Annotated in this window: 42 protein-coding genes (1 of these 42 running past the window's edge); 18 read left to right on the top strand and 24 right to left on the bottom strand. The window is 72.0% G+C overall.

What is annotated here, in order from left to right; all coding sequences use genetic code 11:
- On the top strand, nt 1–66 hold the final stretch of the coding sequence (locus AB0H52_RS06260) for a molybdopterin-dependent oxidoreductase (RefSeq protein ID WP_357945608.1). The gene continues 2118 nt to the left of window position 1, outside the view; only the last 66 of its 2184 coding nucleotides appear in the window; the start codon falls outside the window, past its left edge; its stop codon occupies nt 64–66.
- Nucleotides 67–190: 124 nt separating this feature from the next.
- On the opposite strand, the gene AB0H52_RS06255 is transcribed toward AB0H52_RS06260, so the two are convergent.
- The gene (locus AB0H52_RS06255; protein ID WP_357945605.1) at nt 191–1375 is read right to left on the bottom strand and encodes an acyltransferase; all 1185 of its coding nucleotides are present in this window, start codon (nt 1373–1375) and stop codon (nt 191–193) included.
- Nucleotides 1376–1655: 280 nt separating this feature from the next.
- Between AB0H52_RS06255 and AB0H52_RS06250 the strand changes: the two genes are divergently transcribed.
- Nucleotides 1656–2903, top strand: coding sequence for a cytochrome P450 (locus tag AB0H52_RS06250; protein WP_357945602.1), 1248 nt, complete (start codon nt 1656–1658; stop codon nt 2901–2903).
- A 73-nt stretch (nt 2904–2976) separates the two neighbouring features.
- The gene (locus AB0H52_RS06245) at nt 2977–4197 is read left to right on the top strand and encodes a cytochrome P450 (protein ID WP_151488408.1); all 1221 of its coding nucleotides are present in this window, start codon (nt 2977–2979) and stop codon (nt 4195–4197) included.
- Here the strand turns inward: AB0H52_RS06245 and AB0H52_RS06240 are convergent.
- Together AB0H52_RS06240 and AB0H52_RS06235 are read right to left on the bottom strand one after the other, a co-directional pair.
- The gene (locus AB0H52_RS06240) at nt 4181–4762 is read right to left on the bottom strand and encodes a TIGR03086 family metal-binding protein (RefSeq protein WP_357945599.1); all 582 of its coding nucleotides are present in this window, start codon (nt 4760–4762) and stop codon (nt 4181–4183) included. The two genes, AB0H52_RS06245 and AB0H52_RS06240, sit on opposite strands and share 17 nt — an antisense overlap.
- A 102-nt stretch (nt 4763–4864) precedes the next feature.
- Nucleotides 4865–6250, bottom strand: a complete 1386-nt coding sequence (locus AB0H52_RS06235; RefSeq protein ID WP_357945596.1) for an aspartate aminotransferase family protein — start codon at nt 6248–6250, stop codon at nt 4865–4867.
- A 315-nt stretch (nt 6251–6565) separates the two neighbouring features.
- Between AB0H52_RS06235 and AB0H52_RS06230 the strand changes: the two genes are divergently transcribed.
- From AB0H52_RS06230 to AB0H52_RS06215, 4 genes are all read left to right on the top strand, one after another.
- Complete coding sequence (locus AB0H52_RS06230) at nt 6566–7381, top strand: hypothetical protein (RefSeq protein ID WP_151488410.1); 816 nt, start codon at nt 6566–6568, stop codon at nt 7379–7381.
- A gap of 34 nt (nt 7382–7415) precedes the next feature.
- Nucleotides 7416–7649 (top strand): hypothetical protein, encoded by a 234-nt coding sequence (locus AB0H52_RS06225; protein ID WP_357945593.1) that lies wholly within the window; start codon nt 7416–7418, stop codon nt 7647–7649.
- A gap of 80 nt (nt 7650–7729) precedes the next feature.
- A complete protein-coding gene (locus tag AB0H52_RS06220; RefSeq protein WP_225854164.1) occupies nt 7730–9085 on the top strand; it encodes an FAD-binding monooxygenase in 1356 nt (451 codons plus the stop codon).
- Nucleotides 9086–9348: 263 nt separating this feature from the next.
- Complete coding sequence (locus AB0H52_RS06215) at nt 9349–10665, top strand: DUF4872 domain-containing protein (RefSeq protein ID WP_225854165.1); 1317 nt, start codon at nt 9349–9351, stop codon at nt 10663–10665.
- 3 nt (nt 10666–10668) lie between these two features.
- On the opposite strand, the gene AB0H52_RS06210 is transcribed toward AB0H52_RS06215, so the two are convergent.
- Entirely contained in the window at nt 10669–12243 is a 1575-nt protein-coding gene (locus tag AB0H52_RS06210; RefSeq protein WP_151488414.1) for a 4-hydroxyphenylacetate 3-hydroxylase N-terminal domain-containing protein, read from the bottom strand.
- 263 nt (nt 12244–12506) lie between these two features.
- On the opposite strand from AB0H52_RS06210, the gene AB0H52_RS06205 reads away from it, so the two are divergent.
- A complete protein-coding gene (locus tag AB0H52_RS06205) occupies nt 12507–14132 on the top strand; it encodes an MFS transporter (protein WP_357945589.1) in 1626 nt (541 codons plus the stop codon).
- Nucleotides 14133–14377: 245 nt separating this feature from the next.
- On the opposite strand, the gene AB0H52_RS06200 is transcribed toward AB0H52_RS06205, so the two are convergent.
- A complete protein-coding gene (locus AB0H52_RS06200; protein ID WP_357945586.1) occupies nt 14378–15772 on the bottom strand; it encodes an FAD-dependent monooxygenase in 1395 nt (464 codons plus the stop codon).
- A 298-nt stretch (nt 15773–16070) separates the two neighbouring features.
- Here AB0H52_RS06200 and AB0H52_RS06195 point away from each other — a divergent pair, with 298 nt between their 5' ends.
- The 4 genes from AB0H52_RS06195 to AB0H52_RS06180 all read left to right on the top strand — a co-directional run bounded on the left by AB0H52_RS06195 (nt 16071) and on the right by AB0H52_RS06180 (nt 20085).
- Nucleotides 16071–17087 (top strand): RNA polymerase subunit sigma-70, encoded by a 1017-nt coding sequence (locus AB0H52_RS06195; protein WP_357945757.1) that lies wholly within the window; start codon nt 16071–16073, stop codon nt 17085–17087.
- A gap of 277 nt (nt 17088–17364) precedes the next feature.
- Nucleotides 17365–18525 (top strand): acyl-CoA dehydrogenase family protein, encoded by a 1161-nt coding sequence (locus tag AB0H52_RS06190; protein WP_225854168.1) that lies wholly within the window; start codon nt 17365–17367, stop codon nt 18523–18525.
- Between the two features lie 31 nt (nt 18526–18556).
- On the top strand, nt 18557–18979 hold the full coding sequence (locus tag AB0H52_RS06185; RefSeq protein ID WP_151488418.1) for an SgcJ/EcaC family oxidoreductase: 423 nt from the start codon (nt 18557–18559) through the stop codon (nt 18977–18979).
- Between the two features lie 92 nt (nt 18980–19071).
- Nucleotides 19072–20085, top strand: a complete 1014-nt coding sequence (locus AB0H52_RS06180; RefSeq protein ID WP_151488419.1) for an SDR family NAD(P)-dependent oxidoreductase — start codon at nt 19072–19074, stop codon at nt 20083–20085.
- A gap of 64 nt (nt 20086–20149) precedes the next feature.
- On the opposite strand, the gene AB0H52_RS06175 is transcribed toward AB0H52_RS06180, so the two are convergent.
- The 4 genes from AB0H52_RS06175 to AB0H52_RS06160 are packed head-to-tail and all read right to left on the bottom strand — an operon-like array spanning nt 20150 to nt 27960.
- Complete coding sequence (locus tag AB0H52_RS06175; protein WP_357945582.1) at nt 20150–21532, bottom strand: condensation domain-containing protein; 1383 nt, start codon at nt 21530–21532, stop codon at nt 20150–20152.
- A gap of 14 nt (nt 21533–21546) precedes the next feature.
- Complete coding sequence (locus tag AB0H52_RS06170) at nt 21547–23055, bottom strand: tryptophan 7-halogenase (protein WP_357945578.1); 1509 nt, start codon at nt 23053–23055, stop codon at nt 21547–21549.
- Nucleotides 23056–23086: 31 nt separating this feature from the next.
- Nucleotides 23087–24694, bottom strand: coding sequence for a tyrosine 2,3-aminomutase (cmdF, locus tag AB0H52_RS06165; protein ID WP_151488422.1), 1608 nt, complete (start codon nt 24692–24694; stop codon nt 23087–23089).
- Between the two features lie 5 nt (nt 24695–24699).
- On the bottom strand, nt 24700–27960 hold the full coding sequence (locus AB0H52_RS06160; protein ID WP_357945753.1) for an AMP-binding protein: 3261 nt from the start codon (nt 27958–27960) through the stop codon (nt 24700–24702).
- 277 nt (nt 27961–28237) lie between these two features.
- On the opposite strand from AB0H52_RS06160, the gene AB0H52_RS06155 reads away from it, so the two are divergent.
- Nucleotides 28238–28528, top strand: a complete 291-nt coding sequence (locus AB0H52_RS06155; protein ID WP_357945575.1) for a phosphopantetheine-binding protein — start codon at nt 28238–28240, stop codon at nt 28526–28528.
- A gap of 151 nt (nt 28529–28679) precedes the next feature.
- On the opposite strand, the gene AB0H52_RS06150 is transcribed toward AB0H52_RS06155, so the two are convergent.
- The 13 genes from AB0H52_RS06150 to AB0H52_RS06090 all read right to left on the bottom strand — a co-directional run bounded on the left by AB0H52_RS06150 (nt 28680) and on the right by AB0H52_RS06090 (nt 47961).
- On the bottom strand, nt 28680–29369 hold the full coding sequence (locus tag AB0H52_RS06150) for a class I SAM-dependent methyltransferase (RefSeq protein WP_151488424.1): 690 nt from the start codon (nt 29367–29369) through the stop codon (nt 28680–28682).
- Nucleotides 29366–30736, bottom strand: coding sequence for a cytochrome P450 (locus AB0H52_RS06145; RefSeq protein ID WP_151488425.1), 1371 nt, complete (start codon nt 30734–30736; stop codon nt 29366–29368). Before AB0H52_RS06145 ends, AB0H52_RS06150 begins: the two co-directional genes overlap by 4 nt.
- Nucleotides 30733–31314, bottom strand: a complete 582-nt coding sequence (locus tag AB0H52_RS06140) for a flavin reductase family protein (protein WP_151488426.1) — start codon at nt 31312–31314, stop codon at nt 30733–30735. The genes AB0H52_RS06145 and AB0H52_RS06140 overlap by 4 nt, the downstream gene beginning before the upstream one ends.
- Before the next feature lie 19 nt (nt 31315–31333).
- Complete coding sequence (locus AB0H52_RS06135; protein ID WP_151488427.1) at nt 31334–31768, bottom strand: acyl-CoA thioesterase; 435 nt, start codon at nt 31766–31768, stop codon at nt 31334–31336.
- A 1-nt stretch (nt 31769) separates the two neighbouring features.
- Complete coding sequence (locus tag AB0H52_RS06130; RefSeq protein ID WP_357945571.1) at nt 31770–37514, bottom strand: type I polyketide synthase; 5745 nt, start codon at nt 37512–37514, stop codon at nt 31770–31772.
- Entirely contained in the window at nt 37511–38524 is a 1014-nt protein-coding gene (locus AB0H52_RS06125) for an enediyne biosynthesis protein (RefSeq protein ID WP_151488429.1), read from the bottom strand. Before AB0H52_RS06125 ends, AB0H52_RS06130 begins: the two co-directional genes overlap by 4 nt.
- Nucleotides 38525–38529: 5 nt before the next feature.
- The gene (locus tag AB0H52_RS06120) at nt 38530–40479 is read right to left on the bottom strand and encodes a CRTAC1 family protein (RefSeq protein ID WP_151488430.1); all 1950 of its coding nucleotides are present in this window, start codon (nt 40477–40479) and stop codon (nt 38530–38532) included.
- Between the two features lie 376 nt (nt 40480–40855).
- Entirely contained in the window at nt 40856–41842 is a 987-nt protein-coding gene (locus AB0H52_RS06115) for a DUF1702 family protein (protein ID WP_151488431.1), read from the bottom strand.
- A 70-nt stretch (nt 41843–41912) separates the two neighbouring features.
- Nucleotides 41913–42974, bottom strand: a complete 1062-nt coding sequence (locus AB0H52_RS06110) for a carboxymuconolactone decarboxylase family protein (RefSeq protein ID WP_357945567.1) — start codon at nt 42972–42974, stop codon at nt 41913–41915.
- Entirely contained in the window at nt 42971–44626 is a 1656-nt protein-coding gene (locus AB0H52_RS06105) for a GMC family oxidoreductase (RefSeq protein WP_357945564.1), read from the bottom strand. Before AB0H52_RS06105 ends, AB0H52_RS06110 begins: the two co-directional genes overlap by 4 nt.
- Nucleotides 44623–45153 (bottom strand): DUF5987 family protein, encoded by a 531-nt coding sequence (locus tag AB0H52_RS06100; RefSeq protein ID WP_151488434.1) that lies wholly within the window; start codon nt 45151–45153, stop codon nt 44623–44625. Before AB0H52_RS06100 ends, AB0H52_RS06105 begins: the two co-directional genes overlap by 4 nt.
- A gap of 294 nt (nt 45154–45447) precedes the next feature.
- A complete protein-coding gene (locus AB0H52_RS06095; protein WP_357945561.1) occupies nt 45448–46989 on the bottom strand; it encodes a polyketide synthase dehydratase domain-containing protein in 1542 nt (513 codons plus the stop codon).
- A 21-nt stretch (nt 46990–47010) separates the two neighbouring features.
- On the bottom strand, nt 47011–47961 hold the full coding sequence (locus AB0H52_RS06090) for a DUF1702 family protein (protein WP_151488436.1): 951 nt from the start codon (nt 47959–47961) through the stop codon (nt 47011–47013).
- A 458-nt stretch (nt 47962–48419) separates the two neighbouring features.
- Between AB0H52_RS06090 and AB0H52_RS06085 the strand changes: the two genes are divergently transcribed.
- The 5 genes from AB0H52_RS06085 (at nt 48420) to AB0H52_RS06065 (ending at nt 54549) form a co-directional block, all read left to right on the top strand.
- Complete coding sequence (locus tag AB0H52_RS06085; protein ID WP_151488437.1) at nt 48420–49235, top strand: TIGR03084 family metal-binding protein; 816 nt, start codon at nt 48420–48422, stop codon at nt 49233–49235.
- A 539-nt stretch (nt 49236–49774) separates the two neighbouring features.
- Nucleotides 49775–50434: a helix-turn-helix transcriptional regulator gene (locus AB0H52_RS06080; protein ID WP_225854167.1), complete on the top strand. Its 660-nt coding sequence runs from the start codon at nt 49775–49777 to the stop codon at nt 50432–50434.
- 642 nt (nt 50435–51076) lie between these two features.
- A complete protein-coding gene (locus tag AB0H52_RS06075) occupies nt 51077–52525 on the top strand; it encodes an MFS transporter (protein ID WP_192580143.1) in 1449 nt (482 codons plus the stop codon).
- A gap of 52 nt (nt 52526–52577) precedes the next feature.
- Entirely contained in the window at nt 52578–53087 is a 510-nt protein-coding gene (locus AB0H52_RS06070; RefSeq protein WP_151488440.1) for a helix-turn-helix domain-containing protein, read from the top strand.
- Nucleotides 53088–53193: 106 nt separating this feature from the next.
- Nucleotides 53194–54549: a cation:proton antiporter gene (locus AB0H52_RS06065; RefSeq protein WP_151488441.1), complete on the top strand. Its 1356-nt coding sequence runs from the start codon at nt 53194–53196 to the stop codon at nt 54547–54549.
- A 49-nt stretch (nt 54550–54598) separates the two neighbouring features.
- Here AB0H52_RS06065 and katG read toward each other — a convergent pair whose 3' ends face one another.
- Entirely contained in the window at nt 54599–56875 is a 2277-nt protein-coding gene (gene katG / locus AB0H52_RS06060; RefSeq protein WP_151488442.1) for a catalase/peroxidase HPI, read from the bottom strand.
- Nucleotides 56872–57327, bottom strand: a complete 456-nt coding sequence (locus tag AB0H52_RS06055) for a Fur family transcriptional regulator (protein ID WP_278123054.1) — start codon at nt 57325–57327, stop codon at nt 56872–56874. The genes katG and AB0H52_RS06055 overlap by 4 nt, the downstream gene beginning before the upstream one ends.
- Nucleotides 57328–57671 lie beyond the last annotated feature (344 nt).

Raw genomic sequence — 57671 nt, 5'->3', positions numbered from 1 at the left:
TCCGGCAACGCCGTGTTCAGCGGGGTGCCGGTGACCGTCGCGCCGGCGCTGGCGCCGGCCGACTGACCCGCACAGCGCGGCGCCCCCGCCCGATCCGGCGGGGGCGCGTCGACGGGCGGATCCCCGGCGGGTTGGCGACGCTGCCACCCACCGGGGATCGTCCACCGGCCGGCCGGGGCCGGCGGCGGGGTCAACGGGGTACGGCCGGAGCACGCTCGCCGCGTCGGGGGTACGCCCAGAGCCGCATCGCGGGCCGTTCGACGAGGGTGTAGAGCACCCAGGAGACGAGGATGCAGACCAGGTAGACGCCCACCAGGAACGCGATGCCGGTGACCGTGTCGAACTGGTACGGCTGATACGCCGCCCGCACGCCGAGCTGACCGTTCACCGCGGCGTGCAGCAGGAACAGGACGTGCACGTGGACCAGGAAGAAGGCGTAGGAGATCTCGCCGAGCCACACCATCGGCCGGTTGTTCAGCAGTGATCCGCGCCCGGCCACGTCGCCCGCCGCGGCGGCGGTGATCAGCAGGGCCATCGGCACGAGCAGCACCGACTGGTAGCCGTCCATCAGGCTCAGCGGCACGGTCGCCGCGTAGACCACCACCAGCAGCAGCGCCGGCAGCAGGGGACGCAACCCGATCCAGCGACCCGAGATCAGGATCCGGGCCATCGCCATGCCGACCAGGAACTCGAACAGTCGCGCCGGCGGGAAGAAGTAGACGAACCACTGTTCGGTCCAGCTCAGCGTGGTCGACATCGGGCTCAGCGGCGAGTCCGGCAGCGCCGCTCGGGCGATCACCGGCAGCAGCATCGCGCCGGCGGTGAACAGCCCGGCGGTGAGCCAGAGCCGCTGCGGCCGGATCCGGTTCACCAGCGGCAGCAGTGCCGGGAAGAGCGCGTAGAACAGCAGCTCGACCGAGAGCGACCAGGTGACGCCGTTGACGGCGAACAGGTGGTAGTTCGGGTCCGGGAGGAAGCCCTGGATGAGCGGGAGGCTGGCCAGGGTCGGCCCGAGCATGACCGGCAGACCGGCGACCAGCATCAGCGCCAGCACGCCGAGATAGACCACCACGTGATTGGGAAAGATCTTGAAGAAGCGTCGGCGGTAGAACGATCCGGTGGTGTCGGTCGACCGGGCCGACCAGGTGAGGACGAAACCACTGAGGACGAAGAAGAAGGCGACGCCGACCGAGCCGGTGTTGTGGGCGAGGATGCCGTACACCTCGTTGACGTCGTCGTTGCGGAACATCGGGTAGATCAGCCCGTGCCCGATGAACACCAGACTCGCGGCGATGATGCGCAGTGCGGTCAGGGATGGGAGTCTCGTCGGAACGGACTCCTTTGCCTGCGTCGCCGCCTCGTCTATCGCTGTCATATTCGCGGCCGTCCTTTCCAGGCGCCAGGCTTGTCTACACGGCTAACGCGACTGGCATTTGCGTTGCCGGCAATCTAGCAACGTGGATCCCTCGCCAGTTCTCTCGAATTGCGGAATTGCGGGTGGGTGCGGCCGGCCGGACCGGGCACCCGCACCGCCCATCGCAATCCGGAGGATGCGCAGGCCAGCCGAGGGACGAGACGGTTGACAGCGTCGTGTCAGCAGCAGACCGCGCCGTCCGCGGGACGAGGAGTTCCGCCTTTCCTCACGAGGGGTGGCCATGGCCGTGCCAACGAAGACCACATCGGAGCCGGGCTCGGCGGAGCTGCCGAGCTACCCGATTCCCCGGGAGTGCCCGTACCGGCCGTCGCCGGAGACCGCCCGGCTCCGTGAGCCTGGACCGATCTCGAAGGTCCGGCTGTACGACGGCAAGGTCGCCTGGTTCATCACCGGGCCGACCGAGGCCCGCGCCCTGCTCGCCGACCGCCGGGTCTCCAACCGCTCGGACTTCCCCAACTACCCGGTGATGGACGAACGCCACACCCGGATGCGGGCGACCCGCGAGATGGCCAAGGAGGAGGAGGGCGGCTTCGCCGGTGCCCTGTTCGGGGTGGACCCCCCGGAGCACACCCGGCAGCGGCAGATGCTCGTGCCACGGTTCACGGTGCGGCGGGTGGCGGTGCTCCGCCCCGAGATCGAGCGCATCGTCGAGGAGTGCCTGGACGCCCTCATCGACGAGGGATCGCCCGGCGACCTGGTGTCCACCTTCTCCACCCCGGTGCCGACCCGGGTGGTCTGCGCCTACCTCGGCGTGCCGTACGCCGACCGGGCCATCTTCGAGCCGCTGACCCGCGACCTGTTCGAGCCGGAACGGGCCGACGAGGCGATGGAGTGGCTGACCGCGTACCTGACCGGCCTGGTCGAGGCGCGGCAGGCGCAACCGGCCACCGGCCTCATCGACGACCTCATCGCCGGGCAGGTCTCCCAGGGCACCCTGACCCCGAAGGAGCTGGTCTCCTTCGCGATGGCGATCCTGGTCGCCGGCACCATCACCACCTCGAGCATCATCGGGCTGGGCACCCTGGCCCTGTTGGAGAACCCGGACCAGTACCAGCGCCTGGTGGCCGACCCCGACCTGGTGCCCGGCGCCGTCGAGGAGATGCTGCGCCACATCTCGCTGGTCGAACAGCTCGCCCGGGTGGCCGTGGAGGACATCGAGATCGGCGGACACGTGATCCGGGCCGGAGACGGCATTCTGGTCAGCTTCGCCGGCGCCAACCTCGACCCGACCGTCACCAGTCACCCGGACACCCTGGACGTCACCCGGCCGCCGTCCAACCACCTCGCCTTCAGCTACGGCATCCACCACTGCCTGGGGCACAACCTGGCCCGGCTGGAGCTGGACATCGCGTTCCGCGCCCTGGTGCGGCGGCTGCCCGACCTCCGGCTCGCGGTGCCGGCCGCGCAGATCCCCACCTTCCAGAGCGGGGACGTCCAGCGCCTGGCCTGCCTGCCCATCGTCTGGTGAGCCGCCCTCCGACCGCCACACCGGGCGCCCCGCCCGACGACCTGCCCACCCGCCGCAGTCCACGAGGAGTCCGATGCACAACCCAGACGGCGCGGTCGCGCTGAGCACCGAGGTGTTCGCCAACCCGTTGGCGCTGCTCACCGAGTTGGGCGAGCGACGCCCGGTTCACCGGGTGACCCTGCCGGACGGCATGCCCTCCGTCCTGGTCACCGGCAACCGCGAGGCGCGGGAGGCGTTGTCCGACCCCAGGTTGGTCCGCAGTGTCGAGGCCGCCGATCCGGAGCTGCACAAGTACCACCCGCTGGCCAGCGACGACTACCCGCTCTCCCGGCACATGCTCTTCGCGGACCCGCCGGACCACGCGCGGCTGCGGCGGCTGGTGTCCAAGGCGTTCACCCGCCGCCGGGTCGAGCAGATGAAGCCACGGATCCAGGAGATCACCGACCGGCTGCTCGACGCCGTGCTCGCGCAGGGGCAGGCGGACCTCGTCCGGGACCTGGCGCTGCCACTGCCGATCGCGGTGATCAGCGAGATGCTCGGCGTCCCGTTCGAGGACCGCGCCGAGTTCGAGCACCATGCCGAGACCCTCACCGGGATCAACGCCTCCGCCAGCTTCGACTCCATCATCGCCGCCGGCACCTGGTTCGACCAGTACCTCGGCGACCTGGTCGAGCTACGCCGCCAGGATCCCCGCGACGACCTGATCTCCGCCATGATCGCCGCGCAGGAGAAGGACGACCGGCTCAGCGACCTGGAGCTGCGCTCCAACGCGCTGCTGCTGCTCAGCGCCGGCTTCGAGACAACCGTCAACCTGGTGGCCAACGGGCTGCTGGCGCTGCTGCGTCACCCCGACGCCGCCGAGCTGCTGCGGTCCACCCCGACGCTGATGCCGAACGCGGTCGACGAGCTGCTGCGCTACGACAGCCCGGTCTCCTGCGTGACCTACCACTTCGCCCGGGAGCCGCTGGAGATCGGCGGCTTCGAGATCCGTGCCGGCGAGCACGTGGTGATCGCCGCCGCGGTGGCGAACCACGACCCGTCGGTCTTCACCGACCCGGGCCGGCTCGACGTGCGCCGCGAGAACAAGGGGCAGATCCTCAGCTTCAGCCACGGCATCCACTTCTGCCTCGGGGCGCCGCTGGCCAAGCTGGAGGGCGAGGTGGCGTTCGAGACGGTCCTGCGCCGGTTGGAGGGCCTCGCGCTCGCCGTACCGGCCGACGACCTGACGTGGAAGGCGAGCTTCGTCCTGCACCGTCTGGAGCGGCTGCCGGTGACGTTCACGCCGCGCCCCTGAGCGGGGCTCCTCGACGGCCGTCGTCGTGTCGGCCCAGGTACGCCAGGAGGCGGGCCTGCGCGTCGGCGTCGTCCGGGGGCGGGACCGCCGGCCCGAAACCGAACCGGACCTCCTCCTCGCCGACCAGCTCGATGGTGTGCCAGAGGTGATCCACGTCGGCCGGGTCGATGCGGGCCCGCCAGCCGAGGGCGCGAGCCAGGTCCCACTGGTGCACCACCAGTTCCATGCCGATCGCCCGGTCGACGACCTGCGCGTACGTCCAGTCGCCGAGCCGTCCGCCGACCCGTGCGCCGGCGACGTCGACGTCGGCGAGCGCGGCCTGGACCTGCTCCCGGATCGCGTGCCACGCCCCGGACGGGTCCTCGGCCAGCGACGGCACCGGCCGTGGTGTCACCCCGACCCGGCCGAAGTGGATGAGGTTCATCTCGGCGACGTGGGCCACCAGGTCCCGTACCGTCCAGTCCCCGCAGGGCGTCGGAGCGCCCCAGCCGGTGTCCGGCACCGTCGCGGCGGCGCGGGCGAAGGTCTCCACGCGCCGCACGTACCGGTCCGCGACCTCGTCCATCCCGGCACTATAGGACGCGTCCGGTGTCGGGACGGTCCACACGCGCCGGTGCCCGGCATCGGCGGGGACAGCCGTTTACCGGGCACCGGGGATCGGGATCGGTCAACTGGGGTTGACCTTGCCGGCCTTGACGTCCAGCCGGGACAGCACGTCCACGATCGCCGAGGACGCCCGCTTGGCCTGCTGGTCGTCGAGGACCAGCGGCGGGGAGAGCACCAGCGTCGGGCCGTAGTTGCGGGTGATGACCCGGTGGTTCTCGTAGAGCTCGTCGGCGACGGCGAGGGCGAGGTCCGGCGCGACCGGCTCCCGCGTCTCGGGGTTGCTGACCAGCTCGATGCCGACGGTGGCGCCCTCGACCCGGACCTCGCCGACGGCCGGCAGCGCCGCGGCCGGCGCCAGCCCGGCGCGCAGCCAGTCGCCGATCTCCAGGGACCGCTTCAGCAGCCCCTCGTTCTCCAGCAGGTCCAGGTTGGCCAGGGCGACCGCGCAGGCGGTCGGGTGACCGGAGTAGGTGTGGCCGTGGAAGAAGCTGGCCTCCCCGGCGGCCATCACGTCGGCCACCCGGTCGCGCATCAGCACCGCGCCCAGCGGCAGGTAGCCGCTGGTCAGGCCCTTCGCGGTGACGATGATGTCGGCGTCCATGCCGCGCTCGGCGGAGTCGAACCAGGCGCCGGTACGCCCGAACGCCGTGATCACCTCGTCGGCGATCAGCAGGATGCCGTAGCCGGTGAGCAGCTCGCGCACCCGCGGCCAGTAGTCGGAGGGCGGCGCGATCACGCCGCCGCCGCCGAGGATCGACTCACCGATCATCGCGGCGACGTTCTCCGCCCCCAGTCGCTCGATCGTCGCCTCCAGCTCCCGCAGGAGGAAGTCGGTCGGGTCCGCGCCGCCGTACATCTCGCTGTGGTACGGGTACGGCGGGGTGACCTTCTCCACGTGCGGCAGGTTCGGGCCGACGCCGACCTGCATGTCCGGGATGCCGGTCGCGGTGCCGCCGCCCAGCGTGGCACCGTGGTACCCGAAGTGCCGGGCGATGATCCAGTTGCGCTCGGTCTGCCCGCGCCGGTGGTGGAACAGCCGGGCCAGCTTGATGGCGGTGTCCACACCCTCGGAGCCACCCGAGGTGTAGAAGACGCGGTTGACGTCGCCCGGCGCGAGGTTGGCCAGGCGCTGGGCGAGCAGCGCCGACTTGTCGTTGCCGAACTCGAAGAAGCTGGTGAAGTGGGCCAGCTCGGTGATCTGCGCGGCGGCCGCCTCGGCCAGCTCCCGGCGGCCGTGGCCGACCTGGGCGACCCAGATGCCGCCGCCGAGCATGTCGAGCAGCTCCCGCCCCTCGGCGTCCCAGACGGTGGAGCCGACGCCGCGCACGATCATGCGGCGGAACGGCCGCTGGTCGCGCTGGTGGGAGTGCAGGACGTAGCGCTTGTCCAACTCCCCCAGCTCGGCACCGGACACGGCGCGCCCGGCTCTGGACGTAGAAATCGTCACGTGACTACTCCCTCGTTGCAGACGATGCGGGCTTCCCGGAACGTGGTGGCGACGACCGCGCGGGCAGGGTCCACTGTGGGCGCTACCGCACCGGCCGGCCGGGCGGTGGACTCCCCGAAACAATGGCAGCCGGTCGGGGCCCGAACATCTTCCGGCGTGCGCAGCGCCGGTCACGGTCGCGGCGGCGACCGGGCCGGGGAAATAAGCATTCTGGAAGATGCAAGCCGGCGGGGCCGCTGATTACCGTACGCGTTCGAGATGACGGTGCCGACACAGAGCGGAATGGACACCGCATTTACCAGGATGGGGGGAAAGATGCCTGTACGGGGCGGAAAGATAACCACGGCGGTGGCCGCGGTGTTGCTGGTGCTCACCGCCGGCTGCGCCGACGGCGGCTCGGGCGGCAGCGACGCCAAGGCCGAGGCGCCGGCCCCGGCGACACCGAAGGCGCCGGCCGACCTCAAGGACCTGCTGACCAACCCGCACGAGGACCAGAGCAAGGACGAGGTGCTGACCTTCGACTTCAAGCAGGTGGCGGAGAAGTCGCTGCTGGCGCCTCCGAAGGGGATGGCCTTCACTCCGGACTCGTGCGTGAACTACGTGACCATCGGCGACGCCGCCAGCACCCCGCTGCAGACCGCGCCGGCGGCCAGCATCGCCGGCCTGAACGGGTACATGCAGTTCAACACCGCGAGCCCGGTGGGCAAGGACCACAACCTGGGCCACGACAACTTCTTCGCGCAGTTCGTGGTCGAGCTGCCGGAGGGTCCGAAGCTGGAGGCGATGCACAAGGCCGCGACGGCGTGCGCCAAGGGCGACATCACGCTGGACGGCAAGGTCCCCGGCACGTTGAGCAACGTCGACTTCCAGACGCCACCCCTGGCCGGCGCCGAGACCAAGGGCCTGATCCAGCGGATCACCTTCCCGCCGCAGAAGGACAAGGCCGGCACCGACGTGCTCAAGACGTTCTACGGTGCGGTCGGCCCGGACGGGGGGATCGACCGCTTCAAGCACATCGTCATGGTGGTGATGGGCAACGTGCTGTACTACGGCATCGTCACCGACCCGGCCACGGCCAACAAGATGGCCGCGAACTTCCACCGGCTGGCCACCGCACGCGGTCTCTCCTGAACCCACCCCTTCCGTGCCCACGCCCGCTGCGGGCGTGGGCACGGTCGTGTCCGCGGTCGGGCCACCCTCGGCCGCGGACGCACCGACCGGGGCAACACAGAAGATGCCCGCCCTGCCGTTGAATGCCACCATTACCTCGTGGCCGATAAGGCGAAAAACAGTCGGCACGCCATTCTCGGAGATTGCTGACCAGCGGTTCACCACCATTTCCCCGATTGAGGCGCAGTGCCTCACCCGGCCAGATTCCTCGTCCTCTTTCGACGAATGAGGACATGGCATTGGCGGGGAGGCCGCGCAGAACCGTTGACAGCTTCCCCGGTTTCGCTCGACAGGTAGGAGATGGTAGCCGTGGGTTCCGAAGTTGGAAATCGCGTGGTGGTGCTCGGCGGGAGCATCACCGCGCTGTTCGCCGCCAGCGCGCTCAGCGAAGGCTACCGGGAGGTCGTCCTGGTCGACCGCGACGAGCTGATCGACGTCTGGGACGCGCGGCGGGGCGCGCCGCAGGGCCGGCACATCAACGGCCTCATCGCCCGGGGCTCCCGGGCGATGGAAGACCTGTTCCCCGAGATCACCGCCCAGATGGTCACCGCCGGTTGCCCGCTGACCGACCTGGCCGGCACGGTCAAGTGGTACATGAACGGCAGGCCGCTGGCCCAGACCCGGGCCGGCCTGACCTGCGTCGCCGCCCGGCGACCGGTCATGGAGGCGCACGTGCGGCGGCGGATCGCCGCCTTGAAGAACGTCACCTTCATGGAGCGCACCGACATCACCGGCCTGGTGTTCAGCACGGACAAGTCCCGGGTCATCGGCGCGCGGGTGCAGCGTCAGGGCGAGGGCAACCGCGAGGAGACACTCACCGCCGACCTCGTCGTCGACGCCACCGGGCGGGGCTCGCGTACCCCGGTCTGGCTGGAGGCGCAGGGCTACCAGCGCGTGCCGGAGGAGGGCACGAAGATCGGGCTCGGCTACGTCACCCGGCACTACAAGCTGCGCCACGACCCGTTCGGCACCAGCCACTCGATCATCTCGGTGGCGTCGCCGGACAACCCCCGCGGCGCCATCTTCACCAAGTCCGACGGCGGCAGGGTCGAGCTGACCACCTACGGCATCATGGGCGACCACCCGCCCACCGACCCGGAGGGCTTCAACCAGTTCGTCAAGTCGCTGTCCGCCCCGGAGATCTACGAGGGCATCTCCGACGCCGAGCCGCTCGACGACCCGGTGCTGTTCAAGTTCCCCACCACGCTGCGCCGGCGCTACGAGCTGATGTCCCGTTTCCCCGACGGCCTGCTGGTGCTCGGCGACGCGGTCTGCACCCCGAATCCGGTGTTCGCGCAGGCCCAGACGCTCGCCGCCCTGGAGGCGCTGGCGCTGCGGGACCTGCTGCGCACGGGCCAGGCCCCCCGGTCCAAGGAGTTCATGCGCACGGTAGGACGGATCATCGACCCGGCCTGGGAGATGACCGAGGCGATCAACCTGACGTTCCCCGACGTCGAGGGCCGGCGTACCCGCAAGGTGCAGCTGCTGCACGCCTACATGAAGCGGCTGCACCTGGCCGCCACCAAGGACGCCAGCCTCACCGAGGCGTTCATGCGCTCCGCCGGTCTGGTCGACCCGCTGGAGGCGCTGCTGCGCCCGAGCGTGGTCTGGCGGGTGATGCGTCACTCGCGGGCCGAGATGCCGCTGCTCGGCGGGCGGATCTGACCCGCCGGTCACCCGGGGCCTGGTCGCTTCCCGGTGTGACCGACACCGCCGGTACGCCGGCCCGCCGGACCCCGTCCCACCAGGGACGGGGTCCGTTCGTCGTGGTGGTCGGCGCGTGTCGAACCGCCCCCGACGCCCGCCGGGAGCACGTATCCTCCGACGAGGCGTCGACCGGGCGCGCCGGGCGCCGGCGGATCCGGGGCGCCCGGCGGCGTACCCGGCCGCCCCGTCGGCCACCAGCGACAGCTCGCCCGAGGGGGACCATGACCACCCGCAAGCCCAGCGAAGCCCGGATCCGCACCCGGATGGCCCGGACCGGCGAGAGTTACGCGACCGCGCGTGCCGGCCTGTCCGGCGCCCGGACGTCGCCGAAGCCGGTCACCGACGCCGGCTGGGCGCTACGGGGCGGGTTGCACGCCGAGACCTCCAACGTGACCAACGTGCTGACCCATCTCGGCGGCGACGCCACCGGGGCGCACCTGAGCGAGGCGATGCTGCTCGGCGTCGGCGGCGGCCTCGGAGCCGGCTACATGCTCTGGGAGATCAAGGGGCAGACGCCGAACCTGTTCCTGGGATTCCGGTACCGGTGGACGTTTCACGACTGGGCCGAGCGCACCATGGACCGGCTCGGCGTCGGCTACCAGGTGAAGACGACCGGCAGCAGCAAGGCCGCCGCCACCACGCTGCACGAGCAGCTCACCGACGGCAACCCGGTCCTCATCGCACCGGACCGGCAGCTGGTCGGGTACTGGCACCTGCCCGCGGCACCAGCCCTGGCCGGCCGCGGCCGTCCGGTCTTCGCCGGCGCCCGGCGCAGCCCCCTGGTGGCGTACGCGCTCACCGACGACGGCATCCGGGTCGACGACCGCAACCTCGCCCCGCTCACCGTCGACGCGGACATCCTCGCCGAGGCCCGGGCCCGGGTCAGCTCCACCAAGAACCGCATGATCGTGGTGCACACGGTGCCCGAGACGTACGCCCTGGCCGACGCCGTACGGGCCGGCATCGCCGACTGCGTCGCGCACCTGGACGCCAAGGCGGCCACGGTGGCGTTGCCGGCGTGGAGCAAGTGGAGCCGCCTGGTCACCGACGAGCGCAACGCCAAGGGCTGGCCCACGTTGTACGGCAAGGCCGGGATGGCCACCACGCTGCTGTCGGTCTGGGAGCACGTCGAGCCGGCCGGGCTCACCGGCGGCAACCTGCGCGACCTCTACGCGGACTTCCTGGACGAGGCGGCGCCCCTGCTCGGCGACTCCGCCGACGCGGCGGCGGACGCGGCGCAGCTGTTCCGCCAGTCCGCCCGGCTGTGGCACGAGATCGCCGAGACGGCGCTGCCCTGGGACGTCCCCGAGTACGCCCGGCTGCGGGAGCTGGTCGCCACCATCTCCGCCGGTGTCGCGGCCGGCGACCCGGCCGTCGCCGACCGCGCCGAGGCCGCCGACACGCTGTGGGACCTGATCGCCGAGTACGACCGCAAGCCGCCCGCCGAGCCGGACCTGCCCCGGTTGTCCGAGCAGATCCAGGCGGTCTACGACACCGAGCGGGAGGCCGTCGGGGCGCTGCGCCACGTGGTGGGCTGAGCCCTACCGGTCGCGCAGCACGTCGCGCAGCCCGCGCAGGTCCTGGAACGAGTCGAGGTCGTCGACCAGCCAGCCGTCGAGGTCGTACTCGCCCAGACACCTGTCGACGAACGCCTTGTAGCTGTCCAGTTCGCCACCGAGGATCTGGGCGTTGAGCAGCTCGACCCGTGTGTTCTCGTGGTTGCCGGCGTAGTTGCGCTCGTACAGCTCGTGCCGGCCACCGAACTCGGAGCCGACCGCGTCCCAGAGCAGCTTCATCAGCTTGACCCGCTCGACCGCGTCGACGCCGCCCGACCCACGGACGTACTTGTCGAGGTAGCGACGCAGGTCCGGGTTGGCGAAGTCCTCCGCGCTGGAGTTGACGTAGATGAGGCCGCTGGCCACGTCCTGCAGGACGATCTCCCGTACCCGGGCGTAGCCGACCTGCATGAACCAGCGGTACGCCATGCCGTAGGCCGGGTTGGGCAGGACCGCGCCGTTGTGCCACGGCACCGGGTTGCGGGCGGCCGCGTCGGAGAGCCCCCAGAACAGGTTGCGCCAGGCGAGCACCTCCCCGAGCCGGCTCTGCACGCCCCGGAAGTCGGACGTCCCGGTGGTGTCCAGGGCCTTGGCCAGCAGGCCGGCGATGAACTCGAGTTTCACGGCGAGGCGGGTGCAGCCGTGGAAGGTGAAGCGTTCGGTGAAGCCGGACCGGCCGGCGAACATCTGCACCTTGCCGAGGTCCCCGTAGATGAACACGTTCTCCCACGGGATGAGGACCTTGTCCAGCACCAGGATCGTGTCGTTCTCGTCCAGTCGGGACGACAGCGGGTAGTCGAACGGGCTGCCCATGACGGCGGCGCTGGCCGAGTAGGACGGTCGACAGATCAGCTTCATCCCCGGCGCGTCCATCGGCACGGTCGCGACCAGGGCGAACTCCCGCTTGCGGACCGGAAGGCCGTAGTGGGCCAGGAAGTTGTGGTGGGTCAGCGCCGAGGCGGTGGCGACGACCTTCGCGCCGCTGACGATCACCCCGGCGTCGGTCTCGCGCTCCACGTGGACGAAGACGTCGGAGACCTCGTCCGGCGGCCGGGACCGGTCCACCGGCGGGTGCACGATGGCGTGGTTCCAGTACAGGACCTTCTCCTGCGCCTCGCGGTACCAGCGGCGGGCGTTGTCGGCGAACGGATCGTAGAAGTCGGCGTTGGCGCCGAGCGTGCCGAGGAACGCGGCCTTGTAGTCCGGGCTGCGTCCCATCCAGCCGTAGCTCAACCGGGCCCACGCCGCGATGGCCTGCTGGTCGGCGACGAGATCCTCGGCGGAGTGGGGGGTGGTGAAGAACCGGTGCGTCCAGCCCTCGCTGCCGGTGTCCGTGGGCGTGGTCAGCACCGGACGGGACCGCGGGTCGTGCAGCGCGTCGTAGAGCCGGGCGGTCATCCGTACCGGGTTGCGGAAGGCGGGGTGCCGGGTGACGTCGCGGACCCGGTCGCCGTAGAGGTAGATCTCCCGTCCGTCGCGCAGGGACTCGACGTACTCGTCACCGGTCATCGGGCGGGTCCGGCGGACGCCGGTCGTCGGACGGTCAACCAACTCGGTCATGGAACGCCTTTCGCCGGGCCGGGCAGGCCGCCAGGCGGGACGGACCGGGCAGCCGTCGCGCCTTGTCTGGTCCGCATTCAGCATGGTGAGCGCCGGAGAGCGGGACAAGGTGGTACGCCGCAGAGCGCAACCGGGAAGACGCCGGTGGTCGCGTCGGACGATCCGGGACACCGGAGTCGCGGGGAGCGATGACTTTTGCCCGGGCCTGCCGTCTCAACAGTGAGCCGCAGGACAGCGCGGCCGATATCGAGAGGACCAAGACCATGACTACAGTCGACGGGCAGGCGGGCGCAGCCGCCGCCCCGGCCGTGGCTCCTCGGGCCACCTGGCGGGAGTGGCTCGGCCTGGCCGTGATGTGCCTGCCCACCATGTTGACGACGGTGGATCTCAACGTCATGTTCCTGGCGTTGCCACACGTGACCGCTGATCTGGGGCCGAGCAGCACCGAGCAGTTGTGGATCTCCGACATCTACGGGTTCCTGATCGCCGGTTTCCTGGTCACGATGGGGACGCTCGGTGACCGGGTCGGCCGCAAGAAGGTCCTGCTGTTCGGTGGCGCGGCGTTCCTCGCGGCGTCGCTGCTGGCCGCGTTCGCGACCTCCACGATCGTGCTGATCATCGCCCGCGCCCTGCTCGGCGTGGCCGGCGCGACGCTGATCCCGTCGATCCTCGCGCTGCTCCGGACGATGTTCAAGGACCCGAAGCAGATGGGCGCCGCGATGGGCCTCTGGGGTACGTCCCTGATGGCCGGTGTGGTGCTCGGCCCGGTGATCGGCGGCCTGATGCTGGGCGCGTTCTGGTGGGGCTCGGTGTTCCTGCTCGCCGTCCCGATCATGGGTCTGCTGCTGATCGCCGGCCCGGTGCTGATCCCCGAGTCGAAGGACCCGACCGCGGGCCGACTGGACCTGTTCAGCGTGGCGCTGTCCCTGCTGGCCATCCTGCCGTTCGTCTACGGTCTCAAGGAGCTGGCGCGCAACGGCTGGGAGCCGGTGCCGCTGATCGCCCTCGTCGCGGGGCTGGTCTTCCTCGTCGTCTTCCTGCGCCGGCAGGCCCAGCTGGCCCACCCGCTGCTGGACCTGAGCCTGTTCAGGATCCGCGCGCTCTCGACGGCGCTGACGATGGCCCTGATGATCGCCTTCGTCATGGGCGGCGCCGGTCTGATGGGCAGCCTCTACATGCAGATGGTCGAGGGGCTCACCCCGGTGCGGGTCGGCACCCTGCTGCTGATCCCGTCCCTCGTGATGATCGTCGTCGGCAACCTGGCGCCGGCGATCGCCCGCAAGGTCCGTCCGGCGTACGTGCTCACCGGTGGCTCCCTGATCGCGGCGGTCGGCATGGTGGTGCTGACGCAGGTGGGCAGCACCGCCGGGTTGACCACCCTGCTGGTCGGTCTGGCGATCGTCTACGTCGGTGGCGCGTCCGTCGGCCCGATGACCCCGTTCCTGGTGATGTCCTCCACGCCTCCGGAGAAGGCCGGCGCCGCCGGGTCGCTCTCCTCGGCCGTCGGCGAGCTGGGTGTCGCCCTGGGTGTGGCCATCCTCGGCCTCATCGGCACCGCCACGTACCGGGGTCAGGTCACCGTCCCGGGCGAACTTCCGGCGGACGCCGCGGCCACCGCCAAGGAGAGCATCGCGGGTGCGACCGTGGTGGCCGAGCAGGTCGGTGGCCCGTCCGCGGGTTCGCTGCTCGACTCGGCCCGGGAGGCGTTCACCAGCGGCCTGAACACTGTCGCGCTGGTCTGCGTCTTCGTCTTCATCGCCCTGGCCGTGGTGGCGTTCGTCGGGCTGCGGCACGTGCCGTCGCTCGGTGACATGCCGATGCCGGGCATGCCCCCGAAGGAGGCCAAGCCGGCACCGGAGACCGCCGACTCGGCGCAGCCGGTGCACTGACGCACCGGCCCCTCGTATCGCGGCCGCCCCGGACACCCGCTCGGGTGCCGGGGCGGCCGGCGTACGTGCTCGACGTCCCCATGCCGCGCGGCGGGCGAGCCGCGCCCGACGGGACATGCGACACCGACGGGACATGCCGGGGCCGGCGGGACATGCGACACCGGCGGGACATGCCGGGGCCGGCGGGACACGTCGCGCCCCGGGCCGGTGCTCGGCCCGGGGCGGTGTCCGGCGGCGGACGGGGATCAGGCAGCCGGTGGCGCCGCCGTGTCGGCCGTGGGCGGGGCCAGTGCCGGGGTGGCGGGCGGGGCGACCGGTCGCAGCGGCGCGTGTCGCAGCACCCGCAGCACCATCGACGGCCGCATCAGCGCCTGTGGTGGGTCGATCAGGCCGGCCACGCGCATGAAGCCGTCAGTCACCCGGGCGTCCCTGGTGGCCGCGTACTGCACTCGGGCCATGTAGGCGTTACCGACCCGCACCTGCAGCGTGCGCCGGCCCTGCACGCCCGGGAAGTCCAGGTCACCGCCGGCGGAGATGTCCCACGGCGTGTCGATCACGCGGGACATGTCGGCCATGAACGCGCCCGTCTGCGGCGGTCGTCCCAACCGCAGGTGCTCGCGCAGCTTCAGCGCCTCAATGGACGCGACGCTCATCCCCTGCCCGTAGACCGGGTTGAAGCTGCACACCGCGTCGCCCATGACGAGGAGCCGGTCGGGCATCCGGGTCAGCCGCTCGTAGCGCCGCCGGACGCTCGCCGGGAAGGTGAACGACACCGGGTCGTCGAGCGCCTCGGCGTCACGCACCGCGTCGTAGACGTCCGGCACCGGCAGCGAACGGACGAAGGCGAGGAAGCCTTGGGGGTCGGTCGGCGGGTGGTCGCCGAGCACCCCGGTCAGCGACAGGATGCAGACGTCCCGGCCGACCTGCCCGAAGAAGGCGCCACGGGGGTGCGCGGGCGACGCGACCGGGTTGATCGACTGGACGCCGTCGAACATCTCCGGACGCAGCCGGTAGTGCCGGGTGGTGTAGGCCAGCCCAACCTTGACCCGGTCCTCCTCCGGCCGCTGGTAACCGAGTTCCGCCAGCCAGGCCGGGGTACGCGAGCCGCGCCCGGTGGCGTCGACCACCAGGTCGGCGTCCAGTTCCTGCGGTTGGGCGTCGGTGGCGCGCGAGCGGACCCGGACACCGACGACGCGTTCCCGGTCGTCGGTGGTGGTCAGGCCGAGGACGTCGTGCTGCTCCAGGAACCGCACGTTGGGCAGGGCCGCCACCCGGCTGCGGACGTGGTGTTCCAGCACCGGCCGGGGGGCGGTCACCGAGACCAGGCCGGTGCGGGCGGGAAGGATTTTGCGGGCGTTGAAGAACCAGCGCATCTCGCCGAGGTCACCGGTCGGCACGCCATCGGCGGTCAGCTCGTCGGTGATGCCGGGGAAGAGTTCCTCCATGTTCAGGTGACCGCGGGCGTGCAGGCCGTGCGCGTGCACCGTGTGCGGTGCGCCGCGGCGGGGCTCGCGTACGCCCAGCAGCGTGTCCCGGTCGACGACCAGGACCTCGCCGTAGGACTCGGCCAGCACCCGGGCGGCGAGGACGCCGGCCATGCTGCCGCCCAGCACGACGGCGCGTCTACCGATCTCACTCACTGCCGCAACCTCCCTGACGACGACCGGTTCGATCGGCCGGCGGCGACGGGGCCGGGGACGCCGCGGCGGTCGCCGCACGGGCCGCACGGCCAGCGTCACGGTCACCCGGTGCCGGTCGCATCCTTTGACGTGCGGTACGGGTGACGGACGTTCCCGACGTGACCGAAGGTGAGCTGACCGACACCGTGGCCGTGTTACGGTTCTGGCCGACCGTCATCGAGCAGTTGCTGTCGGGAGCGGGGCACGATCCGTGAGCCTTGTCAAGGTCAACTCCACCCAGTTCGAGGCAGGCCCGTCGATGCCCCTCGACGAGGTCACCTTCGGCCGCCTGGTCGAGACCCACCGCCGCGAACTGCAGGTCCACTGCTACCGGATGCTCGGGTCCTTCGAGGACGCCGAGGACCAGGTCCAGGAGACGTTTCTGCGGGCCTGGCGCAAACGGGACACGTTCGAGGCCCGGTCCACGTTCCGCGCCTGGCTCTACCGCATCGCGACGAACGCCTGCCTGGACTTCCTCAGCCGCCACCCCCGCCAGCCCCGGGCCGGCCGCGGCCCACTGCTGTCGGAGGGCGGCGCCCGTTCCACCACACCCGACGAGGTGTACTGGCTGCAGCCCTATCCGGACCGGCTGCTCGAGCCGGCCGCGCCGGCCGACGCCCAGCCGGACGCGGCGGTGGTCGCCAAGGAGACCATCGAGTTGGCGTTCCTGGTCGCGATCCAGCACCTGCCACCGCGCCAGCGGGCCGTGCTGATCCTGCGCGACGTCCTCGGCTGGCCCGCCGCCGACGCGGCCGAGCTGCTGGAGGTCAGCGTCGCGTCGGCCAACAGCGCCCTGCAGCGGGCCCGGGCCAACCTCAAGGACCACCTGCCGCCACACCGGATCGAGTGGGCGCCCGCGGAGGACCCGACCGACGAGGAACGAGCGCTCCTGCAGCGCTACATGGGGGTGCTGGAGCGCGCCGACACGGGTGCGATGGCCCAACTGCTGCGCGAGGACATCCGGATCACCATGCCGATGTCGGTGCCCTGCGTGCCGGGGATGCCCGATCCGGCCTGGTGGGGGCGGTCCGCCTTCCTGGCCAGCCTGCGTGACGTGCTCGACCCGGGTTCGCCGGCCTACCTCGGCCAATGGCGCAGTGTGCCGACCCGGGCCAACCGGCAGCCGGCGGCGGCCCACTACGTACGCCGTCCGGGTGACACCGCGTTCCGCCCGCAGGTGCTGGAGGTGCTCCGGATCTCCGACGGCAAGATCGTCGAGATCACGGCCTTCGAGCCGGACCTGTTCCCGGCGTTCGGCCTGCCGACGACCCTGTGACCGATCGCCCCCGCGCAGGGGCGACACCCACCCGCCGCGCCGGGTCGGGCGACCACGCTGACGTGCGGCCGAGCACCGCCGGCCGCAACGCATTCGGGGAGATGCGGGGCACATCCCGCCTCTGTGATCCTCGGGGTTGACCGGCCGCGCCGACCGGCGCCCGTCCCCGGTGGAGCAGCAGCCCCGCACCGCACACGCCCGCCGTGGCGACCGGGGACGCCCGCACCGCCCAGCCGACATGTCCAAGGAGGGTGCTTTGCTCACCACCGATGTCCCGATGGCCGAGGACCTCGTCCGACGCGCCTGCGACCTCGTACCCGTGCTGCGCGGGCACGCGGCCTGGTCCGACGAGAACCGCCGCGTCCACGACGAGGCTATCGACGCGCTGGCCGACGCCGGCGTCTTCAGGTTGCGCCGGCCGGTCCGGTACGGCGGCTACGAGGTGGACACCCGGACGCTGGTCGAGGTCGCCTCGGAACTGGGCCGGGGAGACGGCTCCGCCGCCTGGGTCGCCTCGGTGTACTGGATCCCCACCTGGATGGTGGGCCTCTTTCCGGACCACGTGCAGGACGAGGTCTTCTCGACCCCCGACGTACGGGTCTGCGGCACGCTGAGCCCCACCGCCACGGCCGCCCCGGCCGACGGCGGTGTCGTGGTCAACGGCAAGTGGGGTTTCATCAGCGGCGCGCTGCACGCGCACTGGCAGGAGATCGTCGCCGTGCAGTTCAGCCCGCAGGGCGAGCCGATGCCGATCGTGGCGCTGGTGCCGATGTCGGACCTGCAGATCATCGACGACTGGCACACCGGTGGCCTGCGCGGCACCGGCAGCGTCAGCACTGTCGCACAGGACCTGTTCGTCCCGGCGGACCGGGTGCTGCCGCTGGGTGCCATCGTGCAGGGGCAGAGCGCGTCGACGGCCAACGCGGCGTCGCCGATGTACCGGTCTCCCCTGCTGCCGGTCGCCTCGGCCTCCTCGGTCGGCAGTGTCGTCGGGCTGACCCGGGCGGCCCGCGAGGTCTTCTTCGAGCGGCTGCCCGAGCGCAAGATCACCTACACCGACTACGACCGTCAGCAGGACGCGCCGATCACCCACCACCAGGTGGCCGACGCGGTGCAGAGAAGCGACGAGGCGGAGTTCCACGCGCAGCGACTGGCCGCCCTGGTCGACGGCAGGGCCCTGGACGGCTCGCCGTGGACGATCGAGGAGCGGGCCCGGGCCCGCGCCCAGCTCGGCGCGGTGTGCCGGCGTGGGAAGGAGGCGGTGGACGTCTTCGCCCTCGCCAGCGGCGGCTCGTCGGTCTACAACGACGTACCCATCCAGCGGATCGCCCGCGACGTGCAGGCGATCAACCTGCACGCGCTGATGAACCCCACCACCAACGCGGAGTTGTACGGGCGGATCCTCTGCGGACTCGCCCCGAACACCCTCTACCTCTGAGCACGTGCCCTACGACGGAAGGATCCCTCCCGTGACCACGAACAGTCTCGCACCGGACGTGTCCGCCGACGACCAGGCCGCCGTCGCCGCGGTACCCGGACGCATCGTGCAGGCGTGGGCGGCGAACGACGCCGACGCCTTCGCCGACGTGTTCACCGCCGACGGCACGATGATCCTGCCCGGCCTGACCCAGAAGGGCCGCGACGACATCCGCGCCTTCATGGCCAAGGGCTTCGCCGGCCCGTACAAGGGCACCCAGGTGACCGGTCAGCCCTTCGACGTGCGTTTCCTCGGCGCCGACGTGGCCCTCCTGCTCACCGAGGGCGGCGTCCTCGGCCCGGGTGAGACGGAGGTGCCCGCCGAACGCGCCATCCGCGCCTCGTGGCTGCTGGTGCGCACCGACGAGGGCTGGCGACTCGCCGCCTACCAGAACAGCCCGCGCGACGCCGGCTGACCCGACACGACGGCGGCGCCGGTCGGAATCCCCCTCCGACCGGCGCCGTCGCCCTGTCGACCCGCCCACCAGCGAACGCGAGGAGAGCGAACGTGCGGATACTGGTCACCGGTGGCACCGGCTTCATCGGGTCGCACACGGTTGCGGCCCTGCACCGCGCCGGGCACACGGTGCGGCTGCTGGTCCGTGACCCCGACGCGGTGGACCGCGCGCTCGGCCCGCTCGGGCTGACCGGACGGGACGTGCAGACCGTGGTCGGGGACGTGACCGACGCGGAGTCGGTGCGCCGGGCGGTCGACGACTGCGGCGCGGTGCTGCACGCCGCGTCGGTCTACTCCTTCGACACCCGCCGGCACGCGCGGATGCGGGAGGTCAACGTCGGGGGCACCGAGGTGGTCCTCGACGCGGCCGTCAAGGCGGGTGCCGACCCGGTGGTGCACGTGTCGTCGTTCGTCGCCCTGGCACCGACCGGGGGACGCCCACTCGACACCGACCTGCCGGTGGGCCGGCCACGCGAGCGGTACATGGCCACCAAGGCCGCGGCCGAGGAGGTGGCTCGCCGGCACCAGGAGTCGGGCGCGCCGGTCGTCGTCACGTACCCGATGGCCACCCTCGGGCCCCACGACCCGCACCTGGGCGACCAGCTCGACCGGCTGCGGACGCTGCTGCGCGGGCAGCTGCCCATCTGGCCGCGGGGCGGATTCCCGGTCGGCGACGTCCGCGACGTCGCCGACCTGCACGTCGCCGCCCTGCGCCCCGGGCTGGGACCGCGCCGCCTACTGGCGCCCGGCCGGTACCTGTCCACCGCCGAGTTCGTCGCGACGGTACGCGCGGTCACCGGCCGCCGGTTGCCGGTGGCCTACCTGCCCTCGGCGGCGGTGCTGCCGGTGGGAGCCGCCACGTCGGCGCTGCAACGCGTCTGGCCCTGGCACATCCCGGTGGAGTACGGCGCGGTCTACACCTGCCACTGCGACGTGCGGACCGACCGCGACGCGCCGGCGCCGACCCGTGCGGTCGCCGAGACGATCCGGGACGCCACGCGGTGGCTGCACCGCACCCGCCGGATCACCCGCCGGCAGGCCGGGAAGGCCGCGCAGCCGGACTGACCCACCACGCCGGACGACGCCGGCGGTGACCTCCACGGTCACCGCCGGCGTCGTCTCTGCCAGCTCAGGCGCGTCCCGGCCCGTCCAGCACGTCGACGAGGGTCTGCCGGAAGGTGGTGACCATCGACCGGACGGTGCTCTCGACGAACAGGTTGGTGGTGAAGCCGACGCTGCCGACCAGGCCGCCCTCGGGGGACGCCTCCAGCCCGAACAGCACCCCGTCGGGGATCTGCGAACCGACCGAGGCCGACACGATCCGCCGGCGCATCGCGGCGAAGTGCAGGTCGCCGTGCTGCTGACCGAACATCATGTCCGGCGACTGGGTCACCTGGAGCACGCACGCCGCGGCGTTCGGGCCGATGGCGTCGTTCATGATGTCCGGCGCCTCCTCGAGGATCTGGATGAACGGCAGCTCGTGCGCGTACGCCGCGAGGCAGGCCGCCCGGCTCCGGGCGATCACCTCCAGGAAACCGTCGGCGCCGGCCAGGTCGACCCGGATGGGCAGGAAGTTGTAGAACGAGCCGACGGTGTTCTGCACCCAGGCTGGGTGCCGCCCGGGGGTGAAGGTCGGCACGACCAGGTCGGTCCGCCCGGTCTGCGCCCGCAGCTGGGTCAGGTACGCGGCCAGCAGCACCATGAACGGGGTGCTGCGGGTGCGCGCCGCCAGATCGGCGGTGGCCCGGCGGAACTCCTCGTCGAGCAGGAAGCGGTACCAGGACGTCACGAACGGTTCCTCGGACCGGGTGCGATCGGTCGGGACGGCCACCACCTGCGCGCCGCGCAGGTTGTCCCGCCAGAACTCCCGCGCCCGGCGCACCTTGTCGCTGGCCTGGCTCTCCTGCTGCCACCGCACGTACTCCCGGTACTGCCGCACCGACGGCAGCTCCGGCGCGCGGCCCTCCCGGCGGGCGGCGTAGAACTCGGCCACGTCGCGCAACACCAGGTGCACCGACCAGCCGTCCACCGCGGTGTGGTGGGCGGCGAGGACCAGCACGCCGTCGTGGGCGTCGAAGCGGCCGAGCACCGCCCGCAGCAGGGGCATCTCGTCGATGCCGAACACCCCGGCCTCGATCTCGTTGGCGAAGTCCTCGGCGACCAGGTCCCGGTTGCGCTGCGGTCCCGCCCGCAGGTCGCGTACCTCCAGCGGCACCGGGGCCGGGGGGCGCACCTGCTGGTACGCCTCGGTGCCGTCGCGGACGATCGAGGTACGCAGCGTCTCGTGCCGGACCACCACGTCGTCGAGAGCGTGGCGCAGCGTGTCGATGTCCAGCTCGCCGGTGACCCGCCAACCGCCGACGATGGTGTACCGCGGGCCGAACGGCCCGGTCTGGTCACCGTGGTCGATGTGGTGCAGGAACTCCTGTTGCAGGGACAGCGGGACGCGGATCGGTGCCTCCGCCGCCGGATCACCGGCCGGTGTCGGCGGGGGCAGCAGCGTGTCGGTCATCGGGCTCCCTTCCATCAGCCGGCCGGCCGCGGTGGCGGCGACGACCAGTGCAGGCCGTCGGTGGAGGGCACCAGCCCTCCTTCGCGTACCGGGACGTTCTCGTCGGTGCTCTCGCCGAGCTCGGCCTGCACCTGGATCCGGGTGCCCTCCTTGGACACCGACCGGGCCAGGGTGGAACGCAGCAGGTCGCGGTCCTCCCCGGCCGTGCCCACCGGCTGCGCCACCAGCTCGGCGAGTTCCTGGTACGCGGCGCCCCGCTGCCCGGTGTACGCGCCGGACGAGACGAGCGCGGCCTCGTTGGAGGAGCCGCCGCCGACCAACTCCACGAACGACTCCATCTCGGAGGCGGTGGTGTTGTTGGTGACCTTCTTCGCCTTCCAGAAGTACGAGTTCTCGTCCTGGTGCATGTCGTAGAAGGCGACCAGGAAGTCGTGGAACCGCGCGTACTCGCGGCGGTAGCGCACCTCGAACTCCTCGAAACAGGTCGACTCGTCGACCCCACCGGCCAGCGCCGTGTTGATCGACCGGGCGGCCAGCAGGGCACTGTAGGTGGCCAGGTGCACGCCGGAGGAGAAGACCGGGTCGATGAAGCACGCGGCGTCGCCGACCAGGACCAGCCCGGGCCGCCAGAACTTCTCCTGGATGTACGAGTAGTCCTTGCGGACCCGGATCTCGCCGTACGGCCCCTCGGTGACCCGGCGGGCGTCGGAGAGGTAGTCGGCGATCATCGGGCACTGCTGGATCAGATCGAGCAGTGCATTCTCCCGGTCGCCCTGGGCGCGGTCCAACGCCTCGGGCATCAGCACCACGCCGACGCTGGTCAGCTCCTCGGTCAGCGGGATGTACCAGAACCAGCCGGCGTCGAAGGCGACGGCGAGGATGTTGCCCCGGTTCGGGGCCGGCATCCGCTTGCCCCCCTCGAAGTAGCCGAACAGGGCCAGGTTGCGGAAGAACTCGGAGTACCGCCGCTGGCCGCCGACGCGGGTGTGGATCCGGCTCTTGTTGCCGGAGGCGTCGACGACGTACCGGCTGCGGACCTCGCGGCGGACGCCGTCCGGGCCGGCGTAGAGCACACCGTCGACCCGGTCGGTGTCGGCGTCGGTGAGCACGTCGACCACCGAGGTCTCCTCCCGGACCTCGACGCCCTTGCGCCGGGCGTTGTCCAGCAGGATCTGGTCGAAGCGCATCCGCTCCACCTGGTAGGCGGTGGCCGCGTCGCCGGCGAACTTCGAGGAGAGGCCGAAGGAGAACGTCCACGGCTCGGGGTTGGCGCCCCACCGGAACGTGCCGCCCCGCTTGGGCATGAAGTTGGCCCGGCGCAGGTCCTCCTCGACGCCGAGGATGCGGCAGATGCCGTGCACCGTGGACGGCAGCAGCGACTCCCCGATCTGGTAGCGCGGGAACCGCTCCTTCTCCAGCAGCAGCACACGGTGACCCTGCATGGCCACCAGGGTGGAGATGGTGGAGCCACACGGGCCACCACCGACCACCACCACGTCGTAGTCGTACTCTCGGTCGGTCATCGGATCTCCCTCGTCCGCCGTGTTCCGGCGCTCACCGCAGCTCGATGTCGCTCTGAGCGACGGCGGCGACCAGGCCGCCCCGGCTCAGCGCGACGGCGACCTGCTCGATCTCGTCGGACATGAAGCGGTCCCGGTCCAGGGTCGGCGCGATGCCGCGGACGAACTCGTACGCCGCCGCGGACGCGGGACTGAGCCCGGCGCGCCGCTTCGAGATGTCCACCGCCTGGGCCGCGGCGAGCAACTCCACGGCCAGGATGTGCTGGTTGTTCGCGAGCACCCGGCGAGCGTTGCGGGCGGCGATCAGCCCCATGCTCACCACGTCCTGGTTGTCGCCGTTGGACGGCACGCTCTGGGTGCTCGCCGCGCCGATCGTGCGGTTCTCGGCGACCAGAGCCGTGGCCGGGTACTGCGCGCCGGCGAAGCCGCTGTTGAGACCCGGGTCGCCGGTGACCAGGAACTCGGGCAGGCCGTAGCTGAGGTGCCGGTTGAGCAGCCGGTTGGTCCGGCGCTCGGAGAGGACACCGAGCTGGGTGAGCGCGATCGTCACGAAGTCCATCGCGAACGCGATCGGCTGACCGTGGAAGTTCGCCCCGTGGAAGACCTCGTGGCCCTCGAAGAAGAGCGGGTTGTCGTTCGCCGAGTTGAGCTCGATGTTCAACTTGTTGGTGGCGTGGTACAGGGTGTCGCGTACCGCGCCGAGGACCTGCGGGATGGCCCGCAGGGAGTACGCCTTCTGCATGTAGACGTCGGTGCGCTGGACGTCCACACCGGACTGCTTGCCCTCCTGGAGCTGGCTGCGCAGCTGCCGGTGCTCGACGGTGAGCGCGCTACCGCGCATCAGGGAACGCATGTTCGCCGCGGTGTCGATCTGGCCCTGGTGCGGTCGGGCCACGTCGTGCCCCTCGGCCAGGAACGGGCTGGTGGATCCCTGCAGCGTCTCGATCACCAGGGCGGTGACGATCTCGGCCTGCCGGACCTGGTCCATCGACCGGCCCACGACGAGCGCGCCGAGGCCGGTCATCGCCGAGGTGCCGTTGATCAGCGCCAGCCCCTCCTTGAAGCGCAGCTGCATCGGCTCGATGCCGTGCTCGCGCAGCACCTCGCCGGTGGGCACCCGCTGCCCGTCGCGCAGCAGATAGCCCTCACCGATCACGGTGCAGGCGATGTGCGCCAGCGGGGCCAGGTCACCGCTCGCGCCCAGCGAGCCGATCTCCGGGATGGCCGGGGTCAGGCCGAGGTTCAGGTAGAGCGCCAGCCGTTCCAGCAGCTCCGGGCGGACCGCGGAGTGCCCCTTGGACAGCGCGTTGAGCCGGGCGGTCACCACCGCCCGCGCCTCGTCCTGGGCGAACAACGGACCCACCCCGGCGGCGTGGCTGCGGACCAGGTTGGTTTGCAGCTCCACCTCCTTGGCCGTGTCGACCAGCATGTAGATCATCTCGCCGTAGCCGGTGGTGACCCCGTACACCGGCACGTCCTGGCGCACGATGTCCTCGAACAGCATCCGGCTCTTGCCCGCCCGGGCCAGCGACGACGACGCCACCTCGATGGGTGCGCCCTCCTCTGCCACCCGTCGTACCCCGGAGATGTCCAGGTCCTCGCCCGTGATTGCCACTGCCTGCGCGGTCTTGGCCAACGTCAATGCACTCACTCCATCGCGTCCGTGACAGCCCTCAGGTCTGCCGAATCCGCTGGTATCGAACGGTCGTGTGCCGTGCGGGTCGCCTCGATCAGGGCGGCCATGCCGGCCAACGTGTGGTGGGTGAAGCAGTCCCGCAGCGTCACCGTGACGCCGAAGCGTCGCCGGATCCGTGCCACGAGCGGTGGGACGAGCAGCGAGTGCCCGCCGGCGGCGAAGAACGTCGACTCGGCGTCGACGGGTCCCCCACCGAGCAGGGCCGACCAGACCTCGGCCAGCGCCTGCTCCACCGGGCCGGTCGGGGCGCGGCGGGCCGACGCCGATCGGGGTGCCGGCAGCCGGCGGCGGTCCACCTTGCCCGCCGCCGTGCGGGGCAACCGGCCGGGCATCGACTCGAAGGAGACGAGCACCATCGCCGTGCCGAACCGCCGGCGCAGGTGCGTCCGCCACTCACCCGCCCCGGAGAGCGGGCCGCCGTCGGGACCGCGACGCGGTACGACGTACGCGGCGAGCCGGACCACCAGGCCGTCCCGGTCGGTCACCGGCACCACGACGCACTCCGCCACCCCGTCGTGCGCGACCAGCGCCGCCTCGACGTCGGTCAGCTCGACCCGGGTTCCGAGGAGTTTGACCTGCTGGTCGCGGCGCCCGCGGAACTCCAGCAGGCCGTCCCACCGCCGCCGCGCGAGGTCACCGGTGTGGTACCACCGCAGGCCCGTCCCGTCGTCCGGGTGGCCGGCGGGGGCCCGGAAGGCGGACCCGGTGCCGCCACCGCCGACGTAGCCGTCGCAGACGTGCCGGCTGCGCACCACGATCTCGCCGGTGACCCCGGTCGGGCAGGGCCGGCCCGCCTCGTCGAGGACCAGGACCTGCCGTCCGGGGATGGGACGTCCGATCGGCACGGTCGCCGGCACCGGGCCGGTGATGTCGTGCCAGGTGGCCGCGATCGTCTCGGTCGGGCCGTAGATGTTGGCCAGCCGGGTGTCCGGCAGTGCCCGGCGGAACCCGTCGACGAGCGGACCCGACAGTGCCTCGCCCATGAGCACCAGCCGGGACAGGCCGGTGGGCCGGTCGGCCGGCTCCCGGGCCGCGATGACGGCCAGCAGCTCCCGGGCGAAGCTCGGAACGGTCTGCAGGAAGGTGATCCGCTCCCGCACCAGCCAGTCGGCCAGCTTCTCGGGGTGCACGCGGATCCGGTCCGGCACCGGGTGCAGGGTGCCGCCGCCGACCAGCGTGGCGAACACCTCGCAGATGCTCGGGTCGTGCTCGGGGGTGACCCACTGGGCCACGCGGGCGCCGGGGGCCAACTCCAGCGCCTCGGCCATCCACCCGACGAACTGGGCGAGCGCGCGGTGGGGTTGGGCGATGCCCTTGGGCCGTCCGGTCGAGCCCGAGGTGTAGGCGATGTAGGCGGTCCGGGAGCCCGGGTCGTGCACCGCCGGCACGCTCGCCCCGCCCGGTGCCGGCCCGGGCGCGGTCACGTCGATCACCCGGCCGTCGAGGTCGTCGCGGAACCAGCGGGTCAGTTCGTCAGCCGGGTCCTCGCCGACCCGTAGCAGGCAGGCCGGGCGCAGCTCGGCGAGCACCGCCCGGCCCCGCTCGCCCGCGTCGCCGGCGCCGAACCACACCAGGTGGCCGCCGGCGCGCAGGACGCCCAGCGACGCGGCGAGCTGCCACGGACCGGGCTCCATCCGGACCGCGACCGGTGCGCCGTCGACGGGCAACCTGCTCAGGTACGCGGCCAGGGCCGCCGACCGGCGCTCCAGCTCGTCGTACGTCCAGCGGTCGTTTCCCCCGGCCACCGCGATCGCCTGCGGCATCCGACCGGCGTGCCGGGTGACGCTCTCGTACACCGGTGGGGGTTCGGCGTCCCGGGTCTGCGGCACCGGGTCGAGCGCCGCCGGCTCGTCCAGCGGCAGCCGGTCCACCCGCGTGTCCGGGGCCGCCAGCGCGGCCGACAGCAGGGTGCGGACCTGCCCGAGCACACCCACCGCCGAGACCGCCTCGAACCGGTCCCCCCGGTAGGTCAGGGTGCCGGACACCGTCGGCCAGGTACGGCGGACGGTGACCACCAGATCCGCGACGGTCGGCCCGCCGTCGAGGACGTCCGCCAGGTGTGTCCCGGCACCGGCCAGCCGCAGGTCGGCCTCCGGCCCGGGAACGGCCAGCACGACGTCGCAGAACGGCACCCGGCCCCGGTCCCGCTCAACGGGCAGCTCCCCGACCAGCCGCGCGAACGGCAGGTCGCGGTGTGCGGTGGCGGCCCGGACCACGGCCGCGGCGCGGCCCACCGCCTCGGTGAAGGTGGGGGCGCCGCCGAGGTCGGTGCAGAGCACCACCAGGTTGTCACAGGGGCCGACGAGACCGGTGAACCCCGGCGGGAGCACCGGAACGGGCAGCACCACGCTGATCCGGTCGTCGTCGCCGTACCGGTGCAGGACGGCCTGGAGCGCGGCCAGCAGGACCACCGTCGGGCTGGTCCGTCGGGCCCGGCAGAACGCGGCGAGTCGGCCGGCCAACCCGGTGCCCCAGTCGAACGGGTGCACGCCGGCGGTGGCCGACGGCCGGGTGCCGGGGTCGTGGTCGACGGGCAGCGGCACCGGCGGGGGCGCGGGGGTGAGGGCGTCGGTCCACCAGTCCAGCAACTGCCGGCCGGCCGGCCCGGCGACCAGGTCGCGCTGCCACCGGATGTAGTCGGCGTAGCGGGGCGCCGGTGGCAGCGCCGCCGGACCGGCGACGGCGGGCCGCACGACGGCGGCGTAGCAGACCGACAACTCGTCGACGAGGATGGAGACCGACCGGTCGTCGGCCACGGCGCGGTGCAACGCCAGCACCAGCCGGTACGCGGCCGCGCCGGTCCGTACCAGGGTCAGACGGGCCAGTGGACCATCGGTGGCGTGCTCCGGGGCGGCGGCCGCGGCGGCGCAGACCCGGTCGGCCGCGCGCTCGTTCCCGACGTCGGCCAGGTGGGTCAGGTCGACGTGGACGAAGGCGCGCTCGGGATCGACGGCGACCACCGGCACCGGACGGCCGTCCACCTCGGCCAGTCGGGTCCGCAGCACCTCGTGCCGATCCAACACCGCGCGCCACGCGATGCGCAGCGCCGGCACGTCGACCGGTCCGTCGATCTGCCAGCTGCGCACGATCCGGTGCACCCCCCGGTACGGGGCGAGGCGTTCCAGCAGCCACACGCCGTCCTGCGCCCAGGACGTGCCGACGAGGTCGGCACCCGTCTCGGACGTACCGGCCAGCGCAGTGTCTCTGCTCATTGCCACGGTCGAATCGTGGCACGCGGCAATGGGCGGGTCTTCTCAACAATTGCGATCCCGAAAATCGAGCACATCCGATTGCGGGACGGGATTCCGCCGCGTCGACCGACCGGGGTGACGCCGCCACGGGCCGCGTGCGCAGCCGCGCAATCGCAAGGATGCGCGCGCCCACCGGCCGCACCGATCATGGGATGCGCGGTACGCCGTGCCTGCTGCAGCCCGGCGTGTGGCCAGCCGGCCACGCGTACCGCACCTCGCCACGAAGGGAGCATTGCGAATGACGGATATCGATCAGGACGGCGCGCGTCAGTCAGCGGTCGAAAAGCGTGTCGAGGCGATCTGGCGCGAGGTTCTGCACATGCCGCAGGATCGACCCGACGCGACATTCTTCGAATTGCAGGGACAGTCCATCTCGGCGGTTCGCATCATCACGCGCATCGAGGACGAGCTCGGCGCGGTGGTGGACGTCGGGCTGCTCTTCGAGGACCCGGACCTGGCGACCTTCACGGCGGCGGTCGTGGCCGCCGTCGGGCAGACGGCGGACGCGCAGGCGGCCAACCCGGCCTGACCGGCACGAGATCGGACCTCGCGGACCCACCTCCGGGTGGGTCCGCTTCGTCGTGCCCGGTCCCGCCCTCCCGGGCGATCATCCGGCGCCGCCGGCGGGCGCCCCACGACGCGACCCCGGGCCCACCGGCCCGGGGTCGCGTACGGAGGGTTCAGCGGCGCTGGGCGATGGTGAGCCCGTCCGCGATCGGCAGCATGACCGTCTCGAAGCGGTCGTCGGCGGCCAGCGTCGCGTTGAACGCGCGCAACGTCTGCGCGGCGCGGCGAGGCAGGCCGGGCTCGGCCAGCTCCGGATCCAGGACGTACCCGTCGAGCAGGACGTTGTCCGCCAGCAGCAGGCCGCCGGGGCGCAGCAGCGGCACCACGGCCTCGTAGTAGGTGGGGTAGTTCATCTTGTCGGCGTCGATGAAGACCAGGTCGACGACCGTGTCGGCGGCCATCGACCGCAGCGTGCGGGCCGCCGAGCCGAGCCGGAACTCGATCCGGTCGGCCACCCCGGCCCGCTCCCAGGAGGCGCGGGCGATGTCGATCCACCGGTCCGTGACGTCGCAGGTCACCACCCGCGCGCCCGGGGCGAGCCCGCGGGCGATGGCCAGCGCCGACAGCCCGGTGAACGTCCCGATGTCCACCGCCGTACGCGCCCCGACGAGGCGGGTGAGGATGGTCAGCAGCGCGGCCTGCTCGACCGGCACCATCATCCCCGCCGCCTCGCCCACCCCGCGGGTCGAGTCGACCAGCCCGCTCAACGCGGGGTCCGGCGGCGAGCTGGACCGGACCAGATAGTCCCGGACCGCCTGGTTGACCGGCACGTGCTTGACCTCAGCGAACCCGGCGCCGGTCACACGTACCTCCTCGACGGGCCGTCCGCGGTGACCCGCATCGGCAGGCCGCCCCGGATCCGCAGCGACAGCATCGGCTCCGGGACGATCCGGTGCGCGGGATCGGCGGTGAGCCGCAGCTCCCGGATGACCATGGCGACCACGAAGGTGGCCTCCATCAGCCCCAGGTTGTTGCCGACGCAGAACCGGGGGCCCGCGCCGAACGGCACGTACGCGTACCGGGGCCGGCCCCCGGAGCGGGACGGGTCGAACCGGTCCGGGTCGAAGCGTTCCGGGTCGTCCCAGAAATCCGGATGGCGGTGCAGGGTGTACGGGCAGATCAGCACGTCCGCGCCGGCCGGCACGTGGTACCCGCCGATCTCGTCCGGCCCCTGCGCGATGCGCGAGAGCATCCACACCGGCGGGTACAGCCGCATCGCCTCGTTGACCACCTGGGCGATGAACCGCAGCCCGGCGAGATCGTCGTACACGGGCAGCCGGTCGCCGAGCACCTCCACCGCCTCGGCGTGGACCCGTTCCCGTACCTGCGGGTGCTGGTCGAGCAGATGGAAGGTCCAGCCCAGCGTGCTGGCCGTCGTCTCGTGCCCGGCCAGCAGCAGGGTGACCAACTCGTCGCGCATCCGCAGCCGGCCGACCTGTGGGTCGGCCTCCTGCCGGGTCGAGACGATCAACCTGGTCAGCGCGTCGTCACCCTCCTCGCCGCGGGCCCGCCGCTCGGCCACGAGGGCGTCGACGATCCGCTGCAACTCCCGGCGGGCGCGCCGGAAGCGCAACTGGTGCGGCAGCGGCAGCCAGGTCGGCACCGAACCCATCGTGACCATCTCGAACATGGCCTGGTCCTGCATGATCTCGAAGTTGTGCCCCACCGAGCTGTGCCCGCTGAGGTCGCTGTCGAGCAGGGTGCGGCCCAGCACCCCGAGGGTGAGCCCGGTCATCTCCCGGACGATGTCGACGGGGGCGCCGTCGCGGTGCTCGCGCAGCCGGTCGACCAACCGGGCGGCCTCCTCGACCACCACGCCGGCCTGCGCGGCGATCCGCTTGGCCTGGAACGCCGGCTGGATCACCCGGCGCTGCTTGCGCCACAGCTCACCCTCGCTGGTGAGCAGGCCGTCGCCGAGGGCCCGACGGGCCTGGGCCAGCCCGACCCCCTTGTGGAAGTTCTGGCTGTTGTCGGCCAGTACGTGCTTCGCGTGGTCGGGGTGGTTGAAGAAGTAGAGCGTCTTGAAGCTGGGCCCGAGCCGGACGGCGTCACCATAGCTCGCCGCCGTGCGCATGAGGCCCAGCCGGTCCCGGCCGAGCTGCCAGAGCGTCCGGAGCATCGCCGGCCCGGTCGGACCCACCGGCACCTGACGGATCTCCGTGGTGGTCATCCCGTCACCCCGCCCCGGGCCGTGGCGTGCCACGCCGGCACACCGTCGGCGAGGTCGACCCCGTCCGGGTTGAGCTGCCGGAACCGGCCGTGCACGAACAGCACCCCGTCGGTCTGCGGCTCACGGCGCACCGACAGGAGGCTCCCGACGAAGATGGTGTGGTCGCCACCCTCGTAGGACCGCCACAGTTGGCACTCGAAGTGCGCCAGCGCCCCGGTGATCAGTGGTGCGCCGGTGAGCCGGCCGGCGACCCAGTCGACCGCGTCGAACTGGGCGGCCCCCAGCGGGCGGCGCCGGTTCGCGAAGTGCCGGGCCACCGGCTCCTGATGCGCGGCCAGTACGGAGACCCCGAACTGGCCGCGCTCCAGGAGACTGCCGTGCATGATCGCCTGCTGGTCGACGCAGACCAGCACCAGGGGCGGGTCGAGGGACACCGACGTGAACGAGTTCGCCGTCATCCCGTGTGGACAATCGCCGCCCACCGTCACCACGGTCACGCCCGTGGCGAACGAGCCGAACGCTCGGCGCAGCTGGACGGGGTCGGACGGCTCGACGGCGGACTCTGACTGGACGTTCACGTGTACCTCCCGTGTGTCGCTACGCCACCCGTGCCCGGTAGGGCCCCAGGGCCCGGGCCAACGACTCCGGGACCCGGGCAGGGCTGGTGCGGTTGTTCGGCCCGCGCATACAGGCCACCCGTTGACGGCCACGGGCGACCAGCACCTCGTCGTCAGGGTGCAGCCGGACGTAGTCGAAGCCGAATTCGATCTGCGTCTGCGTCAGCTCGACCAACCGCATCCGGATGGCCAGCTGGTCGAAGGCGGTGATCTCCGCGAAGAACTCGCAGTCCACCCTCAACGTGAACAGCTTCAGGTCGCCGCGCAGGTCGGCGAGGATGTCGTTCGCCTTGTCGTGCAGGAACATCTCCCGGCACCGCCCCTGCCAGCGCAGGTAGTTGACGTAGTAGACGTTCCCGACGAGGTTGGTCTCCTCGAACCCCACGGTGTGCCGGTACTCGTAGTAGTCCTCCATCTCACGACCAGCCGTCGGTGAGGACGCCCAGGATGACCGGCACGGCGTCGTCTCCCACGGTGGTGGCGAGGGTGGCCACCCGCACCGGACCGGAGGCGAAGACCAGCCACCCGTCGCGTCGTACCGGGGTCAGCGCCACCGGCGCGTGCTCCGGCAGGCCGATCTGACCCAGGCAGGCCAGGACCGCCTCGATCCGGGCGCCGGCGCTGTCGCGGTCCTCGCCGGGACCGTCGACCAACTGGTCGAGCAGCGTCGCGTGCCGGCCCAGGACCGCCGACCACTCGTCCGCGGCCCGCGACGGCACCGGCCGCACGTCGGCACCGACCTGGGCGAAGGCCGCCACGGCGAGGCGGAGGCCGGCACCGTGGCTGACCGCCACCGACCGCTCACCGACCTTCTCCGGACGCCCGTCGCCGTCGTGGCGCAGCGACACGGCGTGCCCGAGGGCGCGACCGACCGCCAGGGCGTCCGGGTCGTCGGCGGTTCCGTCCGGTTCGACGGCGACCGCCACGGTGGCGCCGATCAGGTCGCCCAGGGTCCGCTCCAGGTAGGAGCCGAGCAGCGGCGCCACCCACGGACCCCGGCCGTCCTTCTTGCGGACGGCCCGCAGGTGCAGACCCTCCCACCGCTCGACGACCTCGCCGGTGCCGTTTCGCAACGCGATGTCGTAGACGTAGGTGTCACCGTCGCGCTCCCGCTCGGTGGCGCAGTAGCGCAGCGGCCCGTCGGTGCCCAGCCGTGGCCCGGCCGGGTACAGCCGCTCGATGGCCACCGGCAGCAGCGTGGCGTCCGGAACGCAGACCTGGTTGCCGTGCATCAGCGCGTCCCGGACCCCCGGGTCGCCGAGCAGCAGGGTGCCCGGCAGGTACGCGCTGAACCAGTCCGTGTCGGGCACGGCCGCCACGTCGGCGTCGACGTCGCGGGCCGCGGCCCGGTGGAAGCCGCGCAGCCGCTGGAAGCGCGCCCCCTGGAAGAGGGTGCCGCCGTACAGGTCCCGGGCCGGGTCGAGCGGCACCGGCGGCAGGTCGTCGGCGACCTGCTCCGGCGGGCCGGCCGGCGCCGGTGCCTCGACGAAGCGCAGCACCGCCTCGAAGTGGTCGGCGGCGAACCCGGTGTCCGCGGCGCGGATCACCGCCCGTACGGTGTCGTCGCTGGTGACCAGTGCCGCGATCCGGATGGTGGTGCTGCTCAGCGGCGGCACCACGATCGGTCGGGCGAAGCGGGCCTGCTCGATGACGGGTGTCTCGTCGCGACCGGTGACGGCCATGGCCGCCTGCGCCATCGCCTCCATGCCGAAGACCGCCGGGAACAGCAGGTTGCCGTCGAGGAGGTGGTCGGGCAGGTAGAGGTCGCTACCGGCGGTCAGTTCGACGTCGGTGACCAGCTCCACACCGTGGTAGCGGACCTGGGGCCGGTCGACGAAGCGCAGCAGGGGCAGCTCCGGCTCCTCGAAGCGCAGCGTGTCGAGACCGTCGGCCCGGCCGCTGGCCACCACCACCGGTGGGGTGTCCGGGTCGGTGACCAGTCGACGCAGCATCGCCACGCCCTCGTCGGGGGTGATCGGCGTGATGCCGTCGCGGGTCAACGACTCGACGACGGACAGCCGCTCCCCCATGCCGACGCCCGACCAGACCGACCACTCCAGACAGATGGACCGGCAGTTCGGGTGGGCGTCGGCGAAACGGCGGGTCTGCTCGGCGAGCCGGTCGTTGGCCGTGGCGTAGTGCGCCTCGCCCCGCAACCCGGCCCGGCCGATGATGCTGCCGAAGGTGACCAGCAGCTTCAGCCTCTCCGGCTCGATGGCGTCCAGGACGGCGGCGAGCCCGCCGACCTTGGGTGCCAGCGCACCGTGGAAGGCGTCCATGGTCAGCGAGGTGAGCGCCGCCGGCTCGTTGCGCCCGGCGCCGTGCAGCACACCGGTGACCGGGCCGAGCTGACGCTGGGCCTCGTCCACGGCGGCCTGGACCGCGAGCGGATCGGTCACGTCGGCCTGGAAGTACGCGGCCTCGACGCCGGCGGCGGCGAAGCGTTCCAGGTTGGCCGACAGCTCCGCGTCGCCGGCGAGGTCGGAGCGGCCCAGGACCGCCAGCTTGGCTCCGGCGTCGACGGCGAGGGCGAGCGCGCACTCGGCGGTGATGCCCTTGCCGCCGCCGGTGACCAGCAGCACGTCACCCTCGGTGAGCGGGGCGTCGGTGCGGGCCGGAGCGATCGGCAGGGCCCGCAGGACCTGCTCCCGACGTACGCCCGAAGGGTCGTAGTGGACCTCTCGGTAGCCCTCGGTCGCCGCGACCTCGGCCAGCACCCGCTCGGCGGCGTCGAGCCCCGCCGGCAGCTGCACCACCGTGGTCCGGATCCGGGGTGCCTCCAGCCGCAGGGTGCGAGCCAGGCCGCTGGCACCGAGGCCGTGCTGCACCACGACGAAGCGGTCGCCCGCCCCGTCGGCCAGGATCACCTGTGCCCCCTGCAGAGCCGTGTTGAGCTGCTCCGCGGTGCAGTCGGCCGGCAGCCACACCAGGACGCCACCGCCCACGCCGCCGGTGGCCAGCGCCTGGCGGACCTGCTCGGCGCGCGGGTCGGTGTGCCCGCCGAACAGCTGCCACGTCCCGGCCGGCTCGGCCGGACCGGGGGTCGGCGCGGGTGTCTCGGCCAGGTCGACCGCGAAGGCCCGGATGAAGGTGTCCACGCCGGCCACGGACACCGGCTGCGCCAGGTCCTCCATCAGGCCGGTGCCGATCAGGGTGTCCAGCGCCTCGGCGACCTCCCGCACGGTCGCGGTGGCGACGTTGGTGGGCAGCCGGGATGGGGGCACGCCGAGGCGTTCCGCGGCCTGGTTGACCACCTGACTGACCGTGATCGAGCTGAGGTGCAGGTCGTCGAGGAGTCGGCTGTCCTCGCGGACCATGTCCAGCGGCAGCTCGGCCCGCTCGGCCACGAGCTGGCGCAGCGTCATCGCCGCCGACTCACCGGTGGGCGCGTCACCGGCCGCCGGGGCGGCCTCGACGGCCCGCTGCTGCGACTCGGGCAGCGTCACCTCGGGCACCGTCTCGCAGGGGCTGGTGAAGAAGGTGAACTCGTCGGTGTCCTTCAACGGTCGGATCAGCCGGCCGTCGAAGAGCTGCGGGTGCACCCGAGCGGCCCCGACGACGTACGTCGCCGCGGCCACCCGCAGCACGCTGGCGACCGTCTCGTCGTCGGTGTCGAACGCCACCGTCGGCACCGACACGTCGCCGCGGGCCAGGTCGGACAGGATGCGTCCGGGCCCGACCTCGACGAGCAGATCCACCTCCTTCGCCGCCAGCGCGACGGCCTGCGTGAACAGCACCGGATCGGTGATCTGGTCACGCAGCAGGGCGGCGACGTCGGTGTCCGGCGGCAGTTCGGCGCCGGTCACGGTGGAGATCACCTGCCGGTTCGGCGGGTTGAAGCGCTCACCGGCGAGGTACCCGCCGAACGCCTCGGCCGCCTCGGCGACCAGCGGCGAGTGGAAGGCGTGCGAGACCCGCAGTCGCTTTCCGGCGACACCGGCCGCCTCGGCGCGCTCCAGCACCCGCTCGACCGCGTCGACCGGACCGGAGACGACGGTCTGCCGCTGGCTGTTGTAGCCGCCGATGACCACCGGGTCCTCGCCGAGAAGTCGGCGTACGGTCTCCGGGTCGGCCGGAATCCCGGCCATCGTCCCGTCGGGCCGGCCGTGCTCGGCCATGGTCCGGCCCCGCGTGGCGGCCATCCGCAGCACCGACGCCAGGTCCATCACCCCGGCCCAGTGCAGAGCGGTGAGTTCACCGAGGCTGTGCCCGACCGCCACGTCGGCCTCGATGCCGAGCGCGGAGAGCACGCTGAGCCCGGCCACCGACCCGGTGACGATGCGGGGCTGGGCGACCTCGGTGGCCACCACGTCACCGGTGGGCAGCGCCGCCTCGGTGACGATCCGGTCGGCCTGGGTGAACCGGCGCCGCAGCGCCTGCGCCGGCCGTCCACGACCGGTGCCCTGCCCGGGAAAGAGGAAGCCGACCCGGGCGGTGCCCCGGGCATGGCCGAGGAAGGCCCGTCCGTCCACGGCGTACAGCCGGGTCTCCCCGGCCTGCGGGGCGGCGTGCACCCTGAGCAGCTGGCGTTCGGCGTCCTCCGGCGAGCGGGCCACCACGGCGGCCCGGTACGGCCGGTCGCCCAGCTCCCGGTAGAGGCCGGCGGCCAGGTCACCGAGTTGCGCGTAGGAGAGCCTGATCACCTGCGCGGCGAGGGTGCCGATCCGCTCGGCCAGCTCGGCCGGGGTGTCGGCGTCCAGCGCGAGCAGTTCCACGTTCTGCGTCCGGGATGCCATCGTGCGGGTCCGGGCGTCCGGGGAGCGGCGGGCGTTGTCCTCGCCCTGCAGGACCAGGTGGGTGTTGATCCCACCGAACCCCATGGCGGTGATCCCGGCGCGCAGCGGCGCGTCGGCCGGCCACGGCTCGGCGGCGGGGAGCACCCGCAGCGTCGCGTCGGCCGAGGTGAGCACGTCATGTGGGTCCTCGCACCCGACGGCCGGCGGCAGCACCTGGTGATGCACCGCGAGGACGGCCTTCAGCAGGCCGGCGACGCCGGCGGCGGCCTTGGTGTGCCCGATCATCGCCTTGATCGAGCTGATCGCGGCCGGTGTGCCGTTGGCGCCGGCGGCCCGGCGGGCTGCCGTCAACGCCCGCAGTTCCGTGGCGTCGCCCACCTCGGTGCCGGTGCCGTGCCCCTCGAACAGGGCGACGGTCTCGATGCCGAAGCCGGCACGCTCGTACGCCCGGCGCAACGCCAGCCGGTAGCCGTCCTCCTCCGGGCGGGTGATGCCGCCCTTGCCGTCGGAGGACACGCCCCAGCCGGCGATCGACGCGTAGATCCGTCGGCCCTGCGCCACCGCGTCCTCGTGTCGCATCAGGACGACCATGCCGCAGCCCTCGCCCGGCCAGAAGCCGTTCGAGCCCCGGTCGTAGACCTTCATCTCGCCGCGGGCCAGCGCGCCGGTCTTGGCGAAGCCGATGATCTCGAACGGGTCGATCGACAGGTCGACCCCGCCCGCGACGGCGACGTCCAGTTCGCCGTCGGCCAGGCCTCGGCAGGCGGTCAGCACCGACAGCAGCGAGGAGGAGCAGGCGCCGTCGACGGTGTAGCCGCCGCCCTTGAGGTCGAAGTAGTTGCAGATCCGACCGGCGATGGTGTTGGACAGGCCGCCGGCCAGGGTGTCCTCGTCGATCTCCGGGAACGGCGCCTTGTAGCGGCCCTCCAGGGTGCCGAGGAAGTCGGCGAGCTGGTCGTCGTCCCAGCCCTGCTCGCGCAGGGCCGCGCCGACGGTCCGCCGGACGTACGGCCAGCGCAGCCGCAGCACGTTGGCGCGGGCGAACTCACCGGTGAGGGTGTTGCCCACCACCACGCCGGTCCGCTCGCGGGGCAGGTTCTCCCCCATCGGGAAGCCGGCGTCACCGAGGGCGGAGGCGGCCACGTCGAGGGCCAGCCAGTGGGTGAGGTCGGTGGACCGGTACGTGCTGCCGGCGATGCGGAACTTCACCCGGTCGAACTCGTACCCTTCGATGACGGCGGCGTTGCGGGCGTAGAACCGGTCCGGGGCGCTGCGGTCGGCGTCCCAGTAGTCGGCCAGTCGCATCCGCTCGTCCGGCAGGCGGCGGAAGGCCCGCCGTCCGGTGACCGCGTTCTCCCACAGTTCCCCGGGGGACGCGGCGTCGGGATATCGGCACGCCAGGCCGACGACGGCGATCCTGCTCATGCCGGTACCGCCTCCTTGTGCGAGTTCGGCTCCGCGGCGACGAGGGGCCCGGTGCCGGTGGAGATCGAGGCGGGCAGGCCGCCCGCGGTGCCCCCGCCGTCGGCGGCCTCCCGCTGCAAGCGGACCTTGTTGGAGATGTGCAGGGCCCACAGGTACAGGCCGCGGATGAGGCAGACCGTGGCGGTGGCGAAGAAGAGCCCGTACGCGATGCCCGCGCCGGTGATCAGCCCGTAGACGGTGGCCACGCCGGCGCCGAAGGCGACCTGCGAGGCGGGGCTGGACGGGCTGGTGCCCGGGTCGGTGATCATGTAGTTCGTGAACAGCACGAACGCCACGCTGGTCATCATGCCCAGGGCGCCCAGGATGGCGGTGTCGAGGATGAGCCCGCGTACCACGGCCTGCAGTGCGAACGCGGACAGCCAGCCGAGGATCAGCCACATCCGGTTGGTGAGCTTCGCGTTGAGCATGGTCCCGGCGGTGATGATGATCGCCGGGATCAGCCAGTCGCCGATCGCGGTGGTGTGCTCGGTGAAGTGGTACGGCGGGGCGATGCTGGCCCAGGGGAACAGGATCAGGATGACCGCGATACCGAAGTTGGACGGGTTCATGTAGTGCCGCAGCCGGCCCCGGACGGGTGCCCGCAGGATCCACTTCGCGGCGATCGCGACGGTGACCCCGAACATCATCACCCAGACCCGGTCGTTGACGTAGGTCAGCATGTTCACGGCCAGCGAGGTGATGTGCGCGGGGAGGAGGAACTCCATGAACCCGCGCTTGCCGCCGCCGAGGAAGCGCGGGGCGCGACCCTCGGCCCGGGCGCCGATGGCCTCGAGCACGATCTCGACGGTGTACCCGGTGGCGAGTGCGATGAAGGGCCACAGCCAGGGCTGCTCGAAGCCGAGATAGGTGTAACCGACGATGTTGAAGATCGTGATCGACATGGCGAAACGCCGTAGAGCAGTCGTGATCTTGGCGTCGTGCCGGATGGGGTTGGTCGTGGTCTCGGCCATGTCCGTTACCTCTCGTTGGCCTGCGAGCCGAGCTGCACGTCGTGCCAACCCGGGGTCAGCTGAAGGTCCTGCTTGCGAATCTGTCCGGTGCGGTCGCGCCAACAGAGGCTGACCTTCACCGGGCCGGTGACGTTGGCGCCCAGCCCGATGTGCACCTCGTTGCTGCGCTTGCCGGAGTGCCCGCCGCCACCGTCCACCTTGGAGACCAGCGTGCGGCCGTCGGGCGTGGTGACGGCGACCTGGGCGCCGACGGCGGGCGAGCCGCGGCCGGCCGGGTCGGCGGACTGGTGGGTCAGACGCAGGCCGAGGAAGGCCCCCGCGGTCGGACTGGTGTTGCGGTAGAAGATCGGCTCCGCCCACTGTCGGGCGACGGCGAGGTCGAGCCGGCCGTCACCGTCGGAGTCGCCGGTGGCCAGCCCCCGGGTGGGTACGGGGATGTCCAGCCCGATCTCGGGCGCGATGTTGACGTACCGGCCGTCCTCACCCCGGACGAACAGGTGCAGCCGCTGGTTGCCGCCAACGTCGTCGCCGGCGCGCACGTTCGGCCACCAGGCCGGGTTGTGGACCAGGGTGTCGTTGGTGGTGGCCAGCTCCTGGAGCTGGGGCCAACGGTTGACCTCACCCCGGACGAAGCCGGTGGCCTGGGCGATGGCGAGCCGGCCGCCGTTGTCGAAGTCGGCCATCTTGACGTCCCAACCCCAGCCCGACCAGGCCAGGCCCAGATCCGCGCTGCGGTCGTCGAACGGAGCGTCACCGCCGCTGAAACTGGTCTTGACCTCACCCTGGTTCTTCGCGGCGTTGATGAACGCGTAGTTGCTCTCGTGGATGCCGAACGGGGTGGTGATGTTGCTGACGAACAGGTCGTACAGCCCGTCGCCGTCGATGTCACCGAAGTCGGCGCCCATCCCCTTGAAGGAGTCCTTGCCGAGCACCTTGGACTTCGGGACGGTCGGGCCGCGAACCCCGTCGACCAGGACGAACTCGATGTTGCCGGGGGTGGAGCGGTTGTAGAGCAGCCGGTCCGGGCCGAAGTCGTGGGCCAGGTACAGCTCGGGCAGCAGGTCGCCGTCGATGTCGGCGGCCGACGCGCCGAGGGCCCAGCCCTTGGAGACGTCCCGGGGGATCACGTTGTTGACCCGCTGGAAGGTGGCGGTCGGCTCGGCGCCGGCGGCGCCGCCGGTCCACCGGAAGACGTAGTCCTCGCCACCGTTGATGCCGTTGGACATCGAGTCGTTCATCTCCACCCCGCCGTCGACCGTGTCGTCGAGGACCGGGCTGTGCGGGAAGTAGTTGCCGATGTAGATGTCGACGTGGCCGTCCCCGTCGAAGTCGTCGACCGCGACCGCGTTGGTGTTCCACAGTGGTCCGCTGTACTCGCCGGCGCCGACGCCGGGCACCAGCTCGACGGCACGGAAGGCGGTGTTGCCGAGGGCGAGGGCCCCGCCCCGGGCGAGGAAGAGGATCGGCGTACGGCCCCAGTAGTAGACCAGCAGGTCCATCCGGCCGTCCTCGTTGAAGTCACCCGGTGCGCAGCCCATCGGCGCGGTGATCCGACTGATCGGCAGTGGCGTGGGGTCCAGCGCGAACGGCTGGTACCGCTGCTCACCCCTGCCCGGTGTCGGCGTGACGATGCTCTGGTCGGTGCGGGGATCGGTGACGCAGAGGTCGTTGGCCAGGCCGTCGCCGTCCAGGTCGTTCATGGCGATGCCGGCACCTACGGAGGAGATCCAGGCGTCGATGTTGGTGTAGGCCTTGTTGACCTTCCGGACGGACTGCTGGACAGCCCCGGAGGGCAGGGCGATTCCCATGGGCTCGAACGCGTACCGGGACGCCAGCCCTGTCCGCTCCGCCGCGGAGGCGCTGGGCAACCGGACGGCGAAGAACATCCCGACCACGAGTGCGAGGCCGATGAACCCGGCGAGCTGCCGGCGCAGCAAGCCAAACGTCGCTGACATGAACTCAAGACCTCCCGTTTGTGACGGACTCGTCGGAGCGACCCACCGCGCGTCGCGGTGGCGTACCGGCCCGGGCCGGTCGGATCGCGGGCCGCGCCCGGCACCTGCGGTGTCGCCGGCCGGCCCGGCCCCGACCGGAGGCGGTCGACAGGCGACCGGTCCGGCGGCCGGGACGACCCGGACGAGGTTCGGTGCTGCCGCCCGCCCTGCGGGGGACGTGTCAGCAGATCCTCACAGGACGCCCGAACCCGGGCTACTCGAAAATTGCTGAGCATTGTCGTACATCGAATTGATGACACATCTAGATAATGCGTCCCAGGGACGGGACTCAGTTTTCGATAAAGACTCGCCAGATCACCGCGACGACTATGTGGAATTACTCCACAACAGCCCTGTCGAAATGCCGACGGATGTTCGTGCGCCAAATCTCGTACGGCGGGACCGGCCCCCCGGAGTCGGCCCCCGGAGCGGTGCCGTCGGCCAGCGCGACGGCAGCCGACACGGACAGGTCGGTCAGCGCGGCGGCGGCCACCGCCGAGTGCGGGGGCACGAAGCCCGCGTGCACCCGAGCCCGCATGGCGAACACACTGCCCAGCGCCAGCTCCGGCGCGTGCCGGCCGGCTCGGCGGCGCAGGGCCGCGAGGTCGTCCGCACCGCACCCACCGGCGAAGGTGGCGGCCAAACCGACACCGCTGAACAGGTCCGCCTGCCGTTGCGGGGCGAAGCGACGCACGGCGGCGTCCACGTCCTCCACCCGGGCGCCGTGGATGAACCACAGTGCCCGGCCGATCCCCTGGTCCACCGCACGGCCGAAGTAGTCCGGCCTCCCCTGCCAGGCGTACGGCGCGGGCACCCGCTGCTGGTCGACCCACGTGCCGACGTCGAAGTAGGCCAGGTCGAAGCCGTAGCCGTCCACCGCCAACCAGGTCATCGTCGGATGGAACGGGCCCGGCTCCAGGTCGGGCACCACCTTGCGCCACAACGGTCGGGGCAGCCGCGCCATCGCGAAGCCGATCCCGATGTAGGCCAGGAAGAGGTGTGGCGCACCCGGGCCGAGCAGCAGCTCACGGGTGCGTCGTCGGCGACCGGCGCCCATCGCGTCCAGCACGGTGAAGGCCATCGTGACGCCCTCGTACGCGAAGCCACGCATGCCGTCGTCGACCAGCTCGACCCGGTCGCGCACCTCGGTGAGGTCGCGGGCGTCGATGCCCCACTCGAAGCCGCACACGACGGCCCGGGGAATCGCCTCCAGCCGCGCGGTGGCGGGCGACGCCGGCCCGGGGAAGCCTCGGCGGGCGAAGCTGACCTCACTCAACGCCGGTGCCAGCGCGAGCCTGCGCAACGAGCCCAGAACGGTGGACATGTTTTCCTCCCGGACAGCGACGGACAGGACGGACGCCCGCCGCCGGCGGGCTGCCGACGGCGGGCACGGGTCACGACGGGCGCGGTGGCACGACCGGATCGAGCGGCACCCAGGCCGCCGCCCGGCGTGCCGCCGCCATGCTGGCCCAGGCCGTCAACTCGATCAGGGCACGATCGTCCGCCCCGCCGGCACGCACGGCGGCCACCACCTCGTCGTCGACCTGGTAGGCCGCGAACGCGGTGAGCAGCGCCAGCCGGCCGGCGGGGCGGTCGGCGGCGGGCAGGTCACCCACCGCGTCGCCGACCCAGGCCCGGCTGAGCCCCGTCGGGCGGCCATCCCAGGCGTCGAGCCGGGAGGCGACCAGGTCCCGTACCGACTCCGGCACCGAGCGGCGCCCGGCGGCGTCGACGGCCGCGGCGCCACGGGCGAGCGCGTCGGCCAGGATCGGGTTGCCGGCGGCCCAGGCGAGGTCCGGCGCGGGCGGCGCGGAGGGCAGCAGCTCCAGCGCGGCGCCCGCCGGCCGGTCGCCCCGCGCCCCTCGGGCCATCAACCGACCGAAGGTCCGGCGTACGCCGCCACGGATCGGCTCGGGCACGCCGGCGGGAATCGGCGAGGGTTCGAGGAAGATGTTCACCATCCGGTTGAGGTACTGGAAGACCAGTGCGACGCCGAGAAGTTCGACGGCCTCGTCGCGGGCGACCGGGGGCACGGCGTGCCGGGCCGACGTCCGGTCCGTCGCGGCCCGGGCCCAGTCGGCGACCCGCGCCAACCGGGTGTCGGCGGGCGCGTCGCTCGCCGGCCGGACCAGGCCGGCGAGCGTCGCCGAGTGCACCTCCACGCAGTACGGGCAGGAGTTGGCCGCCGAGACCGCGGCCGCCACCGTCTCCCGGGTGGCGCGGTCCAACCGCCCGGCGGCGACCAGCGTCTCGCGCAGCGTCATCCAGCATGCGGCCAGCACCTGCGGCGCGGGCGAGTGCAGGCTGACCGGCGGCGCGAGCATGCCGAAGTCGCGCTCCACCTGCTGGTAGACGCCGGCCACCAGGCCGTCCGCCCGCTCGACCCGCACCGGGGTGACCCGCCGCACGTGCCCCCGGGAGGGCCGCCGCGCCACTCGTGCGTACAGACCGGTCACCGCCGCCGCGCTCCGCTCACCAGCGGCAGCACAGCGTCGCGGCTGCTGGTGGCCCCGTCCGGCGCGGGCGCGCCGTAGCGGACGTCCACGCCGCGTGCGCGGGCTGCCTCGACGATGCCCGGCACGGCCCGCTCGGCCAGCGCGGCGATCGTCATCGCCGGATTCACCGTCAGTCCGCCCGGCACCGCGGAGCCGTCGGTGACGAAGATGCCGGGGTGGTCCCGCAACTCGTGCCGGTCGTCGAGCGCCGAGGTCGCCGGGTCGTCGCCGATCCGGCAGGAGGCCAACGGGTGCACGGTGTACGCCCCGACCACGTCGTTGGTCCACGGCATCACCCGCGCCAGGCCGTCGCGCTCCAGGATGTCGCGCACCTCGGCGTCGGACAGCGCCCACCCGCGCAGGGTGTTCTCGGTCGGCTCGTAGCGCAACGAGCCCCGGCCCAGCATCTGCTGCGACAGGCGCATCGAGTTGCCGCTGGACGGCGGCGGACCGAAGACACCCTCGTTGTCGTCCTCGCTCATCGTGAAGACGGTCAGCCACGACTGCCAGCGCCGCAGCAGCTCCTTCTTCTCGACGCCGAACCAGCTCGGGCCGACGGCGTCGGGCACCTGGGCGAGGATCGTGCCGAAGCCCGGCGGGAAGTAGAGCTGCTCCAGCGAGTACCGCTCGTACTCGGGCAGGGATCCGTCGAGCCGGTCCCAGGTGGCCACACAGGGGCCCTTGCCGATCTGGTACGCCTCGTACGGCACGCCGTCGGGCCGGCTCAGGCCGAGCACGTCACGGATGCGGTCCTCGTCGAAGATCGCGGTGTTGAGCCGTTCGCCGTTGCCGGAGAAGTACCGGCCGACGGCGTGCGGCATGGCGCCGAGGGTCGGTTCCGAGCGCTGGAGGATGACCGGCGTGGCCCCGGCACCGGCGGCCAGTACGACGATCTTCGCGTCGATCGTGCCGGCGCCCACCTCGACCCGGTAGTCGACGTCGTCGAGCACGGTGTAGTGCACCCGGTAGCCGCCGTCGTCGGTGCGGGACAGGTGCTGCACCTCGTGCAGCGGGCGGATCTGCGCGCCGTGCGCCAGCGCGGCCGGCAGGTAGTTGAGCAGCAGCGAGCGCTTGGCGTCGAACCGGCAGCCGGACATCATCCAGTTGCAGTTCGTGCATCTGGACGTGTCGACCGCCGCCGGCACCGCGTTCGCGGTCCGTCCGGCGTGGTCGCAGGCCGCACCGAACAGCCCGCCGGAGAACGGCACGGTGTCCCAGGCGGTCTGGGTGACGGGCAGTGCCTCGGCCACCCGGTCGTACCACGGTTCGAGCGTGTCCCGGGACACCGCCGCCGGCCACATCCGCCGGTTGAAGCGGCCCTTGCGGTCGAAGACGAAGCGGGGCGCGCGGGGCATCGCGGCGAAGTAGACCACGCTGCCACCACCGACGCAGTTGCCGCTGAGCACGCTCATCCCGTCGCCGATGACGAAGTCGAAGATCCGGGTCGACGACGAGCCGAACTTGAAGTCGTGCTGGAAGTCCTCGCCGGTCAGCCACGGCCCGCGCTCCAGCACGACGACCCGCGCGCCGCCCTCGGCGAGGTGGTACGCGGTGATCGCGCCGCCGAAGCCGCTGCCGATCACGAGGACGTCGGTGCTCTCGGAACTCGTCATGAAGGGCTCCCGGAGGGGGTCGTGTCGGGGTGCGGTCGGGCCAGCTGCCGGCCGTAGCTGTAGGTGTCGAACCGCCACAGCCCGTCGCTGTCCGGTGCTCGGAAGCCCATCGTGGTCAGGCCGACGTGTCCGGCGGCGAGCGCCTCGACGGTGCTGGTGTGCGACCCCGCGTCGAAGGCGATGGTGCAGAACATGGCGAGGCTGATCCAGGCGTCGCACTCCGGGTTGGCACGGTCGGTCAGCCGCTGCACCAGCAGCACTCGGTCCGGGTAGTGCAGCGAGACGAACGGCGGGACGTCGGCGTCCAGCTCGATACCGCTCTCGGCGGCGTACGCGCGGGCGTGCTCGTTGAGGCCGTCGGCCAGCATGTCCAACGCCGGGGCCATGCCACCCTCGGCGGAGCGGAGGACCTCCAGCGCGCCGGAGGCGACGGCGCCGCCGCCGCGTGAGACACCGGCGACGGCCCGGTCTCCCGGCCAGCGCCGCTCGCCGGGCAGAATCGTGTCGGCATACGCTTCCAGCGACATCGTCCGCGCCTGCTCTGTTTCGATTTCCCTGGGCACGGGCATCACCTCCGACGATCTCTCGAATTGACAGAAAACGCGTTGCACGGCTGTGGCCGCGCAATGTCCGGGTCGCCGGAAACCGTCCGCGACATTCCTCCGTCGTGACGCAATCCAATGGTGGCCGGGCACCGGCACGGACACATCTCGCGATTTGCTGTCCGCGTCCACAAAGAACGCAAGCGAGAGGACGTGGCGGGCGACCGGCTCGGGACGCGACGGGGCCGCCGCGCACCGCGCGGCCACCGGGGGCGAGGATCAGCCGGCCGACGCCACCGCGACGGACAGTTCCGCCGGCGCGCCGCGCAGCGCCACCACGCAGGTGGCGACCCGCCACCGGCCGGCGGTGAGCAACACCCACCGGTCCGGGGTGTGCCGGGCGTAGGTGAGCGGGGTGACCGCCGTGACACCGACCTTGTGCAGCGACTCCAGTGCCGACCAGACCCGGGTCGCCGCCGTGGACAGCGGCTCCCCGGTCTCGGCGGCTATCAGGTCGGCCAGGGCGAGGTGCCCACCGAGCAGCCGCCGCCACTCGGCGTGTTCGCGTCGCGCGACGGGTTCGAGGTCGCAGCCGACCGGCGTGCCCGAGACGACCGCCATTGTGTACGCCCCGCCGTGCGCCGCCGACACGCACCGGCCGCCGCCCAGCTCGGGCCGCCCGTCGGGGCGGTAGCGCACGGTCGTGCGGGCGCCGAGCAGTCGGGACACGGCCAGCGCGGTGTGCTCGCGGCGCCGTTCACGGCGCAGGCCCGGCTCGAGCACCGCGGCGGCGTCGAAGCCGGCCAGTTCGCGGAGTCTGCGGTGCAGGTACGGCCCGAACACCTGCGCCGGCCACGGGCCGGGCGGGCGACCTGCGGGCACCAGCCGCAGCCGCAGCCCGGTCCAGCGCTCGACGACCCGCCCACCGGCCACCGCTTCCAGGTCGAACCGGTGCACGTCGCCGTCGCGCTCCCGGCGGAGGGCGTACAGCGTCACCTGCTCGTACGGGCCGGCGCCGGCGAGCCAGATCCGGTCCACCCCCAGCGGTTGCAGCACCGCGTCGGGTGCCCAGGCCTGCACGGCGTGCAGCAGCGCGTCGCGCAGGCCGGGGTCGCCGAGGATCAGTGGTTCCGGCGGGGCGGCTCCGAACCACCACATCGCGCTGGCCCCGGCGAGTTCGGCGACGCAGCCGGACGTGGTGATCTCGCGGTACCGCAGCAGGCGGTGCAGCCTCCGGTCGCGGCGGACCAGCGTGTCGTACACCTCGCGGGCCGTGTTGATCGCCAGCGGTGGCTGTTCGGGGTGCCGCGCGGGAGGCACCGGCAGCGCGGTCGGGACGGGCACCGTGGCCGCCGGGTGCCACACGACCGGCATCCGGTCACGCACCCCGCCGGCGCCGCGGTGCCGCAACCGGGCGCGGACGCGCTCCACCTCGTCTCCGAGGTACGCGCTGCGCAGCGTCACCGTCGCCGTGCTGGGGTGCGCGCCGGCCACCGCGGTCAGCCGCAGCTCGACGACGCGGTCGCGGGGCACCACGAGCGGCTGACCGAACTCGACCGCCTCGATCACCGGAGGCCCGTCGTGCCCGGTCAGCGCCGCCCATCCCTGCGCGACGGCCTCGAGGGCGCACGCGGGCGGGAACACCGGCGCCGCGTCACCCCCGGGGTCGTCGAGGTACGGGTCCTCCCCCGGGCCCAGGGTCGTCGTCGTGACCAGCAGCCGACCCGGTTCGTGGACGAGCACCGAGGCGGTGAAGCGCGCGGCGGGGGCACCGCCGGGCAGCGTGCGGGGCCCCGTCGTGATCCGCTCCACGGTGTCCACCCTCCCGATGTGGTTGTGCGGTCAGGCGAAGTGGGCCTGGATCCGCTGACGCCAGACCTCGTACGCGGGCTCGGGCCCGTCCGGCCCGAGGGTGTCGCGCTCGGCGTCGGTGATCGCGGCCGCCTCCTGCGGGGTGCAACCGCAGAAGATCTCGGTGGCCAGGGGCGTGTGATCGGTGACCAGGCCGGCTCGCAGCCGCGCCTGCGCGGCGAAGGCGGAGCCCTGGGCGAGCTGCGGGCGGTACTGGGCGGCGTGGACGTACAGCTTCTTGAGGTCGTCGGAGTCGGCGCCGCCGGCGTAGGTGGCGGCCAGGCCCATGCCGCTCCACAGGTCGCCGTGGCGGGACTCGTCGAAGCGGCCGATCAGGTCGGCGGCGACGTCGGGGTCGGCGCCGGCGACGAACCAGCTGGCCCGCCCGATGCCCTGATCGATGGCGCGCCGCGCGTAGTCGCCGGGCACGTCCGGTGGCCACGCCACCGGCGCGACCTGCTGACGGCGCACGAAACGGTCGGTCTCGAAGTAGGCGCGGTAGAAGCCGAGTCCGTCGAGCACCAGCCAGCGCAGCAGCGGGTCCGGCGCGACGACGGCCCGCCAGCGCCACCTGGGCAGCTTGGCGTACGCCCAGCCGATCCCGACGTACGCCATGTAGACGTGCGGCGCTCCGGCGCCGGTCAGGAAACGGCCGGTGCGGCCGCCGCCCGGCGCGACACCGTCCAGGATGGCGTACCCCATGGCGGCGCCCTCGTAGGCGAACCCGCGGAACTGCCGCTCGATCAGGTCCAGGCGGTTGATGTCGGCGTCCTCGCGGGCCTCGACGGCCGCGCGGAAGCCGGTGAGGAAGCTGGCGCCCACCGACTCCAGCCTGCGGCGGGTGGGTTCGTCCTTGACGTGGAATCCCCGCCGGCTCATCGTCGTCTCGACGATGTCCGGCGTCATCAGTCGTGCACGGAGGGTGCGCCACAGGCCTGCCATCGGCTCTCCCCATGGAAGACGGACGCCCGTGGCGTCCGTGTCCTTGTCCCGGTGGATCCGGATGAGCCGAGGCTAGGGGCAGCCCGAGGTGATCGCCTACTTCACGGTTGCTCTGCGTGATCACATGATCACGCCCATTTTCCCGCCGGCGCCTGCGAACGTGATCGACACCCACCGTAATTACTGGTCGAGGGCCGGTCGAGTGACGGCACGAACAGAGAAGAACTACGGTCGCCAACTGAGGCACACTCGGAAAGTCTATTCGACACAGATCACTACCTGAGCGGGAGTGGCGAGGTATTACACGGAAGTTTATTGACCTTAAGGAACGGTCACCGCAGTTTCCCAATCCAATGTACCGCGCAGCTTCATCCAAAATTGGATTCGGTGCACCGTGAAGGATCAGACGGTCGAGCAGACAACTCGTTCGTGACGACTATCAGGAAGAGGGCACCGACGTGACCCAGGCACCCGACGTGATCGCCGATCTCACCGCGGAGAGCGAGGCCCTCGACGCCCTCGTGGCGAAGCTGGACGCCGAGCAGTGGGACACCCCGACCCCGGCGCACGGCTGGGCGATCCGGCACCAGATCGCCCACCTGGCCGCGACCTTCCGGCTCGCCGGACTGGCCGCCGCGCAGCCGGCCGCGTTCCAGCAGGTGGTCAGCCGACTCAGCGACGACTTCGACGCCAACGTGGCGGCCGCCATGGCCGACTTCGTCGTCGAGCCACCTGCGGTCCTGCTGTCCCGCTGGCGCACCGAGCGCGCCACGGCCGAGAAGGCACTCGCCGCGGTGCCGGCCGGCCAGCCGGTGCCGTGGCTGGTGCGCCCCCTGCCGGCACCGGTGCTTGCCGCGGCCGGGATGATGGAGGTCTTCGGGCACGGTCAGGACGTCGCGGACGCCCTGGGCGAGCGCCGGACGCCCACCGACCGACTCGGTCACCTGGTCGGCTTCGCCGTCCGGACCTGGGACTTCGGGTATCTGGCGCGCGGGCTGACGCCGCCGGACGTCGAGTTCCGCTTCGAGATCACCGCACCTTCCGGCGCGGTGTGGGCGTTCGGCCCGGAGGACGCCGAGCAGCGGATCACCGGCCCGGCCGAGGACTTCTGCCTGCTCGTGACCCGGCGCCGGCACCGGGACGACCTGACCATGACGGCGGTCGGCGACGAGGCCGACCACTGGCTGGACATCGCCCAGGCGTACCGGGGGCCGGCCGGGACCGGGCGCTCCCCGGGCCAGTTCAGCCGGAGTCCGCAACCGCAGTCCCGTTGACGAGATCGCACGCACGACGGCGTCGGATATCCGTCCGGCACCGTTGTGCCCGCCGGCCGGGGCGACGGACCGCACCTTTCCGCCATACCGGCCGGCGGGCACCCGACAAACCGGATCGAACAGCCAGAGATTGCCCGGCGACAGCGGCTAATGTCTTCACATTCGGGGCAAGCGTCCATTTTAGGCAGCCCTGACCAGTCTGCAGGAAACCGTATCTCCACCCGGGAAAATGGGTGTGTTGATTGCGGGTCCAGCGGCCGCTAGCATGGGCGCACCGTCGCCAACCATTGCTCTGCATCTATTCCCTTAGGTGCTTAACAAGTAATTGCCGCCCGGTGAACGAACCGGGGGCGCAAGCGGGACCGGCGTATCGCCACGCGCCACATCTGAGGTGCCCGGCCACCGGCACCAAATCCTGCGTCACACGTGTACCAACCATCGGATTGGGGGATGCGATGGAAGACAGTATCCAGAGAGCCGTCGGTCGCGTCATCAAGGCTATCCGGGATGATCTCGCTGAACAACACACCGTGGACGGCATGGCCAGGACCGCGATGTTCAGCAAGTTCCACTTCACCCGGATCTTCCAGCGAACGACCGGCATCTCTCCGGGACGCTTCCTCATGGTCATGCGGCTGCACCGCGCCAAACAGCTCCTGCTGTCCACCTCGTTGAGCGTCACCGAGATCACCCATGAGGTCGGTTACGCCAGTGTGGGCACCTTCAGCTCCCGGTTCAGCAGCAGCGTCGGCGTCTCGCCGAGCACCTTCCGCAGGCTGGGTGGGGTGACGCCGCAGGTTCCCGTCGACCGCCGGCCGGCCCCCCAGCCGCCGGTCACGACGATCATGGGCACGGTGCACGCGCCCGAGTTCGACCAGGACGGCGATCGCACCGTCTTCATCGGGCTCTTCCGCGACCCGGTACCACTCGGGCGCCCGGCGAGCTGCACCGTCCTCGAACGCCCCGGCCCCTACCGGCTGGAGAACCCACCGCCCGGGCAGTGGTACGTCCTCGCGTACTCCAGCCTCCGGGAGGGCCCGAGCTACTGGCGCGCCAACCCCGAGGACCAGGACGTGCTGATCGGCGCGTCCGGCCCACTCACCATCTGTCGGCGTCCGGGCGCGACGGAGGCGGACCTCCACCTGCGACGGATGACTCCCCTCGATCCGCCGATCCTGCTGGCCCTTCCCGTCCACTGAGCCGTACCCCTCCGAGCACCGCGCCCACGTCCCGCCCAGCGCCGCGTCACACGACGCCCACACGGACGGGACGGGGGGCGGATCGGCGCGGAGGGCCGGGACCGCCATCGACACCGCCGGACCGTGGCCCGAGGTCGGGCCACCGCGGCACACGTCGGCGTGGCCGTCGCTCCAGCCGGTCCACAGCAGGGTCAGGGTTCGGGGCCGTACCCCCGATCGACGCTGTGTCGCGCCCCGCGACGGCCGGTCGTCGGCCCGCCGGTGCGGCCCGCCCCGCACCGGATCCAGGGCCGGCGGGGGGCCGCGGACCGCGGCGACCTGCACGTCGGACAGCCGCGCCGTCCACCCCTGCGGCGTGGTCTTGTCGGGATGTGCGGCGCTGCCCCGCGACTGTGCTCCGAAGGGTCGTGCGAGCGAGTCTCTGCTGCTATCTTCATTGCGCGACGTCAGTTTCAAATCCGCACTGAGTGGTTGTCGATGACGTCGCATGAGCGACAGCCGGGGCCCGCCCAGCACACCCGGGCCGTCGCACCTCCGGTCTGTCGCACCCATGGCCGCCGTGGGCCGGATGACAGCCCGCGGCGCGCCTGACGCCTGTCGATGCGGCTAGCTCCCGCACCACCGGGAAACCAAGGGGCTGGGATGGTGGACAACTTCAGCGCACCGGCGCCGATGGCACCGCGACTCGGCAAACGCCAACGGCTGGCCCTCGGCGCGCTCGGTGCCTCGTTCCTGATGGTGGCGGTGGACAGCACCATCGTCTACGTCGCCATTCCGAGCATCCAACGTGGACTCGGGTTGTCCACGGTGACCGTCCAGTGGCTCATGTCGGCCTTCCTGCTCAGCTTCGGTGGCATGCTGTTGCTCAGCACCCGGCTGGCCGACCTGTTCGGGCGCCGCCGGTTGTTCACCACCGGCCTCGCTGTGGTGGCCGCCGCCTCGCTGCTGTCGGCCGTGGCCTGGTCGGGTGGTGCGCTGATCGCGGCCCGGGCCCTGCAGGGGGTCGGCGCGGCACTGGTCGCGACGACCGCGCTGCCGCTGCTCGCGTTGTCCCTCGGCAACGGCCCGGCCCGGTCCCGCGCGCTCGGCCTGTGGACCCTGATCGGCGCCTTCGGCGGCACGGCGGGGCTGCTGCTGGGCGGCATCCTCACCGACGGTCCCGGCTGGCGCTGGGTGTTCCTGCTGAACGTGCCGGTGGGCATCGCCGCCGCACTGCTCGCGCCGGTCCTGCCCGCCGACCGGTGCGCCCTTCCCGGCCGTCCGCTGGACGTGGCCGGCGCGGCGAGCCTGGTCGGCGCCCTGGTCCTGTTCGGGTGGACGATCGTCGGGGCGTTCGCCACCGAGGGCTCGGCCGTCAACGCCCTGCTGCGGTTGGCCGGCGCCGTCGTGCTGTTGCTGCTCTTCCTGGCGGTCGAGTCCCGTGCCGCCCGTCCCCTGGTCCGCCCCGGGCTGCTGCGCTCCCGGACCCGACTCGCCGGGCTCATCGTGCTGTTCACCGCCGGCACGATCGTCGACGGCGTGCTCCTGCTGATCACCCTCTACGGTCAGGAGTCGCTGGGGCTCTCCGCCACCGGCTTCGGCGTCCTGATGGTCGCGCTGACCCTGCCATCGGTGATCGGCTCGTACGCCGGCCAGGCCGTGGTGCTGCGGCACGGGCTGCGGACGGTCGCCATGGCCGGCATGGCGCTGGTCGGCGCCGGCCTGCTCGCGCTGACCATGGTGCGTGGCCCGCTGGCCGCCGGGTACATCGTCAGTGTGCTGCCGGTCATCGGGGTGGGCGCGGGAGCCGCCTTCGTGGCCGCGCAGATCGCCGTCACCCTCGGGGCCACCGACGCCGACTCGTCCGCCACGACGGGCCTCACCGACGCCTCGTTCAGCATGGGTGGAGCCATCGGGCTCGCCATCGTCTCGGCCGCCCTCGTCGCACACCAGGCGGCACCCGGCGCGCCCGCGGCGCCCGGACAGGTCGCCGCCGGCCTGCAGACCGCGTTCGCGGTCGCCGCCGGCCTCGCCGTGATCGGGCTTCTCGCGGCGCTCGTGCTGCTCCGGCGTGGCGGCAACCACCTGCCGATACGTCGATTCGACCCGTGAGGTGCGCAATTTTCTCGGGGTTGCCCGGTCGTACGGGCACTAGGATGACGCTGTGTCTCGACGTGGGTACGGACAGGACTGCTCGATCGCACGCGCTCTCGAGGTCGTCGGCGAGCGCTGGACGCTCCTCATCGTCCGCAACGCGCTGGTGGGTGACTGCCGCTTCGACTCGTTCCTCAGCGACCTCGGGATGGCCCGCAACGTCCTCGCCCAACGCCTGAACACCCTGGTCGAGGCCGGCATCTTCGAGCGGGTCCCCTACAAGTACCGCCCCCTGCGACACGAGTACCGGCTCACCGCGCGCGGACGGGACCTGGCGCCGGTGCTGATGGCGTTGATGCGGTGGGGTGACAAACACAGCACCGGTGCCGGCCAACCGGAACGGGCCAGCGTCCACACCACCTGCGAGCACCCGGTCGAGCTGGTGGTGATGTGCACCTCGTGCGGCGGGCCGGTCCCGGTGGACGAGGTGGCCACCCGTCCGACCACGTCGTCCTCTCCGGTGCCGGAGCAGGGCTCCATGATGGACAGTCGGTCGACGGTCCAATCGGTCACGTCCTGACCGTCCCGGCACGACCATCGGCCCGACGGGAAGGGCACGCCGGGAGACGCCTCGCGCTCGCACCGACCAGAGAATAAGGGGACGCATCCGGCAAGGAGGTCGTCCCGTGGTCCTGTCCGCCGCCCCGGCACCGATGGCCCACCATCAGCTCCTGGTCTTCCTCAGCGCCCTCACTGTCCTGCTGCTCCTCGCGCGTCTGCTCGGCGGGCTCGCCGAACGGCTCGGCATGCCCGCCGTGGTCGGCGAACTGCTCACCGGGGTCATCCTCGGCCCGTCGCTGCTCGGGCACCTCACGCCGGGGATCACCGGATGGCTGCTGCCCGACGACCCGGGACAGATGCATCTGCTGGACGCGGTCGCCCAACTCGGCCTCCTGCTGCTCGTCGGCATCACCGGCACCCACGTCGACGTGACGGTGCTGCGCCGTCACCGCCGGGCGGCCACCGCCGTCAGCGCGTGCGGGCTGCTGATCCCGCTCGCTCTGGGCATCGGCCTGGGCCTGCTGATCCCGGCCTCGGTCTCGGCGACACCCGCCGCGCAGCGGTGGACGTTCGCACTCCTCATCGGGGTGGCGATCTGCGTCTCCGCGGTGCCGGTCATCGCCAAGACCCTCTCGGACATGCGTCTGCTGCACCGGGACATCGGTCAGCTCACCCTCGCCGTCAGTGTCATCGACGACGTGGCCGGCTGGCTCCTGCTCTCGCTGGTCGCCACCGCCGCGACCGTCGGCCTGACCGTCGGCGCCGTCAGTCTCTCCGTCGCATACCTGCTGGGGTTCGTGGCGTTCGCCGCCACGGTGGGGCGGTTCCTGGTCCGCCGCGTGATGAAGCGCGTGGCGCGGTCGGGCGAGCCCGGACCGGCGGTGGCCGCCGCGGTCGTCATCGTGCTGGTCGGCGCGGTGATCACGCATTCGCTACGCATGGAGGCGCTCTTCGGCGCGCTGGTCGCGGGGGTCCTCATCGCCACCACCCGCTCGGCCCAGGTGCTCCTCGCGCCCTTGCGGGCGATCGTGCTGTCGGTCCTCGCCCCGATCTTCCTGGCCACCGCCGGCCTGCGGATGGACCTCACCGCGCTGGCGGAGCCGGCCGTGACGCTCACCGGGCTCGCCGTGCTGGCGGTGGCGATCGTCGGCAAGTTCACCGGCGCCTTCGTCGGCGCGTGGCTCGGCCGGCTCGACCGGTGGTCGGCGATGGCCCTCGGCGCCGGCATGAACGCCCGCGGCGTCATCCAGGTGATCGTCGCGCTGACCGGTCTGCGCCTGGGCGTACTGAACACGGCCATGTACACCGTCGTGGTGCTGGTCGCGATCGTCACCTCGCTGATGACACCGCCACTGCTGCGGTACGCCACGAACCGGATGGCCGAGGGCGAGACGGAACGGCTGCGCCGGCTCGAACACGACACGTGGCAGGGCCGCAGCCCGGCGACGGCGGTGACACCGACGGCGACCCCCGACCCCTGAGGCCCGACGAGCCCCGGTCGGTCGACCGGGGCTCGTCGGGCACAGCGGATCAGTTGAGGTCGAACCGGTCCAGTTCCATGACCTTCGTCCAGGCCTGGACGAAGTCGGTCACGAACTTGTCGCGCGCGTCCTGGCTGGCGTAGACCTCTGCCAGGGCCCGCAGCTGCGAGTTGGAGCCGAAGATGAGGTCGACCGCCGTGGCGGTCCACTTCACCTCGTCGGTGGACAGGTCACGGATCTCGTACACGTGCTCGTCGGACTTCGACGCGCTCCACCGGGTGCCCGGCGAGAGCAGGTTGGCGAAGAAGTCGTTGGTGAGCACACCCGGCCGGTCGGTGAGGACACCGTGCTGCACGCCGCCGGAGTTGGCGCCGAGGGACCGCAGGCCGCCGATGAGGACGGTCATCTCGGGTGCGGTCAGGTTCAGCATGTAGGCGCGGTCGATGAGCAGCACCTCCGGCTGGGTCTTCTCGCCCTCGCGCAGGTAGTTGCGGAAACCGTCGGCGCGCGGCTCGAGGACCCGGAAGGACTCGGCGTCGGTCTGCTCCTGGGTGGCGTCGGTGCGGCCCGGCCGGAACGGCACGGTCACCTCGACGCCGGCGTCGCGCGCCGCCTTCTCGACGGCGGCCGAACCGGCCAGCACGATCAGGTCGGCGAGCGAGATGCTCGCCCCACCGGCGGAGTTGAACTCCTGCTGGATGCCCTCGAGGGTGGTCAGGACGGTCGACAGCTGCTCGGGCTGGTTGACCTCCCAGCTGCGCTGCGGCTCGAGACGGATCCGCGCACCGTTGGCGCCACCACGCTTGTCGGTGTGCCGGAAGCTCGCGGCCGACGCCCAGGCGGTGGAGACCAGCTGGGCGGTCGTGAGACCGGACTCGAGGACCTTCGCCTTGAGTGCGGCGATGTCGGCGTCACCCACGAGGTCACCACTGGCGGCCGGCACCGGGTCCTGCCAGAGCTGCGGCTCGGCGACCCACGGACCCAGGAAACGGCTGACCGGGCCCATGTCGCGGTGCAGCAGCTTGTACCACGCCTTGGCGAAGGCCAACGCGAACTGGTCGGGGTTCTCCAGGAAGCGGCGCGAGATCTTCTCGTACGCCGGGTCGACGCGCAGCGACAGGTCGGTCGTGAGCATCGTCGGCTTGTGCTTCTTCGACGGGTCGTGGGCGTCCGGGATGATCGCCTCGGCGTCCTTGGCGACCCACTGCTTCGCGCCACCGGGGCTCGTGGTCAGCTCCCACTCGTAGCCGAACAGGATCTCGAAGTAGCGGTTGCTCCACTGCGTCGGCACGTCGGTCCACGTCACCTCGAGCCCACTGGTGATCGTGTCACCGCCCTTGCCGCTGCCGTAGGTGCTCAGCCAACCCAGGCCCTGCGCCTCCAGCGGGGCACCCTCGGGCTCCGCGCCCACGTGGCTGTCGGCGGCGCTGGCGCCGTGGGTCTTGCCGAAGGTGTGGCCACCGGCGATGAGAGCGACGGTCTCCTCGTCGTTCATCGCCATCCGGCGGAAGGTCTCGCGGATGAAGTGGGCCGCGGCGGCCGGGTCCGCGTTACCGCGGGGGCCCTCCGGGTTGACGTAGATGAGACCCATCTCGGTCGCGCCGACACCGGCCGCCATCTCCTTCTCGGAGGCGTACCGCTCGTCACCGAGCCAGGTGTCCTCCGGGCCCCAGAAGATCTCCTCGGGCTCCCAGACGTCCTCACGGCCGAAGCCGAAGCCGAAGGTCTTGAACCCCATCGACTCCAGGGCGACGTTGCCGGCGAGCACGAGCAGGTCAGCCCAGGAGATCTTCTGGCCGTACTTCTGCTTGACCGGCCAGAGCAGCCGGCGGGCCTTGTCGAGGTTGGCGTTGTCCGGCCAGCTGTTCAGCGGAGCGAAACGCTGACCACCCTCGCCGGCCCCGCCCCGACCGTCCTCGATGCGGTACGTGCCGGCGGCGTGCCAGCTCATCCGGATCATCAGGCCGCCGTAGTTGCCGAAGTCCGCCGGCCACCAGTCCTGCGAGGTGGTGAGCACGTCGACGATGTCCCGCTTGAGGGCCTCGACGTCGAGCTTGGCGAACTCCTTGGCGTAGCTGAAGTCCGCTCCCAGGGGGTTGCCCTTGGACGAGTGGGCGTGCAGCACCGAGAGGTCGAGCTGGTTGGGCCACCAGTCCCGGTTGCTGCGCGGACGGCCGCCGGCCTTCGGGGCCGGCGAGTCGATCGCCGGGTTCTCGCTCTCGCTGCCGCGCGCGGTCACCGAGTCGTGCGCGACCGGGCAGCCGGCCGCGGCCTTCTCGTCGATGCCCTGCGCACTGATGGGGCGGTTGTCCTGGGTGTCACTCATGTGCTTCCTTCCGAGCTTGCGGATCTCTGGGGCGTGCGGTCGGTCGCGCAGTCGGGACAGGTGCCCCAGTAGACGACCTCCGCCTCGTCGACCACGAAACCGTGGTCGCCCGAGGCGGTGAGACAGGGAGCGTGGCCGACGGCGCAGTCGACGTCGGCGATCGTGCCGCAGGAGCGGCACACGACATGGTGGTGGTTGTCCGCGACCCGCGACTCGTAGCGGGCGGTCGCGCCGGCGGGCTGGATTCGACGCACCAGACCGGCGTCGGTGAGCGCGCGCAGCACGTCGTACACCGCCTGGTGGGAGACCGTGGGATGGCCCGCGCGTACCAGTGCGATCATCGTGTCGGTGTCGACGTGCGGGTGGTCGCGCAGCGCCGCGAGCACCGCCAACCGGGGCCGGGTCACGCGCAACGAGGCCGCCCGCAGCTGCGCCTCGAAGTCGGACGTCACGCGGACGAACATATCCCAGTCTTCTGGAACAATTCAAGTTTGGTGCGAACTGGCGGCGACGTGTCGGCTCGGTCACTTCCGGGCGGGGCACGATCCGGGCCCGGGTCGCGGCCGCACGACTCACGAGACGAGGCCCCGACCAGCGCCAAGCGGGCGGTTTCTGGGGGTCCTCGCAACACCTGATGGCTTAGTACGGCAGCCGCCATTTGCTAGTACGGCAGCCGCCATTTGCTAGTTGGCCAGGGCATAGTCTCGGTTGAGTCGGGTGCGTTGGTGGAACCAGCGTGCTCGGGCTTGGTGGCGGCGTCGCCAGTTGCGCCAGTGGGTGTCGTGGTCGGTGGGTT

Origin of the sequence: Micromonospora sp. NPDC050695, assembly GCF_040654415.1 — a bacterium.
Classification (GTDB): domain Bacteria; phylum Actinomycetota; class Actinomycetes; order Mycobacteriales; family Micromonosporaceae; genus Micromonospora.
Note: the sequence above shows the minus strand (reverse complement) of the source record. Positions and strands in the feature narration are given on the sequence as shown.

Bases quoted from the DNA above. Each gene is read 5' to 3' on its own strand.
- AB0H52_RS06255 (WP_357945605.1), bottom strand. From the start codon at position 1,375: ATGACAGCGATAGACGAGGCGGCGACGCAGGCAAAGGAGTCCGTTCCG.
- AB0H52_RS06250 (WP_357945602.1), top strand. From the start codon at position 1,656: ATGGCCGTGCCAACGAAGACCACATCGGAGCCGGGCTCGGCGGAGCTG.
- AB0H52_RS06245 (WP_151488408.1), top strand. From the start codon at position 2,977: ATGCACAACCCAGACGGCGCGGTCGCGCTGAGCACCGAGGTGTTCGCC.
- AB0H52_RS06240 (WP_357945599.1), bottom strand. From the start codon at position 4,762: ATGGACGAGGTCGCGGACCGGTACGTGCGGCGCGTGGAGACCTTCGCC.
- AB0H52_RS06230 (WP_151488410.1), top strand. From the start codon at position 6,566: ATGCCTGTACGGGGCGGAAAGATAACCACGGCGGTGGCCGCGGTGTTG.
- AB0H52_RS06215 (WP_225854165.1), top strand. From the start codon at position 9,349: ATGACCACCCGCAAGCCCAGCGAAGCCCGGATCCGCACCCGGATGGCC.
- AB0H52_RS06210 (WP_151488414.1), bottom strand. From the start codon at position 12,243: ATGACCGAGTTGGTTGACCGTCCGACGACCGGCGTCCGCCGGACCCGC.
- AB0H52_RS06205 (WP_357945589.1), top strand. From the start codon at position 12,507: ATGACTACAGTCGACGGGCAGGCGGGCGCAGCCGCCGCCCCGGCCGTG.
- AB0H52_RS06195 (WP_357945757.1), top strand. From the start codon at position 16,071: ATGCCCCTCGACGAGGTCACCTTCGGCCGCCTGGTCGAGACCCACCGC.
- AB0H52_RS06190 (WP_225854168.1), top strand. From the start codon at position 17,365: ATGGCCGAGGACCTCGTCCGACGCGCCTGCGACCTCGTACCCGTGCTG.
- AB0H52_RS06175 (WP_357945582.1), bottom strand. From the start codon at position 21,532: ATGACCGACACGCTGCTGCCCCCGCCGACACCGGCCGGTGATCCGGCG.
- AB0H52_RS06170 (WP_357945578.1), bottom strand. From the start codon at position 23,055: ATGACCGACCGAGAGTACGACTACGACGTGGTGGTGGTCGGTGGTGGC.
- AB0H52_RS06160 (WP_357945753.1), bottom strand. From the start codon at position 27,960: ATGAGCAGAGACACTGCGCTGGCCGGTACGTCCGAGACGGGTGCCGAC.
- AB0H52_RS06155 (WP_357945575.1), top strand. From the start codon at position 28,238: ATGACGGATATCGATCAGGACGGCGCGCGTCAGTCAGCGGTCGAAAAG.
- AB0H52_RS06145 (WP_151488425.1), bottom strand. From the start codon at position 30,736: ATGACCACCACGGAGATCCGTCAGGTGCCGGTGGGTCCGACCGGGCCG.
- AB0H52_RS06135 (WP_151488427.1), bottom strand. From the start codon at position 31,768: ATGGAGGACTACTACGAGTACCGGCACACCGTGGGGTTCGAGGAGACC.
- AB0H52_RS06130 (WP_357945571.1), bottom strand. From the start codon at position 37,514: ATGAGCAGGATCGCCGTCGTCGGCCTGGCGTGCCGATATCCCGACGCC.
- AB0H52_RS06125 (WP_151488429.1), bottom strand. From the start codon at position 38,524: ATGGCCGAGACCACGACCAACCCCATCCGGCACGACGCCAAGATCACG.
- AB0H52_RS06120 (WP_151488430.1), bottom strand. From the start codon at position 40,479: ATGTCAGCGACGTTTGGCTTGCTGCGCCGGCAGCTCGCCGGGTTCATC.
- AB0H52_RS06115 (WP_151488431.1), bottom strand. From the start codon at position 41,842: ATGTCCACCGTTCTGGGCTCGTTGCGCAGGCTCGCGCTGGCACCGGCG.
- AB0H52_RS06105 (WP_357945564.1), bottom strand. From the start codon at position 44,626: ATGACGAGTTCCGAGAGCACCGACGTCCTCGTGATCGGCAGCGGCTTC.
- AB0H52_RS06100 (WP_151488434.1), bottom strand. From the start codon at position 45,153: ATGTCGCTGGAAGCGTATGCCGACACGATTCTGCCCGGCGAGCGGCGC.
- AB0H52_RS06090 (WP_151488436.1), bottom strand. From the start codon at position 47,961: ATGGCAGGCCTGTGGCGCACCCTCCGTGCACGACTGATGACGCCGGAC.
- AB0H52_RS06080 (WP_225854167.1), top strand. From the start codon at position 49,775: ATGGCCAGGACCGCGATGTTCAGCAAGTTCCACTTCACCCGGATCTTC.
- AB0H52_RS06075 (WP_192580143.1), top strand. From the start codon at position 51,077: ATGGTGGACAACTTCAGCGCACCGGCGCCGATGGCACCGCGACTCGGC.
- katG (WP_151488442.1), bottom strand. From the start codon at position 56,875: ATGAGTGACACCCAGGACAACCGCCCCATCAGTGCGCAGGGCATCGAC.